Origin of the sequence: Holdemania filiformis (genome assembly GCF_003459085.1) — a bacterium.
Taxonomy (GTDB): domain Bacteria; phylum Bacillota_I; class Bacilli_A; order Erysipelotrichales; family Erysipelotrichaceae; genus Holdemania; species Holdemania filiformis.
The window spans coordinates 1-56,629 of sequence record NZ_QRUP01000022.1 but is presented as its reverse complement, the minus strand read 5'-3'; the positions used below and the strand labels follow the sequence as shown (position 1 = coordinate 56,629).

Annotated in this window: 59 protein-coding genes, 2 riboswitches and 1 other annotated feature (1 of these 62 cut by a window edge); of the genes, 8 read left to right on the top strand and 51 right to left on the bottom strand. The window is 53.0% G+C overall.

Features of this window, described 5'->3' with window-relative positions:
* From DWY25_RS14585 to DWY25_RS14545, 9 genes are all read right to left on the bottom strand, one after another.
* On the bottom strand, nt 1-65 hold the beginning of the coding sequence (locus tag DWY25_RS14585) for an FAD-dependent oxidoreductase (RefSeq protein ID WP_117895849.1). The gene continues 1,633 nt to the left of window position 1, outside the view; 65 of the gene's 1,698 nt are visible here — the first part of the coding sequence; its start codon is at nt 63-65; its stop codon lies off the left edge, out of view.
* A gap of 278 nt (nt 66-343) precedes the next feature.
* Nucleotides 344-1,177: a MerR family transcriptional regulator gene (locus DWY25_RS14580; protein ID WP_117895848.1), complete on the bottom strand. Its 834-nt coding sequence runs from the start codon at nt 1,175-1,177 to the stop codon at nt 344-346.
* Between the two features lie 357 nt (nt 1,178-1,534).
* Complete coding sequence (locus DWY25_RS14575) at nt 1,535-3,163, bottom strand: DAK2 domain-containing protein (RefSeq protein WP_117895847.1); 1,629 nt, start codon at nt 3,161-3,163, stop codon at nt 1,535-1,537.
* 12 nt (nt 3,164-3,175) lie between these two features.
* Complete coding sequence (locus DWY25_RS14570; RefSeq protein WP_006060558.1) at nt 3,176-3,535, bottom strand: Asp23/Gls24 family envelope stress response protein; 360 nt, start codon at nt 3,533-3,535, stop codon at nt 3,176-3,178.
* Nucleotides 3,536-3,591: 56 nt separating this feature from the next.
* Nucleotides 3,592-4,452, bottom strand: coding sequence for a cell division protein FtsQ/DivIB (locus DWY25_RS14565; RefSeq protein WP_117895846.1), 861 nt, complete (start codon nt 4,450-4,452; stop codon nt 3,592-3,594).
* Complete coding sequence (murB, locus tag DWY25_RS14560) at nt 4,449-5,345, bottom strand: UDP-N-acetylmuramate dehydrogenase (RefSeq protein ID WP_006060556.1); 897 nt, start codon at nt 5,343-5,345, stop codon at nt 4,449-4,451. The genes DWY25_RS14565 and murB overlap by 4 nt, the downstream gene beginning before the upstream one ends.
* A gap of 15 nt (nt 5,346-5,360) precedes the next feature.
* The gene (gene murG / locus DWY25_RS14555; protein ID WP_117895845.1) at nt 5,361-6,434 is read right to left on the bottom strand and encodes an undecaprenyldiphospho-muramoylpentapeptide beta-N-acetylglucosaminyltransferase; all 1,074 of its coding nucleotides are present in this window, start codon (nt 6,432-6,434) and stop codon (nt 5,361-5,363) included.
* Between the two features lie 83 nt (nt 6,435-6,517).
* Nucleotides 6,518-7,597 (bottom strand): putative lipid II flippase FtsW, encoded by a 1,080-nt coding sequence (gene ftsW, locus DWY25_RS14550; RefSeq protein ID WP_006060554.1) that lies wholly within the window; start codon nt 7,595-7,597, stop codon nt 6,518-6,520.
* Between the two features lie 58 nt (nt 7,598-7,655).
* A complete protein-coding gene (locus DWY25_RS14545) occupies nt 7,656-7,883 on the bottom strand; it encodes a hypothetical protein (protein WP_117895844.1) in 228 nt (75 codons plus the stop codon).
* 128 nt (nt 7,884-8,011) lie between these two features.
* On the opposite strand from DWY25_RS14545, the gene DWY25_RS14540 reads away from it, so the two are divergent.
* Nucleotides 8,012-9,337 (top strand): patatin-like phospholipase family protein, encoded by a 1,326-nt coding sequence (locus DWY25_RS14540; RefSeq protein ID WP_117895843.1) that lies wholly within the window; start codon nt 8,012-8,014, stop codon nt 9,335-9,337.
* Between the two features lie 181 nt (nt 9,338-9,518).
* Here the strand turns inward: DWY25_RS14540 and DWY25_RS14535 are convergent, their stop codons facing one another.
* The 7 genes from DWY25_RS14535 to DWY25_RS14505 form a co-directional block, all read right to left on the bottom strand.
* Nucleotides 9,519-10,037, bottom strand: a complete 519-nt coding sequence (locus tag DWY25_RS14535) for a GNAT family N-acetyltransferase (protein ID WP_117895842.1) — start codon at nt 10,035-10,037, stop codon at nt 9,519-9,521.
* Between the two features lie 131 nt (nt 10,038-10,168).
* Complete coding sequence (locus DWY25_RS14530; protein WP_117895841.1) at nt 10,169-10,672, bottom strand: AAA family ATPase; 504 nt, start codon at nt 10,670-10,672, stop codon at nt 10,169-10,171.
* A 15-nt stretch (nt 10,673-10,687) separates the two neighbouring features.
* A complete protein-coding gene (locus DWY25_RS14525) occupies nt 10,688-11,227 on the bottom strand; it encodes a histidine phosphatase family protein (protein ID WP_117895840.1) in 540 nt (179 codons plus the stop codon).
* Nucleotides 11,224-11,883, bottom strand: a complete 660-nt coding sequence (locus DWY25_RS14520; protein WP_117895839.1) for an HAD family hydrolase — start codon at nt 11,881-11,883, stop codon at nt 11,224-11,226. Before DWY25_RS14520 ends, DWY25_RS14525 begins: the two co-directional genes overlap by 4 nt.
* A gap of 40 nt (nt 11,884-11,923) precedes the next feature.
* Nucleotides 11,924-12,550, bottom strand: a complete 627-nt coding sequence (locus DWY25_RS14515; RefSeq protein ID WP_117895838.1) for a class I SAM-dependent methyltransferase — start codon at nt 12,548-12,550, stop codon at nt 11,924-11,926.
* A 45-nt stretch (nt 12,551-12,595) separates the two neighbouring features.
* Complete coding sequence (gene glpK, locus DWY25_RS14510; RefSeq protein WP_117895837.1) at nt 12,596-14,095, bottom strand: glycerol kinase GlpK; 1,500 nt, start codon at nt 14,093-14,095, stop codon at nt 12,596-12,598.
* A 142-nt stretch (nt 14,096-14,237) separates the two neighbouring features.
* Nucleotides 14,238-14,852: a LexA family protein gene (locus tag DWY25_RS14505; RefSeq protein ID WP_006060538.1), complete on the bottom strand. Its 615-nt coding sequence runs from the start codon at nt 14,850-14,852 to the stop codon at nt 14,238-14,240.
* A gap of 166 nt (nt 14,853-15,018) precedes the next feature.
* Between DWY25_RS14505 and DWY25_RS14500 the strand changes: the two genes are divergently transcribed.
* Together DWY25_RS14500 and DWY25_RS14495 are read left to right on the top strand one after the other, a co-directional pair.
* Nucleotides 15,019-15,252, top strand: a complete 234-nt coding sequence (locus DWY25_RS14500; protein ID WP_006060537.1) for a hypothetical protein — start codon at nt 15,019-15,021, stop codon at nt 15,250-15,252.
* Between the two features lie 10 nt (nt 15,253-15,262).
* The gene (locus DWY25_RS14495; protein ID WP_117895836.1) at nt 15,263-15,841 is read left to right on the top strand and encodes an SOS response-associated peptidase; all 579 of its coding nucleotides are present in this window, start codon (nt 15,263-15,265) and stop codon (nt 15,839-15,841) included.
* Between the two features lie 313 nt (nt 15,842-16,154).
* Here DWY25_RS14495 and ruvB read toward each other — a convergent pair whose 3' ends face one another.
* The 12 genes from ruvB to DWY25_RS14435 form a co-directional block, all read right to left on the bottom strand.
* Nucleotides 16,155-17,165 (bottom strand): Holliday junction branch migration DNA helicase RuvB, encoded by a 1,011-nt coding sequence (gene ruvB / locus DWY25_RS14490; protein ID WP_072683322.1) that lies wholly within the window; start codon nt 17,163-17,165, stop codon nt 16,155-16,157.
* 3 nt (nt 17,166-17,168) lie between these two features.
* Entirely contained in the window at nt 17,169-17,750 is a 582-nt protein-coding gene (gene ruvA, locus DWY25_RS14485) for a Holliday junction branch migration protein RuvA (protein ID WP_006060531.1), read from the bottom strand.
* Between the two features lie 211 nt (nt 17,751-17,961).
* Nucleotides 17,962-18,405, bottom strand: a complete 444-nt coding sequence (locus DWY25_RS14480; protein WP_244925990.1) for a GNAT family N-acetyltransferase — start codon at nt 18,403-18,405, stop codon at nt 17,962-17,964.
* 126 nt (nt 18,406-18,531) lie between these two features.
* Complete coding sequence (obgE, locus tag DWY25_RS14475) at nt 18,532-19,812, bottom strand: GTPase ObgE (RefSeq protein ID WP_006060528.1); 1,281 nt, start codon at nt 19,810-19,812, stop codon at nt 18,532-18,534.
* A gap of 80 nt (nt 19,813-19,892) precedes the next feature.
* Entirely contained in the window at nt 19,893-20,177 is a 285-nt protein-coding gene (gene rpmA / locus DWY25_RS14470) for a 50S ribosomal protein L27 (protein ID WP_006060527.1), read from the bottom strand.
* A gap of 3 nt (nt 20,178-20,180) precedes the next feature.
* On the bottom strand, nt 20,181-20,498 hold the full coding sequence (locus tag DWY25_RS14465) for a ribosomal-processing cysteine protease Prp (protein ID WP_117895834.1): 318 nt from the start codon (nt 20,496-20,498) through the stop codon (nt 20,181-20,183).
* A 5-nt stretch (nt 20,499-20,503) separates the two neighbouring features.
* A complete protein-coding gene (rplU, locus tag DWY25_RS14460; RefSeq protein WP_006060525.1) occupies nt 20,504-20,815 on the bottom strand; it encodes a 50S ribosomal protein L21 in 312 nt (103 codons plus the stop codon).
* A gap of 30 nt (nt 20,816-20,845) precedes the next feature.
* Nucleotides 20,846-20,920, bottom strand: a sequence feature (ribosomal protein L21 leader region).
* 64 nt (nt 20,921-20,984) lie between these two features.
* Nucleotides 20,985-22,331: a hypothetical protein gene (locus DWY25_RS14455; RefSeq protein ID WP_220412963.1), complete on the bottom strand. Its 1,347-nt coding sequence runs from the start codon at nt 22,329-22,331 to the stop codon at nt 20,985-20,987.
* Between the two features lie 334 nt (nt 22,332-22,665).
* A complete protein-coding gene (locus tag DWY25_RS14450; RefSeq protein WP_117895833.1) occupies nt 22,666-22,944 on the bottom strand; it encodes a CD3324 family protein in 279 nt (92 codons plus the stop codon).
* Nucleotides 22,945-23,197: 253 nt separating this feature from the next.
* Complete coding sequence (locus tag DWY25_RS14445) at nt 23,198-24,034, bottom strand: pyridoxamine kinase (protein ID WP_117895832.1); 837 nt, start codon at nt 24,032-24,034, stop codon at nt 23,198-23,200.
* Between the two features lie 245 nt (nt 24,035-24,279).
* On the bottom strand, nt 24,280-25,458 hold the full coding sequence (locus tag DWY25_RS14440; RefSeq protein ID WP_117895831.1) for a M20 family metallopeptidase: 1,179 nt from the start codon (nt 25,456-25,458) through the stop codon (nt 24,280-24,282).
* 16 nt (nt 25,459-25,474) lie between these two features.
* Entirely contained in the window at nt 25,475-26,869 is a 1,395-nt protein-coding gene (locus tag DWY25_RS14435; RefSeq protein ID WP_117895830.1) for a YfcC family protein, read from the bottom strand.
* A gap of 80 nt (nt 26,870-26,949) precedes the next feature.
* A riboswitch (Lysine riboswitch) is annotated at nt 26,950-27,128 on the bottom strand.
* A gap of 290 nt (nt 27,129-27,418) precedes the next feature.
* Here DWY25_RS14435 and DWY25_RS17770 point away from each other — a divergent pair.
* A complete protein-coding gene (locus DWY25_RS17770) occupies nt 27,419-27,568 on the top strand; it encodes a hypothetical protein (protein ID WP_181981846.1) in 150 nt (49 codons plus the stop codon).
* A 265-nt stretch (nt 27,569-27,833) separates the two neighbouring features.
* Here DWY25_RS17770 and DWY25_RS14430 read toward each other — a convergent pair whose 3' ends face one another.
* The 3 genes from DWY25_RS14430 to DWY25_RS14420 all read right to left on the bottom strand — a co-directional run bounded on the left by DWY25_RS14430 (nt 27,834) and on the right by DWY25_RS14420 (nt 31,295).
* Complete coding sequence (locus tag DWY25_RS14430; RefSeq protein ID WP_117895829.1) at nt 27,834-29,066, bottom strand: M1 family aminopeptidase; 1,233 nt, start codon at nt 29,064-29,066, stop codon at nt 27,834-27,836.
* A gap of 192 nt (nt 29,067-29,258) precedes the next feature.
* Complete coding sequence (uxaC, locus tag DWY25_RS14425; RefSeq protein WP_117895828.1) at nt 29,259-30,653, bottom strand: glucuronate isomerase; 1,395 nt, start codon at nt 30,651-30,653, stop codon at nt 29,259-29,261.
* A 108-nt stretch (nt 30,654-30,761) separates the two neighbouring features.
* On the bottom strand, nt 30,762-31,295 hold the full coding sequence (locus DWY25_RS14420) for an O-acetyl-ADP-ribose deacetylase (protein ID WP_117895827.1): 534 nt from the start codon (nt 31,293-31,295) through the stop codon (nt 30,762-30,764).
* 84 nt (nt 31,296-31,379) lie between these two features.
* Here DWY25_RS14420 and DWY25_RS14415 point away from each other — a divergent pair, with 84 nt between their 5' ends.
* Both DWY25_RS14415 and DWY25_RS14410 read left to right on the top strand, forming a co-directional pair.
* Complete coding sequence (locus DWY25_RS14415) at nt 31,380-32,267, top strand: DMT family transporter (protein WP_117895826.1); 888 nt, start codon at nt 31,380-31,382, stop codon at nt 32,265-32,267.
* 102 nt (nt 32,268-32,369) lie between these two features.
* A complete protein-coding gene (locus DWY25_RS14410) occupies nt 32,370-33,368 on the top strand; it encodes an isocitrate/isopropylmalate dehydrogenase family protein (RefSeq protein WP_117895825.1) in 999 nt (332 codons plus the stop codon).
* A 108-nt stretch (nt 33,369-33,476) separates the two neighbouring features.
* Here DWY25_RS14410 and DWY25_RS14405 read toward each other — a convergent pair whose 3' ends face one another.
* The 4 genes from DWY25_RS14405 to rlmD form a co-directional block, all read right to left on the bottom strand.
* A complete protein-coding gene (locus tag DWY25_RS14405) occupies nt 33,477-34,052 on the bottom strand; it encodes a sugar O-acetyltransferase (RefSeq protein ID WP_117895824.1) in 576 nt (191 codons plus the stop codon).
* A complete protein-coding gene (locus DWY25_RS14400; RefSeq protein ID WP_181981845.1) occupies nt 34,049-34,756 on the bottom strand; it encodes a 5'-methylthioadenosine/adenosylhomocysteine nucleosidase in 708 nt (235 codons plus the stop codon). Before DWY25_RS14400 ends, DWY25_RS14405 begins: the two co-directional genes overlap by 4 nt.
* Complete coding sequence (gene yaaA / locus DWY25_RS14395; RefSeq protein WP_117895822.1) at nt 34,716-35,510, bottom strand: peroxide stress protein YaaA; 795 nt, start codon at nt 35,508-35,510, stop codon at nt 34,716-34,718. Before yaaA ends, DWY25_RS14400 begins: the two co-directional genes overlap by 41 nt.
* A gap of 188 nt (nt 35,511-35,698) precedes the next feature.
* Complete coding sequence (gene rlmD, locus DWY25_RS14390; RefSeq protein WP_261795730.1) at nt 35,699-37,129, bottom strand: 23S rRNA (uracil(1939)-C(5))-methyltransferase RlmD; 1,431 nt, start codon at nt 37,127-37,129, stop codon at nt 35,699-35,701.
* Between the two features lie 158 nt (nt 37,130-37,287).
* On the opposite strand from rlmD, the gene DWY25_RS14385 reads away from it, so the two are divergent.
* Both DWY25_RS14385 and hdhA read left to right on the top strand, forming a co-directional pair.
* A complete protein-coding gene (locus DWY25_RS14385; RefSeq protein ID WP_117895821.1) occupies nt 37,288-38,175 on the top strand; it encodes a fructose bisphosphate aldolase in 888 nt (295 codons plus the stop codon).
* 187 nt (nt 38,176-38,362) lie between these two features.
* The gene (hdhA, locus tag DWY25_RS14380; protein WP_006060437.1) at nt 38,363-39,166 is read left to right on the top strand and encodes a 7alpha-hydroxysteroid dehydrogenase; all 804 of its coding nucleotides are present in this window, start codon (nt 38,363-38,365) and stop codon (nt 39,164-39,166) included.
* Nucleotides 39,167-39,261: 95 nt separating this feature from the next.
* Here the strand turns inward: hdhA and nadE are convergent, their stop codons facing one another.
* The 16 genes from nadE to DWY25_RS14300 form a co-directional block, all read right to left on the bottom strand.
* Entirely contained in the window at nt 39,262-41,139 is a 1,878-nt protein-coding gene (nadE, locus tag DWY25_RS14375; protein WP_117895820.1) for an NAD(+) synthase, read from the bottom strand.
* Nucleotides 41,140-41,163: 24 nt separating this feature from the next.
* Entirely contained in the window at nt 41,164-41,805 is a 642-nt protein-coding gene (pcp, locus tag DWY25_RS14370; RefSeq protein ID WP_117895819.1) for a pyroglutamyl-peptidase I, read from the bottom strand.
* Between the two features lie 79 nt (nt 41,806-41,884).
* Nucleotides 41,885-42,832, bottom strand: a complete 948-nt coding sequence (locus tag DWY25_RS14365) for a DUF979 domain-containing protein (RefSeq protein WP_117895818.1) — start codon at nt 42,830-42,832, stop codon at nt 41,885-41,887.
* A complete protein-coding gene (locus DWY25_RS14360) occupies nt 42,832-43,506 on the bottom strand; it encodes a DUF969 domain-containing protein (RefSeq protein WP_117895817.1) in 675 nt (224 codons plus the stop codon). The genes DWY25_RS14365 and DWY25_RS14360 overlap by 1 nt, the downstream gene beginning before the upstream one ends.
* A gap of 115 nt (nt 43,507-43,621) precedes the next feature.
* Nucleotides 43,622-43,948: a branched-chain amino acid transporter permease gene (locus DWY25_RS14355; protein WP_006060431.1), complete on the bottom strand. Its 327-nt coding sequence runs from the start codon at nt 43,946-43,948 to the stop codon at nt 43,622-43,624.
* Nucleotides 43,945-44,637, bottom strand: a complete 693-nt coding sequence (locus DWY25_RS14350) for an AzlC family ABC transporter permease (protein ID WP_117895816.1) — start codon at nt 44,635-44,637, stop codon at nt 43,945-43,947. Before DWY25_RS14350 ends, DWY25_RS14355 begins: the two co-directional genes overlap by 4 nt.
* Before the next feature lie 349 nt (nt 44,638-44,986).
* Nucleotides 44,987-46,243: a phosphoribosylamine--glycine ligase gene (gene purD / locus DWY25_RS14345; protein WP_117895815.1), complete on the bottom strand. Its 1,257-nt coding sequence runs from the start codon at nt 46,241-46,243 to the stop codon at nt 44,987-44,989.
* Between the two features lie 7 nt (nt 46,244-46,250).
* Nucleotides 46,251-46,817, bottom strand: coding sequence for a phosphoribosylglycinamide formyltransferase (purN, locus tag DWY25_RS14340; RefSeq protein ID WP_117895814.1), 567 nt, complete (start codon nt 46,815-46,817; stop codon nt 46,251-46,253).
* Nucleotides 46,814-47,839, bottom strand: a complete 1,026-nt coding sequence (purM, locus tag DWY25_RS14335) for a phosphoribosylformylglycinamidine cyclo-ligase (protein ID WP_117895813.1) — start codon at nt 47,837-47,839, stop codon at nt 46,814-46,816. Before purM ends, purN begins: the two co-directional genes overlap by 4 nt.
* Nucleotides 47,836-51,558 (bottom strand): phosphoribosylformylglycinamidine synthase, encoded by a 3,723-nt coding sequence (locus DWY25_RS14330; protein ID WP_244925988.1) that lies wholly within the window; start codon nt 51,556-51,558, stop codon nt 47,836-47,838. Before DWY25_RS14330 ends, purM begins: the two co-directional genes overlap by 4 nt.
* Before the next feature lie 14 nt (nt 51,559-51,572).
* Nucleotides 51,573-52,070 carry a 5-(carboxyamino)imidazole ribonucleotide mutase gene (purE, locus tag DWY25_RS14325; RefSeq protein WP_006060424.1) on the bottom strand — a complete coding sequence of 166 codons (498 nt, stop codon included), beginning with the start codon at nt 52,068-52,070 and terminating at the stop codon, nt 51,573-51,575.
* Nucleotides 52,071-52,134: 64 nt separating this feature from the next.
* Nucleotides 52,135-52,236, bottom strand: a riboswitch (purine riboswitch).
* Between the two features lie 409 nt (nt 52,237-52,645).
* Complete coding sequence (locus tag DWY25_RS14320; protein WP_072683350.1) at nt 52,646-53,143, bottom strand: hypothetical protein; 498 nt, start codon at nt 53,141-53,143, stop codon at nt 52,646-52,648.
* Nucleotides 53,144-53,190: 47 nt separating this feature from the next.
* Nucleotides 53,191-54,204: an aspartate--ammonia ligase gene (gene asnA / locus DWY25_RS14315; protein ID WP_220412961.1), complete on the bottom strand. Its 1,014-nt coding sequence runs from the start codon at nt 54,202-54,204 to the stop codon at nt 53,191-53,193.
* A gap of 83 nt (nt 54,205-54,287) precedes the next feature.
* The gene (gene loaP / locus DWY25_RS14310; protein WP_117895810.1) at nt 54,288-54,803 is read right to left on the bottom strand and encodes an antiterminator LoaP; all 516 of its coding nucleotides are present in this window, start codon (nt 54,801-54,803) and stop codon (nt 54,288-54,290) included.
* A 232-nt stretch (nt 54,804-55,035) separates the two neighbouring features.
* A complete protein-coding gene (locus DWY25_RS14305; protein ID WP_117895809.1) occupies nt 55,036-55,668 on the bottom strand; it encodes a lactate utilization protein in 633 nt (210 codons plus the stop codon).
* Between the two features lie 2 nt (nt 55,669-55,670).
* The gene (locus DWY25_RS14300) at nt 55,671-56,390 is read right to left on the bottom strand and encodes a tyrosine-protein phosphatase (RefSeq protein ID WP_117895808.1); all 720 of its coding nucleotides are present in this window, start codon (nt 56,388-56,390) and stop codon (nt 55,671-55,673) included.
* Between the last annotated feature and the right edge of the window lie 239 nt (nt 56,391-56,629).

Below are 56,629 nucleotides of genomic sequence, written 5' to 3'. Positions count from 1 at the left end.
ATCCCCAGCGCGCCGGCTGCCGTGCCCTTTAAAAAGGCCCGGCGTGAAATTTGTTTTTGTTTCATTCTTTTCCCTCTTTTCTGATAGCCTTATCATAAATTCTGGGGCAGCACCAAGGTCAAGAGGATAATTTGTGAATTTCTGCGCTCTTATTTGTGAATTGATAAGCATAATCAGGTGAAAATATCAAAAAAGTCTGGGGCTGGCCCAAACTTTATGTGTGCTGTTGACCATTTTTAAAGGTCCTTCAACGATCAAAAGTTTATTTCACGCTGCGGTTTTCCTTGGATGTTCTTCGTCGAAATCACGGTCAAATGGATCAGACCCGTTTTTTAATGCCAGCTTATCCAGACTGCGGCAGTCCTGCCAGGTCTGTTTCATCCTTCTCCATCAGACAATATAAGCGGATATAAAAACCTTTCCGGCCGTCTTTGATTTCCGGCCCCATGACGAAGCCGAAGATTTCCTGTTGGAGCACAAACTGATGCTGTGCGGCATAATCGAGCATGTCCTCGATATCCGCACGGGTAATCCGCAGAATATTCTCTTTGAAAATCACTTTGTAGAGATAAGTGCCGTCAACAGTTTTATGAAGCTGATTGGAATGCGCGACAGTTTCGATCAACGGTTTGCAGCTATCGATATACAACGGCAGGTTCAGTCCCAGTTGGACCTGCGGCTGCGGCTTATCCAATTCGTCCAGATCGATGATCGTCATCAAGTCGACATGCGGCAGATACTGCATCGCTTCACGGATCAGCTGCGTGTTTTTTCCCTTGGGATCAAAGCGCAGGTAAAAACATTCCCCTTCCCATTTTAACCGCAGCCGGTCAGCCGATTGGATCTCCGTGCGGTATACCGACTGGATAAACCGCAAATACCCCAGCGATGCTTCGATCTGTTCCTTCTGCCGCGTCAGCCCCGCGATGCAGCGCTCAAGAAACGCGGCATGATCCGGTACCTGCGAACCGGTAAGCGGCAGAATTTCCTCTAACGGAATGCCGGCCTGCTGAAACTTTTTAATCGACAGCACGATCGGAATCTGATCCTCCGTGTATTCCATGTACTGATTGTCCTCATTGCGGGCGATCTGAAGAATTCCGTTCTTTTCCAGATAACGCAGCGATTCCATGCTGACGCCAAAGGTTTTGGCAAACTGACTTCGCGTAAATTTCATAACCGGACCTCCTAAACGTATTGTACCGGCAATTTTGCAGCCTGTCCAGCTGACATCTTTCGTTTAGACAGACAGTCTTACTGATGGATCCTAACCGGAGTCAGACGCGTCACAATTTCATTTTTCTGATCCACAGACGAAGGATCTATCGATTCCACCCGCTGATCAGACTTACAAAATCTCAATATTATGTATCTGGAATAAGCGAAGAAAGAAATCAATAAAACATTCAAAACAAATGCGAATCATGAAAAAATTTTAAAACGGAATGCAGAGATTTTCCGCATTCCGTCGATTTTCTGTATCTGACAAGTTTAAACTTCAGACCTGCAATATTTACAACGTTGTCCCTTCGACTTATTCGACGCCAAAGATAAACGAGTAGACAGGCTGACCGCCGGCCTGGATATCCGTTTCCACGCCGAACTGATCTTCGATGTAACGAGCGATCTGGGATGTTTCTTCCTCGCTGGCGTCTTCGCCCGCAAGTACCGTCACGATCTCCGAATCCCCGTCGATCAGGCTGTCCAGTAACCGCAGACACGCATCCATTTTATTCGGCGTTGAAATCACGATCGACTTCTCGGCGATGCCCATGTAATCCCCGGCTACGATCTCCATGCCGTCGAAGGTTGTATCCTTGATCGCATAGGTGATCTGTCCCGTTTTGACATGCTGCAGCGCAGCTGTCATTTCCGCTTCGTTTTCTTCCGCGGAGACTTCCGGATTGAACATGATGCAGGCGGATAAGCCTTGCGGGATCGATTTTGTCTGCAGAACCCGGATATCCTGGTCTTCCATCACCGCCGCGGCCTGCTGCGCCGCCAGGATGATATTGGAGTTATTCGGCAGGATGAAGATATGCTTCGCCTTGACTTTCTTGATCGCCGCGACAAAATCCTCAGTCGACGGATTCATCGTCTGCCCGCCGGAAATCACGACGTCGACGCGGTATTCCTCAAACAGCTTCTTCAAGCCGTCCCCGGCCGCAACCGCAATCAGAGCGTAATCTTTTTCTTCCACCGGGGCTTCCGCTTTTTCCGGCAGCGATTCGTTCATGATCGTGTTGTGCTGTTCCTGCATGTTTTCGATTTTCAGCTTGACGAATTCACCGTAGCGCTGCGCGTAGTTCAGCGCGTCGCCCGGGGTCAGGGTATGCACGTGCACCTTGACCAGATCGTCATCCTGAACGACGACGATCGATTCACCCAGGCGGGCCAGCGCCTTCTTCATCTTATCTTCAGTAAACGTGACCTGTCCCTGCTCGCTTAAACGCAGAATAAATTCCGTGCAGTAGCCGAATTCTTCATTTTCCAGCTCCATTGCCGCTTTAGCGGTGGTGCTTTCCTTTTCTTCCATGACGAACGGATGACCATCCATCGCCGCTTTAAAGCCTTCTAAAATAACGACCAACCCGGTTCCGCCGCTGTCAACGACGCCGACTTCCTTTAATACCGGAAGCAGTTCCGGCGTATTGGCCAGCGAAATCCGCGATTCATCGAGAATGCAGTTAAACACATCGTCGATCGTCGCTTCCGGATGTTCCTTCATGTATTGCTCGCCGGCCGCGCTGGCTTCGCGGACAACCGTTAAAATTGTCCCTTCCACCGGGCGCATAACCGCCTTGTAGGCAACCTTGCTGCCATTGACGAACGCCGCCGCCAAATCCGCTGGAGTCAGCTCGCTCTTGCCTTCGATGGCCTGGTAAAAACCTCTGAAAATCTGCGACAGAATGACGCCGGAATTTCCCCGCGCTCCCATCAACAGCCCCTTCGACAAGGTCTTCGCCAACAAGCTGAGATCCTCGGTGCACGCCTGCATCGCTTCCTTCACACCCGAGGTGAACGTCATCGACATGTTCGTGCCGGTGTCGCCGTCCGGGACTGGGAAAACATTCAGCGCGTCAATCGCGTCGTGGCGGTTGCTCAAATGAGCCGCTCCGCTGAGCAGCATCTCTTTAAAATCCGTTCCGTTAATTCTATTCATGATACCCTCCGATTAACCAATAACCCGGACACCCTGCACATAGACATTGACGGCCGCAAAATCCTGCTCCAGAGTTTTCTCAAGGACATACTTCACTTTCTTCTGTACTTCACTGACGACTTCCGACACCTTAACGCCGAAGCCGATGACGATATATAGATCCAATTCCATTCCCTTGTCGGTCTTTCTGACGACAACCCCGCGGGAATAGTTTTCTTTTTTCAATAATTCAGCCCAGCCGTCCTTCACTAACTTCTGAGAAGCCATCCCGACGACGCCGTAGCATTCGCTGACGACACCTCCGGCCAACGTTGCGATCGCTTCCTGCGAGATGTTGATATTTCCGTAGCTGGTTACCCGTTCTATGGACATGAACGATTCCTCCTTCGCTTTATTTATTATATCAAACTATTTGTACTTTTCAAATTTTACTCGGTTTCTGTGCCGTTTGTGTCAGAATTTTCATCTGATTCTCCCTCTGCGGGCGCGTTGGGATCCGCTTCACCCGGACATAGCTGGGTGTAGGCGGACTTGGACATTTCATCGACGTAGATACACGAGTTCGGCTTGTTGAGATTGGAAACGATGCTGTTGTACTCGCTGAGCACGTCCATCGAATAGTAGCTGGAAAAAAACTGGTTGCCGTCATGCATGATCAGCCGGATCATGTTGGGATCGTAGGAAACCTCATATTGCTGGATCTCTGAAATCAGCGAAATCATCGCCGCGGGCACATGGCGGAACGCCATCGCCAGATCGGCGCTCTGTTCCTCGCTTTGAAAGCCGACGATCAGCGGAATTCTTGCGATCAGGCCGGTCATCCGTTCATCCATCTTGACGACGGTTCCGTCCTTGAATAAAATTTCCGGTTCTTCGATGTAGCGGTAGCCGACCGGCTCCCGTTCTTCTATTTCAATCACGATCTGGTTGCCGCGCTCATGCCGCACTGAAGCCGAGACGATCAGCGGGTACTGCTGCAGGGCGTTTTTCACCTGCGGTGCAAACACCGTCAGCCAACGCGATTGAGCTGTGATTCCCGCCAGCTCCAGCACGTCGGTGCGGCTTAAGCTGACGTTGCCTTTAACGCTGACGGTTTTGATTAGCGAAGCGTCGCTTGAATAATACGCCAGTCCCATCACGATCAGCGCGCAGACTAACGACGCTTTGAACAGCCGGCGTTTCTGCCGTCGGAAGTTTTTTTGTTCGGCCTGACGCCGCCGTTGTTCGATCAACAGATCTACCGAGTTTTTGTTTTCGTCCGGTTTGACCGGCGCCGGTTTGCGGATCACCAGTTAAACTTCTCCACTTCCAGAATCAGCTCCTCACCGTATTGACGGCGCACCTGTTCCTGGATTTCCTCGACCAGTTCAATAAAATCCCGGGCCTTTCCCTGTTGATCGTTGACGATGAAATTGACGTGTTTCTCGCTGACGGAAACCCCGCCGACACGGCGGCCGCGGTAGCCCAGCTCATCGATCATCTGCCAGGCCTGGCGATCCTTGGGATTGCGGAACACGCTGCCGGCGCTCGGCTTATCCAACGGCTGCGATTCCATCCGCCGCTGACGCCGGCGGTCCATCAGATCGCGGATCTCCGTCTGATCCTGTTTTGTCAAATGAAATCGGACGGCCAGAATCACCCAGTCGGGATGACTTTGGAAAATCGAAGTCCGGTAGCCGAAGCCGCACTCGGCCGGACTTAACCATTCGCAGCGTCCCTGCCGCAGCACGAACACCTCGCTGACGACCTCGGCCATGCAGCTCTTGTACGCGCCGGCGTTCATAAACGCCGCGCCCCCGACCGTACCGGGAATACCGCTGGCAAATTCCAGTCCGGACAGCGAATGCTTCATCGCTTCATACGACAAAGCGATGATCGAACAGCCGGCCTCCGCCACTACCGTCTGACCGTCGAAATAAAAGTCGCCGTGATAGCGGTCAAGCTTGAGTATCACGCCTTCGTAATCGTTGTCGGAGCATAATAAATTGCTCCCCTTGCCGAAGATTTTATACGGAATCCCCTGCTTGGCTAACAGCCGCAGTACCTGCGTCAGCGCCAGCATTGTCTTGGGATAGACGACCGCGCGGGCATTGCCGCCGATGCGCAGTGTCGTCAGCGTCGACATCGGAACATTTTCCGTCACATCGCCATAGCACCGCAGTCTTTCCAAGCTGTTTCTCATTGTTAGAATCACCTTTTATCCTTGTTGGATCCAGTTGTATATCTGTTCGCTGGCATCCGGATGGCCCAGCCGCTTCGCGGCGGTCCGCATGCTTTCCAAACGGATCGGATCAAAAACAACACTCTCTATTTTTGCGGTTATTTCCCCTTCTGTCAAGTCTTTTTCTTCGATCATGAGCGCCGCCCCCGCGCTCTGCAGCGCTTTCGCATTGAGCACCTGATGGTTGTTGGGAACGTAAGGGCTGGGAATGATGATCGCCGGCAGACCTAAAACCGTGATCTCCGCAGCCGTCGTCGCTCCCCCGCGCACCACCGCCAGATCGGCGTTGACCATGACCTTGACCCCGTCGATATACGGGACTACCTTGATGTTGGCACATTCCAGACGCTGCGCGCGGACTTCCTCATAAGCCGCCCGGCCGGTAACATACAATACCTGATAAGATTTGCCGGCCATCTGCTTCAATGCCTTGACCATGACGGCATTGACGCTTTCCGAGCCCAGCGAGCCCATCACAACGACGACTAACGGCCTGGCCGGATCCAGACCCAGCTGCCGCACCACGTTGGGATCGCGCTGCGCCCGGGCTGCCACACTGGCCCGCGGATTACCAAGGATCCGGGTTTTCTGCGGCGGAAACTGGTCTAAGTTTTCAGGATAGCAGCCGACGATCTGATCGGCATATTTCGCCAGAAAGCGGTTCGCTTTGCCGGCATAGGAATTTTGTTCGTGAAGCATCGTCGGGACATGCGCGAAGTGCGCGGCCAGAATCACCGGCGCGCTGATATAGTTGCCAAAGCCGATCGCGTAATCCGGACGAAACTGCCGCACAATCTTCCGGCAGGCGAAATACGCCTGGGCCAGCTGCATGACGGCCTGAACCTTCGCCAGGGCGGAACCGTTCAGCCCTTTGGCCTTAATCGCTTCAAACGCATAGCCGGCCTTGGGAATCTCCGTCGATTCCATCCGTTCCGCCGTGCCTACAAACAGGATTTCCGTTTGCGGATCTTTTTCCTTCATGGCGTCGGCCAGCGCCAGCGCCGGATAGATATGACCGCCGGTACCGCCGGTCGCAATTAATACGCGCATTGCGTTTCACTCCTTTTTCATTTGCTTTTTTGCCTGCCTTATTATAGCATACATCGTCCGCCGCGCCCACCCGCATCTTGCCTTTAGGCCTTGGCGATACTCATTAAGATGCCCAGCGAGGCCATAATCATCACTAACGAGCTGCCGCCGTAGGACATCAAGGGCAGCGTGATCCCGGTGACCGGAAACAAACCGACGACGACGCCGAGATTGATCATGACCTGAATTGCGAACAAACTGACGATGCCGACCGCGACATAGCACAGAAACGGATCGTGAGCGTTCTTGGCGATCCGGACACCCTCCAGGATGATCAGCAGATAAATAATAATGATCAGCGAAGCGCCGATCCAGCCCAGTTCCTCCGCCGTGATCGCGAAGATGAAATCGGTCTGCGGTTCCGGCAGATAAAAGTGCTTCTGCATCGACCGGTTCAGTCCGGCTCCCAGCAAGCCGCCCGGGGCGATCGCAAACAGCGACTGGATGATCTGGAAGCCGCTGCCTAACGGATCCTGCCACGGATCAAGGAAGGAAACGATCCGCGCCATCCGGTACGGGGCGGCCAGAATCAAACCGGTCAAGCCTGCCGCGCCCAGCAGTCCCAGACGGATAAAATACTTAAACGGCGCGTCCGCCGCCAGCACGATCACAACGATGCTGCAGACCATGACCAATCCGCTGCCGAAATCCGGCTGCAGAAGAATCAGTCCGAAACCCAGCATGGTTAAAAACAGCGGCACTAACAAATCCCGGCGCAGACTTTTAATCCGGTCTTTGGAAGCCAGATAATCCGACACCGAGAGAATTAGCGCCAGCTTGAAAAACTCCGAGGGCTGGATCAAAAAGCTGCCTACGCCGAACCAGCTGCGCGAGCCGTTGCGCTGGACGCCCAGTCCCGGAATCAGCACCAGCGCCAGCGCGATATAACAGCCGATCAGAATCGGCTTCTGTTTTTCCCGCAGCTTTTGAATATTCAGCCGGCTGGTCAAATTCATTGCGACTAAGCCCAGCCCGGCAAACAGCGCCTGACGCTGGACAAAATACCAGGGGTTGTGATACTTGAACTCCGCCCAGTACACCGAGCTGGAGGCGATCATGATCAACCCGGCGGCCACCAGCGTCAGCACTTCGATCAAAAGCAGCCTGTTTTTTCGATGGAACATAAAAAAGTCTCACCTCCCATACAGCGTATGCGCAGAGAAAGTGAAACTTGATGTCAAATCAGGAAGCGGGCGTCAGCCGGCGGGAAACCCGGTTGCCGAAAATCCAGGTCAGCTGCGGATTGGGAAACAGGAGGAGCAGGCCCAGGACGACCCATTCGACTCCAATCCAGCCTGAGGGCAGACACAGTTCCAGCACCGGCGGCACGATCTGGCATTCCGCCCAGAACAGGCCGATATAAATCGCCATGCAGCTGACAAAATAAATCGCATGATGAATCAGCTTCATCGTCCTTCACCTCTTTCTTTTCATTTTCCGTTTTCGTTTCCGCCAAAAACGTTTTCAGCGTATCGAAACCTGCGCCGTTATTATATAATACATAAAGATAGAAAACAATCGAACGGGAGGAACAGATCATGAAAACGGCATGGGTATTGTGCGGCGGCGGTTCGCGGGGCGCCTATGAAATCGGAGTGTGGCAGGCGTTAAGCGCGGCCGGCCTGGCCCCGGACATCGTAACGGGAACTTCGATCGGCGCGTTAAACGGCGCGTTGATCGTCCAGCAGGATTATGCGGCGGCGCTGGATCTGTGGGCGAATCTCAGGATAGAAGACGTGATGCAGGATGGCTTTGATTTAGAGCTCAGCGCGATCATGGAAAACAAACAGAAAATCGCCCCCTTCCTAAAAAAATATATCAACACCAAAGGGGCGGACAACACGCCGTTAAAAGAAATGATCGCCCGGCTGGTCGACGAAGAGAAGCTGCGCCGCTCGCCGATTGATTTCGGACTGGTCACCGTGCGTTATCCTTCGCTTCAGGCGGTGGAGCTGACGAAAGCGCAGATTCCCGAAGGCCGGATCAAGGATTATCTGATCGCGACTGCTTCGTGTTTTCCGGCCTTTCCGGTTTACGAGTTCGACGGACAGCAGTATATCGACGGTGGATATCAGGACAACCTGCCGATCGCGCTGGCGCTGAGGATGGGTGCAGACCGGGTAATCGCCGTGAATCTGCATTATCAAAGTCCGATCCATCCGACGCTGGAAAAGCTGCCGCAGGTCGCCGTGATTTCCCCTTCCCGCGAGCTGGGCTCGTTCCTGTCGTTTGATCCGGAGCTTTTAAAGCGCAACCGCGAACTGGGGCTGCTGGACGCGAAGAAATTTCTCGGTCAGCTGATCGGAGAGCGTTTCGTCTTTTCTCCGCTGAACGCTTCGCTGCGTGCTCTGGCGGAGCGGATGCTGCGCGAGCTGACCTTATTCCAATGTCAGCTGGACGATTCCGATCATCCGTTCATCGACACGCTGTGGCCGCAGAACGTGCTGCTGGACAGAGTGCTGAAAATCAAGGGCGACACCGCGGAAACGGTGTTGATGCGGATGATGGAAAACGGCGCGGAATTCATGAAAAAAGATCCCCAGATGCTCCTCGATCCGCAGGCTTTCCTGATCGAGCTGGCCGGCTATTTCAACGCTGGATCGCCAGCCTTGGAAACCGAACGTTCGCTGTATCAGAGCCTGCTGCAGCAGACCACGAAACAATCGTTATTGACGCTGATCGGCAAAGCGGACCGGATCACGCTGTGCCGCAGTTTGTGCGATCAGATGCTTCATCAGCAGACCGCGCTGCTTCAGCAGCTGCACTGGCTTGCCCCGATGATGCCGCAGGAAGTGCTCGTCAGCTGGTTCGCGGCATTTCTCGTGCGGGAATTCAGACTCGATCCGATCTGCCAAGAGGCCTGACATCCAACATAGCTCTGGTTGGCGTTAACTTTTAACCGTTCGGAAAGCGAATTGCTTATTCTTACAGAACGGAAACTTTCCGTTTCATCGCGATATCACAATCTATTGAAAAAGTCTGACAGCCGGAATGATTCCGGATTCTGCCAGACTTCTTTTTTATTTTGCCAAGCTTGTTTTTTCGTCAGTCCTTGCACTCCGGCAGCGGGATCCGGGTATAAAATTCCACGTCATCCTCATGATCGATCCGCGCCTGATTTTTAAGCTGAACCCGCAGCGAAGCCGGATTGTCTTTATGGCAGGACAGATAGACCTCCTCCTCCCGGATCAGCTTCGCGGCTTCCTTGACCGCCAGCGCCAAGCCGCGCGTCGCATAGCCTTTCCCCCGATAAGCAGGATGAATGCCATAGCCGACATGACCCGCACCCTGCGCCAAGGCCTCGGTGAGGTAATGCCGGATCCGGAACAAACCGACCATCTGATCGTCATCCCACAGAAAGAACCAGGTTTCCGGTACGTAATTTTCCTTCAGCATTTTTCCTTCGGCGTGCGCCAGAATCTGCGGCAGCTCCTGCGTTAAAAACTGATCTTTCGGACAGCCGCGGTAAGGATTCATAAAGCCGTTTTCGTCCGGAGCGAAGGCTTGCAGGAAGGTATACGCTTGTTCGCCGTCCGCCGCCGTGAAACGTTTTAATTGAAGCATTTTGATCACCTCGTCAAAGCGTGCCGCCGTTTCTGACGGCCCGCATTTTCACTTTCTTTTTCATCTTTATTCTTTTCTTTTGTAATTGTTATCCGGATATTCTAAACGCGCTTCGCTCTCCCTATTCACGATTAAGAAACACGCTCAACCTGTCCCAGCCAGTCCTCTGCCTGACGGTGCGAGCGCAATCGGATGATGGTCAGATCAGGGAATTCACGCTGCAGCGCGCTCAGATCCTCGCTTTTGAATTTTAAGATGTACCCCACAAACTCCCAATCCAGCTTCTCCGCGCAGCCTGGCGTCATATCAGGCCGGGATTGGCCGCGGTAGCGCCGCAGCCGTTTAAAATAACCCAGCAAACTGCGCCATTTGGGCAGATCGTAGACGACCAGGGTATCCGCGAAGCCTAACCTTAACGGCAGCGTACGGGCAAAGTTCCCGTCCATGATCCAGCGGCTTTGCTTGAGCGCTTCCGCCAACAGCTCATCAAATTCCGCAGCTGTGCGCTGAACCCAGTTTTCCTTCCAGAACAGCTGATCCAGATGCACTGCCGGAATGCCTGTTTGCGCCGCCAGGCGCGCGGCCAGCGTACTCTTGCCGCTGCCGGGACAGCCGATAATACAAATTCGTTCCATTGTCTCCCCCCCTGTTCAGTCCCGGCATGCCGGCGACCACTCCGCCTCAAAGATCCCGCCGTTGGAGATTGTTTTTTCTGCGCCGAAGGCTTGCATCAACAACCCGTGACAAACGACGATCAGGCAGTCATAGCCGGCATACCGCGCTAACGCCCGTTCCGCGCGCGTGCGCATCTGTTCCCACGTCTCCCAGCGCTGTTTTCTTTCCGGACCGGCGACGCCGTTCATCGCGTCAAATTCCGCCCGGGCCCGCTCAACCGTTTCCACGTCAGTATACGAATACGTGAGATCCGGCAGCCACTCGTGCAGCCCCACTTCTACGCGCAGTTCCAGATCCAGCCGGCGCGAGAGGACCGCCGCCGTCTGCAATGCCCGCGTAAACGGCGAAGCGACGATCAGCTGGCCTTGCTTCAGCCGCGGATCCCGCGCCGTCTGTTCCGCCTGCGAACGTCCCAGCGCGTCCAGCGGCGCCAGGTCGTTGCCAAAGCCCGGATAACCCAGCGCTTTCAGTTCGGTATAATCCGGATGACCGTGCCTGACAAAAAAGATTTTCATAAGGCTTGCCCGCCGATCAAAAATCCTTTATCCGTGATGACGATCTGTTCCAGCTGATCGACCCGCACGTCCGCCTTCGACAAATCCTGACCAAAGTATGGATCATCCAGCCCGATCACCGTCATGCCTGCCCGTTTCCCCGCCGTTACGCCGTTCAATGAATCCTCGATCACGACACATTCCGCCGGCGCACAGCCCAGCTGCTTTGCACATTGCAGAAAGATCGCCGGATCCGGCTTGCTGACGGGCAGATCGCAGCCGCTGACGACTAAATCAAACTGTCCCTCCAGTTGACAATCGCATAAAACTGTCTGGATATTGTCCATCGGCGAGCTTGAAGCCAGCGCGGTCAAAATTCCGCAGCGGCGGCATTGATCGATCAGCGTCTGGACGTAGGGGCGGTAAATTTTTTCATAATTGACGCGCACGTCCCTGCAGAACGCGCGGTATTTTTGAAACACCTCGGCGATATCCAATTCCGGATTCCAGCGGGCGATCATGCCCCAGTTCACATCGTCCGTGCAGCCCAGGCACTGGCGCAGCGCGATCCGGTCCGTCTTGATGCCGTTCTCCGTGAACCATTGCTGATCTGCCTGCTCATACACTTTTTCACTGTCGATGATGACGCCGTCCATATCAAAGATTAATGCTTTCATTGCTTATCCCCCCTGTTTTCTTTTATTTTACCCGCCGGCTTCAGTCAGCGCCAAAGCTCATCAGCGCCGCGCAGAACGAACAGCGCCGCCACTGCAGCTGTTGTGCGAAGACGGATTCCAACTGCTCCCGGGTCAGATAGATTTCTTCCGCGTCCCATCGCTCTCCTGCCTGATCGCGGCATGCGTACAGCGCCGCGGCGTTGTCAAACGCGACATCGCCGATCAGCACCCGGCCGCCGGGCTTGAGATGGCTGAGCATTTTCTGAATCCAGGCGATTTGTCCGGCCACGCTGAGATGATGCAGCGCATACGTGGACACGATAAAATCAAACTGTTTTTCCGCCAGCACTGCCGGCCAGCCGTCATTAAAATCATGCGCAAACAACAATGCCTGCGGCAGTTGGCGCCGGACGGTTTCAACCATCGCCAAAGCGAAATCAAAACCAGTGATCCGGGCGCCCCGCCCAGCCAGCCGTCGGGTCAAAACGCCGGTGCCAAAGCCCGCGTCCAGCACCTCCGGCTGCGGCTTTGCGGCAACGATCGTTTCAATCGCCTGCAGCACGGCGTCGTAGCCGGCAAACGGATACTGGCTGTCAGCCTGAGTTTGAGCGACGGTTTGATCATACTGCGCCGCCCATTGATTAAAGCCTTCTTTATCTAATACCATGAATAGATCCAATTCTCCTGTTCTTTGTTTATTTTGGGATTCCCTTTAAGCTTCAGGATGATATTGGCAGCAGCATGCCACGGCCTGCTGCCAGCGACGGTAATCCTCGTCCGCCTGGCCCTGTACTATCTGCGGCTCAAACCGGCGGTCGAGCTGCAGCCCGGCCAGCGCCTCCTGCCGGTCTTTCCAGAAACCGACGGCCAGACCGGCTAACAGAGCCGCGCCCAGCGCTGTCGTTTCATTGATTTTTCCCCGTTCCACCGGTGTCTGAAGCAGATCGCTCTGAAACTGCATCAGATAATTATTGCGCACGGCGCCGCCGTCGACCTTCAGTGTTTTTAAGCGGATGCCGGAATCCTTCTGCATCGCTTCCAATACGTCGCGGGTCTGGAATGCCAGCGATTCCAGCGTTGCCCGCGCCAGATGAGCCTGCGTTGTGCCGCGGGTCAGACCAAAGATCGCCCCGCGGGCTTTATCATCCCAATACGGCGCGCCCAATCCGACAAATGCCGGAACGACGATCACGCCTTCACTGCTGGATACCGAGGTCGCCAGCGCTTCGCTCTCCGGCGCGGTGCGGATCATCTTCAACCCGTCACGCAGCCATTGGATCGCGCTGCCGGCGACGAAAATACTGCCTTCCAGCGCGTAATTCACCTTGCCGTCCACACCCCAGGCCAACGTCGTCACCAAGCCATGACGGGAAACGACCGGCTTTTCACCGGTGTTCATCAACAGGAAGCATCCGGTGCCGTAGGTGTTTTTTGCCATGCCTTCCTCAAAGCAGCCCTGGCCGAACAAGGCCGCCTGCTGATCGCCTGCGACCCCGGCAATCGGGACTTCGCGGTTGAAAAAATGCACCGGCGCCGTTGTCGCGACAATTTGACTGGACGGCTGAACCTGCGGAAGCATGCTTGCGGGGATATCCAGCTTTGCCAGGATCTCCGCATCCCATTTCAAATCGAAGATATTATACATCATCGTTCGCGAAGCGTTGGAGTAATCCGTGCTGTGGCAGCGTCCTTCGCTGAGCTTCCACACCAGCCACGTATCGATCGTCCCCATCAACAGCTCGCCGTTTTCCGCCCGCTTCCGCGCGCCCGGGACATGATCAAGAATCCACTTGACTTTCGTCGCTGAGAAATACGGATCGATGACCAGTCCGGTTTTCATACGGAACCAGTCTTCCAGTCCTTCTTTCTTCAGCTGGTCGCAGATCTTATCCGTTTGCCGCGACTGCCACACGATCGCATGATAGATCGGCAGACCGGTCGTTTTATCCCAGACGACTGTCGTTTCGCGCTGGTTGGTAATCCCGATCCCAGTTACCTGCACGGGGTCGATGCCGCTGGCCATCACAACTTCCGCCATCACGGCCAGCACGCTCAGCCAGATCTCCGTCGCGTCGTGCTCAACCCAGCCGGGCTTGGGGAAATACTGTGTAAATTCCTTCTGCGCCTGCGCGCGGATCTGACATTGCTGATCAAATAAAATCGCCCGGGTGCTGGTCGTTCCCTGGTCGATCGCCATAATATATTTTTCCATGATTCCACCTTCATTTCTTGTATAAGTTTACCTTGAAACCGCTGTCATTGCAACAAAACCCAAACGAAAAGACCGTTCAGTTTTCAATTCAAACCCGTTCACGGTCTTTCCTTTTTCTTTCAGATTTTACCTACTTTTGATGTTAATAGCGGATCTTGTTGTGAACCAGCCGGCCCAATATCTGCACGCGGCGGTCCATGACGTCTTTTAACGGTACGACGATCGGTTCGTAAGCGTCGTTCTCCGGCTGCAGGATCATATCGCCGTCTTTATAGAACACACGTTTAAGCGTTACTTCGTCGTTTTCCAGCAGGACGACGGCGATCTGCCCGTTATCCACGGAATTCTGACGATGGATATACACGCGGTCGCCTTCCTCAATCCGGGCGTTTTTCATCGAATCCCCGACGACATCGAGATAAAAATATTCGCCGCCCCGGGCTTCATCCGGGCTGACCCATTCATAATCTTCCACGATCTGTTCTGCCAGATGATCATAGCCCGCCTTGACGCTGCCCAGCACCGGCACCCGCACGCCCGACATTTCATCGCGTGTCAGATCCTGGTTGATCAGCCGTTCGATCGTCAGGTTAAAAAAGTCCGCCAGCTGCTGCAGGATGCTCATTTTCGGCATTGAGGTGCCGTCTTCCCATTTCTGAATCGTCGTAAATGATTTATAGCCGAATTTCTCCGCCAGGTCATTCTGTGTAATATGATACTTCTTTCTGAGATATCTCAGGTTTTCCTTAAAATACATCGGAATCACCACCCTGGCTTCATTGTAACGGAATCTTTCCGTTTTTTCAACGACTAATCGGAACTTTTTTCAAGTATTCCAGGTTTATCCTTTAAATTTGTTCATGTACCGCTTGAAATTGAATAATAATCAAGTAAAATAAAAGACAGAGAGGAGCGAGGATTTCATGGAAAAGCAGTATGTTCGGGTGAATGGCAACTGGGAAGACGACGGCAGTTTCATTCCCTTGTTTATTCTTTGGGAAAACGGGTTAAAATATAAGATAGAGAAAATTGTTCAGCGTTGTCCTGCGGCTTCCTTAAAAAGCGGCGGCGCGGGTCTGCGCTATACCTGCCTGTTTTCCCACGGGCAGCGGCGGTATCTGTACTTTTGTGAAAACCGCTGGTTTATCGAGAAATGAGGGTGAAGCGATGTGCGGACGTTATTTATTCTTTGATCAGAACAACGCGCGGATCCGCTCGCTGCTGGCTTTGCTTGAGCGGCAGCTGGGCGACGAGCCGCTATCGGAATTGAGTCTGGGTGAGGTTTTTCCATCGCAGCGGACGCCGGTCTGCCTGTTGTCTGAGCAGGGAGAAGAACTGGTTCCGGCCGCCATGCGCTGGGGATTTACCCATCCGACGCAGAAACGGCTGGTGATCAACGCCCGCTCGGAAACCGCACCGCGCTCGCGGATGTTCGGCGAAAGCCTGCGTCAGCGCCGCTGCGTCATCTGCGCCAGCGGTTATTATGAATGGGAGAAGCCCAGCCGGAAAAAGATATTGTTCACCCTTCCGGATCAGGCGATGTTGTGCATGGCCGGTTTCTACCGCCTGGAAGCGGATGGTCCGCACTTCGTCATTATGACCCGTCCTGCGCTGCCGGAACTCTCCGCCATCCACGACCGGATGCCGGTGGTGCTGAACGAGGAAGGCGCGCTGCGTTATTGTCAGGGCGAAGATCGGCTGCACTGTGCTTCCCGCCTGCAGGTCAGACCGGCGGATCGGATTTAACGGGGTGCAGCGCACTGTAAAATCATTGAAATTCATTTGGATCTTTGCAGACGGCAAACGCCGGAAGCGGGGATCCTTTTTTATTGGTCTCCTCGTCTGCTTTTTTGTATTCTCAACAAGACGAAAGAATTCAATTTCCGCAAACGCAGTCAGATTCTGCCTTGTGAAGATAGAGATCCCCGTTCGAAATCAATGAAAACAGAATAAGATTGAAGATCGGATCCAAACCGAAGCAGAATCCCATCAACAACAAAAGGACGCGGTCATTGCGTCCTTTTGTTCAACGAATCTTCTTTCCCCTTTGATTTCCTGCTTACAGATCAAACAGCTGATCGTGATAAGCAATCTTCAGATGCTCATAAGCCTTCGGCGTCGCGACCCGGCCGCGCGGCGTCCGGTTGATAAAGCCGATTTGAATCAGATACGGCTCATACACATCTTCCAGCGTCATCGGTTCCTCAGAGATACTGGAAGCCAGCGCTTCCAAACCGACCGGACCGCCGCGGAAACGTTCGATAATCCCCCGCAAATAGCGGATATCGACGTCGTCCAGGCCGAGCGAATCGACCCGCAGCCGATCCAGCGCTGTCTGCGCGACGTCCAGGCTGATCACGCCATCGTTGAGCACCTGCGCAAAATCCCGCACACGGCGCAGCAGACGATTCGCAATTCGCGGCGTACCGCGGGAGCGCTTGGCGATTTCCCTGACCGCTTCCGGGGCTGCAGCCACATTGAGCACCCGCGACGTCCGCGAAACGATCTGCGAAAGCTGATCCTCGTCATAATATTCCAGCTTATTGACGATGCCGAAGCGATCGCGCAGCGGCGCTGTCAGATCGCCCGCCCGCGTCGTTGCGCCGACCAGCGTAAACGGCGGCAGATCCAGGCGGATCGAACGCACACCGGAATCCTTGCCGACAACGATATCAATGCAGAAATCCTCCATCGCCGGATACAGCACTTCCTCGACCATCTTCGGCAGCCGGTGGATTTCGTCGATAAACAACACGTCGCCCGGCTCCAGCGTCGACAAGATCGCCGCCAGATCGCCGCTGCGTTCAATGCTCGGGCCGCTGGCTGTGCGCACCTTGCCGCCCATTTCATTAGCCAGAATGTAGGCCAGCGTCGTCTTGCCCAATCCCGGAGGTCCGTATAACAGGACATGATCGAGCGTTTCATTGCGCTGCAGCGCTGCCTGGATAAAAACCTTCAGGTTTTCTTTCAGCTGGGTCTGACCGATATAATCCGTCAGCCGCTGCGGCCGCAGCGATGATTCGTCATCCCCCGCTTCCGGCAGCGCGGAAAGCAGCCGTTCCTCGTCCATCCCTTATCCCCCTCTTTTCCGCTGCAGCAGATGCTGCAGACCTAATTTCACATATTCGTCCGTCGTCTTATCCGGATGCTCGCGCATTACTTTCGATAACCCGCTCAATTCACTTTGCTTATAGCCCAACGCTTTGAGCGCTTCCAGCGCGTCTTCGATCGCCTGACTGGACTTGCCTTCAGCGGTTTCTTCGCGAACCAGCTTGCCTTTCAGATCCAAAATGATCTGCGATGCGGTTTTCGCACCGATGCCCGGCATCTTTTTTAACGCCGCCACATCGCCCTGCTCAATCATCTGCACCATCTGCTGATACGTCGCCGCCGCCAGCATATTCATCGCCGTCTTCGGGCCCAGACCCTTGACGGAAATCAGCTTGACGAACAGATCCTGTTCCTCCATCGACAAAAAGCCGAACAGACTGAACTCATCTTCGCGCACGTGCTGGTAGGTAAAGACCCGCACTTCCTGATTCAGCCGGACCGCTTCCGGACGGGAAAAGAACACTTTATATCCGATACCCTGGTTTTCGATTATGATCCAATCCAAACCCACGGCAAAAACCGTTCCTTTAATCATTGCTATCATGTTATCACCTGCCGTTTATTTTACCATAAAACAAGCGTAAACGAAACAGCCAATCAGGAAACTGACGAAGGCTTGCCTCAGGCTTAACCAACACTTGTCTGTTTCCCGGCGTTTCCGCTCCTCCGTTTGACGTCTTGAAAGAAAATACCAATGAAGAAGTAAAAAACGAGGAAATAAAAAACTTCGCGTCCGGCTTAGAATCAGGATCCGTTTACAGCCAGCGCACAAAGGCAGTTTTATCCTGATCATTAAATCCCGCCTCACGATAAAAACGCAGCGCACCTTCCCGCTTGGAGCCCGTTGTCAGCAGCACTTTGTAACAATGATTCTCGCAGGCGATCCGCACCGCTTCCTCCAAGACCCTCCGGCCTAAGCCCTGACACCGATACCGCGGATCCGTCACCACGTTTTCGATGATCCCGTAGGGCCGCTGATCATGCGTAAGATTGCGGATGATCGTCAGTGTGCAGGTTGAGACTCCATGGCCTTGACTCTCAGCCACGATTATCGCTGTCTGCGGATCGTTCAGCAGCGTTTGCCACAGCCGCATGAGTTTGGCATCCAATACCGGGATAGGGTTATCGCCTAAATAAGTATAAAGCTGAAGTAAATCCGGTAAATCCTGCCGCTGAGCCAACCGCATGGTCGTCATCATCATTTCAATCTCCTTCACACTCAAAAACTGATTGTTTGTTTAAGTCTTTTTTTAAGCCAGAAACCGTATTCACTTCTGGCCTGCTCCATGGCCAACGAAAAAGAGGCGCAAACGGCCTCTGATTGCTTATTCGACAAATTCAAATTGGAAATCGTTGATGAAGACGAGATCGCCGTCCTCCGCGCCCTTCTGCCGCAGCGCCTCATCGACGCCCAGCTTGCGCAGCGACTGACCAAACCGATACACCTGCGACTCAACCTCAAAATCAGTCATCTTGAACAGTTTCTCGACCTTCGGGCCTTCCAGCCGCCACTGGTGATTGCCCAGATTGGTAACAGTGAAATCCGGCGCCTTCGGTACAAACTTATACAATACGCCTTCCTCAACTTCAGTTTCACCTGTCATCGGGAATTCCGGCGTCGTTTCCAACAGATCCGCGACTTTGTAAAGAACCTCGTCCAGCCCTTCCGCGATCAGCGTGATCACCGGATATACCGGAATGTCCGGATAAGTTTCCTTAAAACGCTTCAGATTCTCTTCCGCGCCCTCCAGATCCATCTTGTTCGCCAGCACGACCTGCGGCCGTTCCATTAAGCGCAGTTCGTATTGTTCCAGCTCCTTGTTGATGATTCTGTAATCTTCAATCGGATCGCGGCCGTCGTTGGCGCCCATGTCCACGACGTGCACAATAACCCGGCAGCGCTCGATGTGACGCAGAAACTGATGTCCCAGTCCCTTGCCTTCGCTGGCGCCTTCGATCAGACCCGGTAAATCCGCCATGACAAACGAACGGCCGTCCGGGACCTGAACCATGCCCAGATTCGGCGTGATCGTCGTAAACGGGTAATCCGCAATTTCCGGGCGAGCCTTGGAGACAACGGATAATAACGTTGACTTGCCTACCGAGGGAAAGCCGACCAGTCCGACGTCCGCCAACAATTTTAGTTCAACCTGAATTTCCTTGGCTTCGCCGTCTTCGCCCTGCTCGCAATATTCCGGCGCAGAGTTGCGGGCGGAAGCAAAATGCCAGTTGCCGCGGCCGCCCTTGCCGCCTTTGGCAATGACTGCGCGCTGACCGGGTTTCGTTAAATCGGCGATCAGGCCGCCGGTCGCCAGATCCTTGACCAGCGTACCCAGCGGGACCTTGACCAAAACATCGTCGCCATCCGCGCCGTGCATTTTCTTCGGCTTGCCGACACCGCCGTTGCCCGCGGTCAGCTGCTTGGAATAGCGCAGATCCAGTAGGGTTGACTTGTTGCTGTCAGCTTCAAAAATAATATCGCCGCCGTCGCCGCCATCCCCTCCTGCCGGTCCTCCCAGGGGTACATATTTTTCACGCCGGAACGCAACCAATCCGTTGCCGCCGTTGCCGGCCTTGAGTTTCATTTTAACACGATCAATAAACATGGAAAACGCCTCCTTTCCTCTTAGAATAACCTCGATCGTACTTCTTCAAACAAAAATCCCCAACCGGGGATTTTGTTAACTTACGCTGCTGGATAGACAGAAACTCTCTTCTTGTCCTTGCCTACGCGCTCGAATTTTACAGTTCCGTCGACTTTTGCGAATAAGGTATCATCGCCGCCGCGTCCGACATTCACACCCGGATGAATCTTTGTGCCGCGCTGACGGTATAAGATTGAACCGGCTGTCGCAAACTGTCCGTCCGCCTTCTTGGCTCCCAGTCTTTTGGAATGAGAATCACGGCCGTTCTTTGTAGAACCGACACCCTTTTTGGAAGCGAACAACTGAATGTTCAATACTAACTTCATGGCTTACACCTCCTGTTTTTTGAGTTTTATAAATTCTGGATAACTCTCTGCAATGGTTTGCAGCTGAATCCAGGCTGTTCGGAGAACCAGCTGGGCTGTCGGATCGTCCAGATTCAGAATCCGGATTTTCAGATATCCCTCCCGGGTTTCAGTTTGAAACGTTCCGGGCGCTAATTCGTCCAAAGCATTATTGGTTCCGATCGTAATGCAGCTGACGCCGGCACAGACAAGATCTTGTCCCATTTCAGCGTAGCCCGCATGACCCTCCGCCAGTAAGGTTTCCGCCTTTCCCTGACGTTCAGTCAGCTTGATCCGAATCATGAGCCTTAAGCTTCGATGGCTTCAACGGTCAGCTTTGTATACGGCTGTCTGTGGCCCTGTTTGCGGTGAGAAGAACCGTCCTTGGCTTTGTACTTGAAGATCGTGACCTTCTTTTCCTTGCCCTGCTTCTCAACTTTGCAGGTGACCTTAGCACCCTTGACATACGGCGTACCGATTTTTGTTGTTCTGTTGGCATAGAGCACAACGGTGTTGAAGACTACTTCTTCACCCGGCTGAACGTCCAGCTTTTCTACATAGATCGACTGGCCGACTTCAACGCGCAGCTGCTTTCCGCCTGTTTCAATTACTGCGTACATGACTTGCACCTCCGTTCATATTCTCATGTATTTCTGAAAGAGACTCGCCAGTGCAGGGGACGATTTCCCGTCTTAAAACCCTGTTATGAGCGGTTGCAGCCATCAGAGGGGCATACAACGTGATAATAATAGCACAACAGCTATTTCCAGTCAATGTAATTTTACCAATCTATCCGCTTGTTTTCAAGCTTTTTGGCGTTTTTTCTTCCTCAGGCTTTGTGCGCCAGAGCGCGGCGGCAGCATCCGCAAGTTTAACCGCCGTATCGCGGTCCAGCGGCATTACTCGCCCATGATACGGAAAATAGATAAGATTAGACCACAGCACTTCATAACCGCCTGCATCATATTCCTTCGCGTCGGGCAGATAACTGCTGCAGCCATTGGTATAGCCATTGAAAAACAAAAGCGGTGAGGTGCGTGCCTGTACCTGCAAAGCGATATTGGACATGATTTCATTCGCAACACCGCAAAGGCCTCCGTCGTTGATCTTCAGCAGCTGCAGCTCAATGACCGCATGCTGAGCCTGAACGCCTTCCTGGTGCAACCGGCGAACCTCCTCCAGCCACGCACGTCCATCAATCCCCGCTTCCGCCCAAGCCTCTTTCACAATCGTTTCCGCCTGATTCCAGTCAGGGACGCTCGCCTGTACACTGCAGAAAACCGACGCCATCTGCACCGAGGTAATAGATCGAGGCGCTAAACCTCTTAAACCCGCCCAGGCCGCTTCAGTTAACAGCTCCGCGGTTTTCTCTAAGGCCTGCAGACTTTCCACCCGATAGCCTTCCTGTTCGCTGGACGGCAGGGGATGCAGCGCCGCTTCGTAGCTGTGAACTTCCAGCCAACGTGTATTTTGCTGGCAGTAACGCGGGCGGATATCGCCGCTCGCACCTTGAATCATCATGACCGGACATCCCGCCTGCCGGCTTAATCGCTGCCGGGTTCGTCCGAAATAATCTGCGGAAATCAAATAATTATCGCTGAATAAAATATTGGCATGCGTGCTGACGCGCAGCAGAATTAAAACCGGATGGTCCTCAAGATCCGTCAGCTTTAGCAAACCCAGGCGGCGATCCATCCCATCCGGATCAGAACGTCGATTTTCACCGATCGGATTCTCGGCGCTTCCCCACACCGCTTTAACCGGGCGCAGACACATCGACACCTGTCTTACCGCCGCTTCAGCCTGAGCACAAACCTGCTTGAAATAAGCCGGCTCCTTCGCCGCATTTGGTGCGGAATGAGTATGGGAGAAACAAAGCATAATATGATCCCGCTGCGTTTTCAAAAGAACCGCGATCGCATCGCGCAAACACTCAGCCAGCTTCACAGTCCATCCCAGACTGTCGATGGCGATCAAACAGCCCGACTCCTCCCCCTGCCGCCAGAGCAGCACTTGCAAAGCCAGCGCATCCAGGATGCCGCGGGAATGATCGTCCGGCCGGTAAAAACCAGCCAGTTCTACGGAAGCCGTGGGTGTAATATCGACCTGAGCAAAACCCATTGTAATTTCATTCATGTTTACCCTCCCTGCCTCAACGATCTCTTCCTGCGGTGATCATCGGCCTGTCGGTTTGAGTTTATCGCAGGACTGATTGAGCGGCAAGTACCGAAAATAAGTTCCCAGTAAAATCGAGCGAGGAAATGCCGGACGTCGCATGGCAAACCTTGAACAGAATTCCTTTTCGACTTTTTTATCTAGAAACAGCTGGGCATTCGTAACGCTTTCCCAATTTCCAATAAAAAAACAGGCAAACCTCCGGACTTGAATTCTTCAGATCAGACCGAATTTTTGTTTACCTGTTTTCATTTCAAAATTTAACGTTTTTCGTTAAGCACCAGAGTGCAGATCCCTATTTCTCTGCACAGTCTTTCCGATAAAGAATGTTTCGGATTGTCGTCACAGATAAGAAATAGGTTTGGGACAGCTGTTCAGCCGTCGCTCCCTGGCGATGATCAGCGATAATTTGCTGATTCCGCTGCTGAAGTTGACGGCGGATACCGCTGCGTTCACCCCAGGCTTTCCGTTGTTCCTTTAATGCTGGAATATATAAGGTTTCTCCTTGAACATAACACTGCACCTGGCGCAGCAGAGAAACAGGCAGCACTTTTGCGGCATTGGTTTTCTTCATTTTCAGCTCACTCCTTGATTTTTTGATTTCAAGCAGCGAAGCAGAAAGTTCGCCAGCGACTCGTTTTACGTTCTGCTCCACACGAGGGTCGCGGCACTTTTCAGCTTCGCGTGGAGCAACGTTTGATTGCGCTTCTTTTTATTTCGTTTCATGTTTCCTCACCTTTTCCGATTCTTCACAGGCTGATTCTGCGTTATCATCCGAACGAACAAGCAAGACAGAGCCTGTTCGATCTTCTGCGATTCTGAAATTTTTATAACCCGAGACGGCGGATCAGCTGCGGCAGCACCCGTTCAAAATTCACGCCGTATTTCTTTTCAGCGTCGTGTTCCATCGTTTCACGGATACAGGCGACAGTATAGTCGGCCGCAATCTCCAGCGCTTCCTGCAAGCTTTTTCCCAATGCCAGAGCGCCGACAGTCGTACTTGAGAAAATATCCCCGGTTCCATGATAGCTGACAGGAATCCGGTCGTGCACATAGCGGATTTTCTCCCCGCTCACAAGATCCCGGCCGGCGACGCCGGTCTTGCCGGGTTCCAAAGCCACACCGGTCAGAACGACCGCACGTTTTGTTCCCAAAGCGGCCAGCTTATCCAGCAGCGTCTCGATGTACTGCTCGTCATAGTGCTCACGGTATTCCGTCCCCGTCAGAAAGCATGCTTCCGTCAGATTCGGCACGATGATATCCGCCTTGGCGCACAGCTTGGCCATCTGGGCGGCAAAGTCCAGGTCAAACAGTGGATAAAGCTTGCCGTTATCCGCCATGACCGGATCCACAAAGATAAAATTATCCTCAGATTTGAATTGATCAAAGAAATCGGAAATCAGCTGAACTTGCCGTTTCGATCCTAAATATCCCGTATAGATCGCCGCAAAATCAATCTGTTCCTGCTGCCAATGCCGTGCGATCGGCGCGATTTCGTCGGTCAGGTCATGAAATGTATAGTTCTGAAACATCGTATGGGTCGACAACACCGCCGTCGGGATGATCGCCGTTTCCACGCCCATCGCCGAAATGATCGGCAGCGCCACGGTCAGCGAACATTTGCCGACGCAGGAAATATCCTGAATGGTTACGATTCTCTGCATTGTTCAATTCCTCCTTCAAGTCCGATGACTTCAATCCGATTATAAACATCTCTCACGGCAAACACAAGTCCCGTCTGCACTCGGGTAAGGCTTCGCTTGCTTTTTCAGACAGAATGCCAAAGTTTTCAGCCGTTTCATCATGTGTGTCAAAAAAGCCGCTTACCGCGACTCTTGGCTTTATTTCGTCGATTGTTTTGAAAACTTCTGAATCCCGCTGATTGCTGAGCATTGGGAACGCTTTACAGTCAGCCTTTTAACAGTTCCGGGTTCAGAAAGACCTGCAGCGCACTGAAGGCCATCGCTTTAATCGCTGTGTGCAGCGAGTGATCGGCGGCATGACCGTGAACATAGTCCAGAAAATCTTCGTTGTGCGCATACACCGGCGGACAAGCGTCGGTTTCAATTTCGCAATACACCGTTGGACAAACATGCGAGACATTACCGATATCGGTCGAGCCGGAGGCTTCGTTGGACTGCGGCACAAAACGAGTCACGCCCAGCGCTTCCAGATTTTCCTTCAACAGCTTCCGCAGCGGCTCGCTGTAAACCAGATCGTCATACGAATTCTCAAAGTTATGATAAGCTAACGACGCACCCGTCATCAGCGCCGCGCCCTTGGCACAGTTGATGATCCGTTGTGTCAATTCTTCCAGATAAGCGCGGGATTTCGCCCGGATATAGAACTGACAGGACGCACTTTCCGGCACAATGTTGGCCGCCGCTCCGCCGTTGGTTACAATTCCATGCACCCTTGCGTCGCTCTGCATGTGCTGGCGCAGGGCGTTGATCCCGGCAAACGTAAGCTGGACAGCATCCAGAGCATTGATGCCTAAATGCGGATATGCCGCAGCGTGCGCCGCTTTCCCGGTGAAGTCAAACTGCAGGGAATCCATCGCCAGCGAAACGACATGAATGTTGTTTTCCGCGCCTAAATGCATCTGAAACGCCGCGTCAATATCGTCAAAGCAGCCCGCGTCAACCAGGTCGCATTTGCCGCCCAGCGTTTCTTCCGCCGGCGTGCCGATCAAAACGATTGTACCGCTGAATTCCTTGCTGAACTGCGCCAGCAAGGCGGCCGCACCCAGCGTTGAAGCTGCGATCCAGTTATGACCGCAGGCATGGGCGTTCTGGTTATGCTCCGGGCCATAGCCCGGCAGCGCGTCATATTCCGCCAGGAAAGCAATTTTCGGACCATCGCCGCAGTTCAGCTCAGCGCGAAACGCCGTTGCCAGCCCGCCGTAAGGCTGCGTAACCGCAAAGCCATAGCCGCGCATTTTTTCACACAAATATTGCGACGACCAGACCTCATCACACCCCAGTTCCGGATGGGCGTAGATTTCATCGCGGACCCTTTCAAACTGTTCAGCCATTTCTGCTTCCCGCGCAAACAGTGCCTCGCGCAGCGTTTCCAAGTTCTTTTCCATCGTGATTTCCTCCCGTCTAGTATCCGATCAGCACGGCGATCGTTAAGAGCACAATTTCCGCGATGAACAACAAACCGAACAACGGCGTCACAAACTTATACCACTTGTTGACCGGCAGGCCCATAATTCCACACATCATAAAGACGGAAGTCGGCCAGAAAATATTGGAGAACCCGTCGCCGAACTGGAAAGCCAGAACCGCGATCTGCCGGCTCAAGCCGACCATCTCAGAAACCGGCGCCAAAATCGGCATCGTGACGACCGCCTGTCCGCCGCCGGACGGAATGAAGAAGTTAATGATATTCTGCACAAACAACATGCCCATCGCGCTCGCGATGCCTTGAAACTGCGCCAAGCCGGTCGACAGCCAGTAAACGATCGTATCGATGATGTGCGCGTTGTCCATGATGACCGGTATCGCCCGGCTCAGTCCGACAATCAATGCACCGAACATCATATCCTTCGCCGCTTCGATGAAATACTGTGCGATCTGACTCGGCGTAAACCGGGACACCAGACCGATCACAAGCATCATGATGATGAACAGCGCCGCGATTTCATTGATATACCAGCCCAGCTTGATTGTGCCAACCAAAAGCATGACGACGGTGAAAATGAAGCACAGCCCGGAAATTTTCTGCGTCAGCGTAAAATCACGCTTCATCAGTTCTTCCTTGGTGCCGACTTCACGGAAATTCAGGTTTTCACCGGCCAGAATTGATTTTTCCGGATGCTTTCTGACCTTCTCCGCATAACGCCAGACATAAATGATCGAGATGCCCATGAAAATAACAAAGCAGAAGATCCGATAACCCAGGCCGGAAAACAGCGGAACCTGAGACACTTCCTGAGCGATGCCGATCGTAAACGGATTGATCGTCGCCGCCGCAAAGCCGACCGCGACCGCGATATAGACGATCGAACCGCCGACGATGGCGTCAAAGCCCAGCGCAATCGCAATTGAAATGAAGATCGGAAGCAGGCCGTAGGTTTCCTCAAACAGACCGATGGTTGAGCCGAGGATCCCGAAGGCGATCATGCAGATCGGAATCAACAGGTGTACGCGATTGCCGATCTTTCGCAAAACGGCGCCGACGACCGCATCGAACGTTCCGTTTTTCAATAACATATAAACAAAGGCGTAAGCAAAGACGATGAAGAAAATAATCTGAGCACCGTCAATGAAGCCTAACTGAATCGAAGTGAAAATTTCAAACAGACTGCAGCCGGTTTTCGGCAGGTAATGGAACGAATCGGCGACGACGACCATCTTGCCGCTGGCTTCGTCCAGAACACGGGTGAATTCCCCGGCCGGCACAATGTTCGCCAACAGCGCGGTCAGCAGGACCATGCCGAAGATAATGACATAGGTATGGGGCATTTTGAATGATGTGGCAGTTTTCTTGCGCATACAATTTCCTCCTTAACAAAAAAATCTTTACATCCTAAAACATGTAAAGATCAATGGAAATCATCATTCATCCCTATATGCCTTAAGATAGTGCTCCTTTGTAAAATGGCATCTTTACAAAGACAGTGACCTACCTGTTCGATAGGTCCCCAGCCGCTTTTATGACAAAGCGACTTCGGCGGATCATCCTTTCCGACTGACTTCTCAGGCTTTCGGCCTCCATCAGCGTACTCTTAATCTCCGCGCCTCTAGCTGTGCTTTCACACAAGCATGTTTAGATTACCATATTCAATTTTACATTTCAACCGGAAAACACAAGAAAAAAGGAAATTCCGACAGAATTTCCCAAGGAATTGAAAAACAGATCAAACGGCGGACGACAGTGGGTCTTTGGCATCGTAATCCTCTAATTTTAATAAGAAATAAAGAATGGCACGGAACGGTTTAGCGGCATAAGTGAAGCGCTGCAGCCGATCGGCATAACGCATCGTGTAGCTGTTGAGCAGACAATGAACGACATTCGCCCAGGTCCGCGCTTAAGCCGGGATCATGGCACTGGATGTATTCCTGAAGCTGACGCCAGCAGTTCTGCGAATTTCGGACTTTGACAAACCACTGGTCATAAACGCCAAGAAAGCGCTGCTGGGTAAACCGACAGGCAAAAACATTGAGATCATCGGCGCACGGATGGCTGCCTAACGGCGGAATGGATACTGAATGCGGGCAAATCCGTCAAAATCGGCGACGCTCAGGGGATCGGCAGCGTCCTGGAAACCGTGCGAAACGGTTATGTCGCGGGGAAATCGATCTAACGTTCTCCAATCAGGGCGTTCTAAAGCTCTTGAAGAAAGCATGGACTAAATTATCTTCTGCCTCAGATTCTGATATAGACAACAAAGAGGAGTGCGCGCTCCTCTTTTAGTTTCCTAAAATCAACTTTTCTTTCTTACTTGATATTTCCGTTCTATTCCGCGGATGCCTGACTCACAGCTTCAATCCATTCTTTTAAGATTGGATCCTCCCTGCTTAATCCAAAATCAGCCTGATCCAGAAATTTTTCGATCTCCGCGGCCAGTTCCGGGGAAAGTTCCCGGCGAATTGCTTCCAGCAGAGCTGCTGTGGACTTAACCGTCAGGTTCGCTAACAAGGAAAGGATTTGATCGACGACCGTCATTCCATGATCAAACGCCAGTTTTAAAAACAAAGCCGTTCCTTTTTGATGGATGCTTTTTGCATCGTTCTTCCCTTCCGGCGTGCGGATCGGCCGCAGCGGTGCATAAGTGGAAACGAGCGTGTTCAATTTTTGCTTAAGCAGCCAGGTTGGACCGTGTTTCATCAAGTAACGCAGGCAAGTCCATTCTGCCCCGGTTTCATTCAGCCAGTCCTCCCAGGAAGAAACGTCGGCGCCGGTAAACCAGAGATGGCCCAGTTCATGCGCCATCAAGCCAATCATCCGATCGGCATGTTTCTGGATTTGAGAACAATCTTCCGGCAGAATCCGCGTGTAAAACGTCCACTCCCCGCGCTGGAAAGCGCCGGCGTTCCGATAGTCAGGAATATCCAAAGATATCATTTTTCGCTGCGGCAGCTTCCGCACGCCATAAGCTGTCTGATATTCCATCAGAATTTGTTCAACTTCCTCGACCATGCGGGAAATGATTTCTGTTTCGTCCGGATTAAAATAGACAAACTGCGCTGCGGGATTTTCCTGCGTCAGTTTGCTTTCCGGCTTATAGATCACGACATTGCCGGGATCTCCGGCCAGCCCTGAAGAAAGCCAGGTATTCTGAGCTTCATCCCATTGTCCTTCCAGCATGACCTGTCCCGGCCGGCCTTGATATGTCAGTGGAAACTGAACGAGGGACAAGGTTTTTGGTTGCGGATAGTAAACAGAATAAGCGTTAAGGGCCAATAAATCGGAGCGGTTGACATTCCCCCACCCGGCCGGCTGTCCTTGATATTCGATCTCGATTTCCCCTGCCTGAACGATCCGCGGCGTAATCTTGCGGGCAGCCGAGCGGAATAACATCGGTTCTGAGGGGCCCGCTTCGAAGGCAATTTCTTGATCCTGGCTCACAATGCGGCGAAGGGTCAGCTGATCGGAAAGCCAGAAGCTTTCACCCTTTTCCAAATACAACTGACAGCGAAACAACAGGTCCGAGGCTTGTTCAAATAGTTGCAAGTGAATGACTTTCATCGCTGAGTCCCTCCTTGTTTATCGTGTATCTATAATTTAACATATACTATATAGTTTTACAATATAGTTATTATGAAATAATAAAATCAACGTTGATTTACAGGATCGCGCTTTTCCTGATGAAAAAAGCCGGAAACCCCAGCTCCCGACTTTAAAGTTAAAACCGCTTATTCTTTATCCTATATTCTAAATTTAGAATTCAAAATACCGAACGGCGTTGTCGTAACAAATATTTCTGACCATTTTCTCCAGCTGCGTCCAATCCTGCGGCGCTTCCCCATTTTCAACCCAGGTTCCTAGTTTATTGCAAAGAATCCGTCGGAAATATTCATGCCGTGGAAAGGACAGGAAGCTGCGCGAATCTGTCAGCATCCCGACAAACCGGGATAACAAGCCGACCTCCGCCAGCGTATCCAGCTGCTTTTCCATTCCGCGCTTCTGGTCGCAGAACCACCAAGCCGAACCGAGCTGAATCTTGCCAGGAAGACTTCCATCCTGAAAATTCCCGGCAGCGGTGGCCAGCACCTCGTAATCCTTGGAGTTCAGACTGTACAGAATCAGCTTCGGTACGCCCGCGTTCTGCTCCATTGCGTCCAGCAACGAATTCAGCTGACCTGCGATCATCGGATCATCTGTGCTGTCATATCCGGTATCCGCCCCCAGTTTGGCAAACATTCGTGAATTGTTATTGCGCAGCGCGCCGATATGCAGCTGCATCGCCCATCCCCGCTTCACATATTCACTGGCTAAAAAAACAAGCACTGCGCCGCGGTATTGACGCAGCTGTGAGATCGTAAGGGACTGATCGGCTTTCTTCTGGTCCAGCAGTTTTTGAATTTGAGCCTCATCCGCCGGGGCATAAAAATCTCCGTTTAACGCATGATCGCTCAATTTACAACCCTGTTCGGCAAAATGATCCATACGTTTTTTCAACGCAGCCTTCAGCCCTTCCCAGCTGCCGCAGTCTTCGCCGGTCAGCTCAGCTAACTTTCCAAGATACTCCAGATAACCCTCTTTCTCGATATTTAAAACAGGATCCGGACGGAAGGCCGGCAGCACCCGGATTTCAAAGTCAGCCTTCAACAATTTATGCCAGTGCAGATCATCCAGCGGATCATCCGTTGTACACAGCGTCTTAACCTTCATTTTTCGAAGCAGGTTCCGCACCGAATATTCCGGCGTGTTCAGCATCGCGTTGGTCTGTTCCCAAATCTGATCGGCATTCTCCGGACAGATAATCGTATCCATGCCGAAATACCGTTTTAATTCCAGATGCGTCCAATGATACAGCGGGTTGCCGATCAAATCCGGCATCACCGCGCACCAGGCATCAAATTTTTCCCGGCCGCTGGCCTTACCTGTGATCTTATCCTCGCCGATGCCGTCAGCCCGCATCGCCCGCCATTTATAATGGTCGCGGCCCAGCCAGACTTCCGCAATATCCGGATAACAGCGGTCTTCGTAAATAACCTGCGGTTCCAGATGATTGTGATAGTCCAGGATCGGCATCGTCTCCGCCGCCTGATGATATAATCGTTTCGCTGTATCATTTTGAAGCAGAAAATCTTCGTCCATAAATTTTTTCATTTTCTCGCCCTTCCCTCTTTTCATCAGTATACCGCGTTTTGCGAATCCGTGGATTCTGAAATCTTTAGATTTCCCGTTTTTAAATCTCTTTTTTTATGAGTCTGCCGTCTAATCGCCTTTATTATCCAGTTGTCTTTTATACAGCAGTGCGTCTTCACTTTCATAGCAGCAGAAAATGACGTCGATCTCCTTTTCAGCCTGCAGCTCACTTAACGTATCCCGCACCGTGTCCACAGCGATTGAACAGGCCAGCGCTTTAGGAAAATGATAGATGCCTGTGCTGATGCACGGAAAAACAATCGTCAGCGAGGACAGTCTATGTTCCTTTTGCAGCTGGCGAGCCAGGCGCAGCGACTGCCGGTAACAGCTTGCCAACAAATCCGCTTCCTGATGTCGGCCTCCGCTCCACACCGGACCGACAGTATGGATAATCCAGCGGCATGACAGATCATAAGCTTTTGTCACTTTCGCCTGACCGGTTTCACAGCCGTGCAGAGTCCGGCATTCCGCCAACAGCTGCGGACCTGCTTTCCGGTGGATTGCCCCGTCGACGCCTCCGCCGCCCAACAATGAGCGGTTCGCAGCATTGACGATGATCTCGGCCGGCACTGAAGTGATATCCCCCTGAATAAAAGTAATCATATTCTTACCCTCTTTTCATTGACAGTGATCTGCTTCTTTTCTATTCTATAACTAAGAAGAAGTGGAAAGCAAGGTGAATCCGGTATGAAACGAAGTCAGATCCAGCTGATCAGCGCGATGTTGATTTTCGGCAGTCTGGGATTGTTTGTCCGCCAGCTCACTCTGTCCTCAGCGCTTATCGCTTTTTTCCGGGCCGCAATCGGCGGTTGTTTTTTATTCCTGTATCAATGCCTGCGCCGCAAACCGCCTCGCCTTCCGCAAAGCCGCAAATCCCGGATCAGCTTGTTGATATCCGGCATTTTATTAGGCTCCAACTGGGTCTTCCTTTTTGAAGCTTACCGGCTGACGACGGTCTCGATCGCCACTTTATGTTATTATTTAGCGCCAATTCTCGTCGCTTTGTTTGTGCTGTTTCGTTCCCGTCGTTTTTCCGGAAAAGCAGCGCTGCTTTTAATTCTGGGACTGACGGGGCTTTGCCTGTTGATCAATCCCGGTTCCGCTCTGGGAATCCATCCCGGACTGGGCATCGGGCTTGGCCTCATCGCTGCGCTCATGTATGCGGGGATCATTTTGATTAATCCTTATTTCAAAGAGGTCGAAGGCCTGGACAGCTCCTGCCTGCAGCTTTTGATCGCAGCCGCGGTTTTACTCGGTTATCTTTTAACTCAGCCGGCGTTGTGGAACGGACTTGAAATATCGCTTTCGCAATGGGGACTTCTATTATTGCTGGGCATCGTGCACACCGGATTGGCTTACGCCCTGTACTTTAGCGCACTGCCGCGTTTAGACAGCACCACGGCCGCATTTTCCAGTTATCTGGATCCCGTCAGTGCGATTTTCTTTTCTGTTATCTTCCTTCACGAACAGCTTAACGCCATTCAGCTTGTTGGCGCGGTCTTGATTCTGGGAACCTCCTGGCGATTAAGCCGGTTGGAGAAAGAAGCGGGACTGCCAAAGAAGACTTCTTCATAAAGAAAGTTTTTTCAAAGATAATGTTTTGTTTTTTCAATTTGCTCTTTTCATTTTTTCTTTCCTGCGGTACACTTAAAAGCAAAGAGAAAGAAGGCATCGGTCATGACCCAAACAATTACTTTGATCGAAGGCGACGGGATCGGTCCGGAAATCACCGCCCAGGTTGTCCGCGTCTTACAAGCACTCCAGCTCCCCCTGACCTTTGACCGCCAAACGCTCGGACAGACCGCGCTGGAACAAACCGGCAGTCTGATTCCGGAAACCACGCTGCAGTCGATCCGCAAAAATCACATTGCACTTAAAGCGCCGTGCACGACGCCGGTTGGTCAGGGCTTCCGCAGCGTCAACGTTCAGCTGCGCCTGGCGTTTGACCTGTACGCGAACATCCGGCCAGCCCGTTCGCTGGAAGGCGTGAAAACCCGGTATGAGAATGTCGATCTGATTATCTTCCGGGAAAATACCGAAGATCTGTATATCGGCGAGGAACGGAAGATCGACGAGGATACGATAGAAGCGATCAAGCGGATCACCCGTCCCGCTTCACAGCGAATCATCCAGGCGGCATTTGAATACGCGGCAGCTCATCAGCGGAAGAAAGTTACATGCGTGCATAAAGCGAACATCTTAAAACAAAGCGACGGCCTGTTCCTGCGGATCTTCCGGGAGATCGCCGCGCAGTATCCGCAGATCGAAGCCACTGATCTGAATGTCGACAACGCGTGTATGCAGATGGTCATGCATCCAGAGCAATTTGACGTCATGGTCATGCCGAATTTATATGGCGATATCCTTTCTGATCTGTCCAGCGGATTGATCGGCGGACTGGGTCTGCTTCCCGGCGTGAACCGGAATGAGGAAATCGCGATCTTTGAAGCGGTGCATGGCTCCGCTCCGGATATTGCGGGAAAGAACCTGGCGAATCCGACCGCCCTGCTTCAATCTGCCTGCATGATGCTGGACCATTTAGGCTATGGAGACGCGGCTCAGCGGATTCACAAGGCGCTGGTTTCCGTTTTGTGCGATACTCCGATCCGCACGCGCGATTTAGGCGGAACCGCGACGACCACCGCGTTTACCGACGCTTTGATCGCACGGCTTTAAGCTGTCCGAGTAATTCTGAGCCCGGCCTGATTTTCATTTCAATCAATCAAAAAGAGAAATTCCGCTTTCGGCCTCCAACGCCAAACTGGAATTTCTCTTTTTATCTGGTTAAAACTCATCCGGTTTCTGATCAAGATTGATCCGCCGATGCACCCGGCACGGATTTCCATAGGCGATCACATTCGCCGGCATGGATTTCGTGACGACGCTGCCGGCTCCGATCACCGTATTATCCCCGATGGTCACCCCCGGACAGACGATCGCCCCGCCGCCAATCCAGACATTTCGGCCGATTGTGATCGGTTTTCCGAATTCCACATCTTGTTCGCGCAGCTTGGGATCCAGCGAGTGACAGGCCGTCAGCAGCTGAACGTTCGGACCGATCAGCGTTTTATCGCCGATTGTGATCGGACAGACGTCCAACAGTACGCAGCCATAGTTCAACATCACATCGTTTCCCAATGTAATATTAAAACCGTAATCGCAATAGAACGGCGGCTTCACCCAGAAGTTGCCCTCAGTCCGCAGCAGCTTCCGCAACAGGCGGCTGCGCAGATTCACTTCATGAAAGGTTTTCTTGTTATAGCGATGACAGAGCCGGGAAGCCCGGTCCCGAAGCAGGATCAGCTGCGGATCCAGCGGATCATAATTCATGCCGGCAATCATTTTTTCTTTTTCATTCATTCCGGTCTATTTTCTCCCAGCTCGCCCATCATTCTTTCCAGCAGAGTCAGCGCCTGAAGCGCGGCCCAGGAAGAATTCTGATGATATGCTTTTGAACCGCTTTGATGGGGCGTATCGGAAATCGCGCGCAATGCTAAAAACGGAATCTGGTTGACATAACAAACATGGGCTACCGCGGCGCTCTCCATATCGACGCAATCCGGGTTGAATTTTTCAATTATTGATGAACGTCCCCCCTGATCAATGAACTGATCGCCGCTGACGCCCCGGCCTGTCCGGATTTTTCCTTCTCCATTTTCCTGCCCGGCAGCGCGTTCTGCCAGATAAACCAAGTCCGGATCGCTGAGAAACCACATGTCTTTCATATAGGGGTGATAATGAATCAAAACACCCGAATGATCAACATCGTGATAGGTGCATCGCTCGATAATGATCACGTCCCCGATCTTGATGTTCGGATCCAACGCCCCCGCCGTTCCGATCATGATCACAACGGATACCTGCTTATCGATCAGCAGCTGCGTTGCTAAAGCTGCATTCACTTTGCCGACACCGCAGCGTACCGCAGTGATGGATTGTCCCTGCCATGTCCCCTCGATGAGTTTCAGCATTGCGGTTTCTTCTGTTTTCTCAATCCGCATCTGCGCGATCAAGGGTTGAATTTCATCGTCCGCCGCCGCGATAATTCCGATTTTTTGTTTCATAGGTTTCTCCTTTGTCACGGGTAAACACAAAATTATAATCATTCGAAAGTTCGGCTTGATAACGATACCCACGCCGATTGAATGTTTTCAGCTGTTCCGGATTTTCCGCTCGGATTTCCGCTAAATAGCGGATCATTTCACCCCGTGCAATTTTTACATATACTCCCTTCTCCCGCAGCCCCATCTCGGTTTCTTCATAGAACCAGCATTTAATATACCGGACAGGTGAAGCCGCATAGCGACTGACGCTGCGGGCATGCTGAGCGCTGGCTAAATCGATTAAAACAGAATCTGACTGGGCCAGGTGCTGATATAAACGATCGCCCCAGAATTCATAAAGACTGCGAAACGCGGGTGTTTTTAATGGAGAATCCATTTCCAGGCGATGCGGATGAATACCATCCAGCGGCCGCAGCAGGCCGTAAAATCCGGAGAGAATCCGGACGTGGCGTTCCACATAGTCCAGCTGCTCATCCGTAAATACGTGCGGCGCCATCGTCTGGTACTGAATACCGTCATAGCTCAGAATCGCGGGTGTCCCTTCCTTATTCAGATCCAGGATTTGATATTGTTTTCTTGCTTCTTCGGCAATCTGCGGACTGCATTTTAACAGTCTGCGCAGTTGTTCCTGATTGAGCGCTTTGAGGGTTGGCAGCAGTTTCCGACTGTCTTCAAGAAAGAAAGGCTGATGTCTGGACGACATAAAAACTTCGTCGGTTTTAATGCGCTTTGCCGGCGCGATGATACACAACATCGTTTAGCCTCCTTTTTCTTTCTTCACACTTTCAGCACAGCTTTTTGGGATATCGCTTCTCTATTTTTAGTTTTTTTCCTAGATTCTCTGTTTGATGATATATTTCAGAGATAGAAAACAGGTAAAAATAGGGCCAGAAATTCAAAAGTATTCTTCTACTTTTCTTAGCCTTAATTCTGAAAGTTTAATTATTTGCACTCTGCACAAACCGGCGGAATCTCCGCGGACGGCCGCCGCTGGCTTAACGGCGCTGAGGTTTTACTGCTCGGCCGGGTTTTGACCAACAAACAAATTGTCTCCACGTGCGATGTCATCGGAAAGAGATCGACCGGTACGATCATCCGCACCTGATACCCCTCATGCGTCAGATGCCGCAAATCCCGTGCCTGCGTCGACGGATTGCACGAGATATACACAATCCGATCCGGATTTAACCGGCATAACGACTTCAGGAAACGCTCATCCGCACCGGCGCGCGGCGGATCCATAAACACGACATCGTAAGCCTGCCCTTCCCGCGCTGCCTGTTCCATAAACAAACCCGCATCCGCTTCCACAAACCAGGCATTGCGCAGATGGTTCATGCGCGCGTTTTCAATCGCATTTTTGACCGATACCGGATTGACTTCCACACCCACGACCTCCTTCGCAGCCTTCGCCGCGACCAGGCTGATCGTCCCGATCCCGCAATACGCGTCCAGCACCCGTTCCTTGCCAGTCAGATTGGCCAGCTCCATCGCTTTCCCATAGAGAACTTCGGTCTGAACTGAGTTAATCTGATAAAACGACTTCGCGGCGATCGAAAACTTCAGTCCGCAAAGCTCGTCCTGGATCTTGCCGGGCCCCATTAACACCCGCTCCTGCGATCCCAGAACGACGCTGGTATTGCGGGAATTCACATTCATGACAATGGTCGTAATTTCCGGATGCCGCTGGCGCAGCCGCTGAATCAGCTGCTTGCGGGCCGGGAAGATCGGCGAAGCGCAGACCAGACACACCAACACCTCGCGGCTCACATGCCCAACGCGAATCAAACAATGCCGGACCAACCCTGTCCGCTGATCCTCATCATACGGTTCGATCCGCAATTCCGTCATCAGCTCGCATACCGTGGCGAGAATTTTCTCTGCGATCGGATCCTGGATCCAGCATGACGAATACGCGACCAGCTGATGGCTGTCCTCCTCGTAAATTCCGGCGATGACTTTTCCTTTTTTACTGAGCGAAAACGTCGCGATCACCTTGTTACGGTAAGCCCACGGTTCTGCCATGCCCAAAACATCATGCACCCGGCCATACCGCCCTAAAAGCTGCTGGACCTTTTCCTTTTTCCAGTCCAGCTGAGCAGGATAATCGACATGCTGAAGCTGGCATCCGCCGCAGCGGTCAAACACCCGGCAGCGCGGTTTCACCCGCAGCGGACTGTCCGTCAGCCGAACCGCGGATACGACTCGAACGCCCCTTCCCCGTGTATATTCCAATTCAACTTCCTCGCCAGGAAGCAGATTCTCGATCAAAACTTTTTCATCCTTTATTTTAACAAGCCCTTTGCCGGAAGCATCAAGCTGAATGCACTTTGTCCGAACTGATAATATCGGATCCTTTTTCTTTTCTTTCATTTCTATCACCGGTACCATCATATCATAAAATGACCGCGGACGGCAGTGCTTTGTTTCTGACCGCCGCATTGCGGACATGGTATTTTCACAAAGAAAGTGCTATCATGAGCTTAGAGATGAACTGATTCATCCCGGGCAAGAGAAAAGGAGGGTTTCGCATGAATCAAGAACAACTGAATCGAATGCATTCCGCCAAAGGCTTTATCGCCGCTCTGGACCAAAGTGGAGGAAGTACGCCGAAGGCCCTTCGGCTGTATGGAATCGAGGAAGATCAGTACAACGGCGAGGAAGCGATGTTCGATCTGATCCATCAGATGCGCTCACGAATCATCACCAGTCCGGCTTTCACCAGCGAGCATATCCTGGCGGCTATCCTGTTTGAAATGACAATGGACCGCCAGATTGAAGGTCAGTATACTGCCGACTATCTATGGGAAAAGAAAGGTATTCTGCCAATTCTCAAGGTTGACAAAGGTCTGGCTCCGTTAGAGAACGACGTTCAGCTGATGAAGCCGATCAGCAATCTGAAGGGATTGCTGGAGAGAGCAGGCCAGCGGCATATCTTCGGCACAAAGATGCGCTCCGTGATCAAAGGTGCGAATCCGGACGGCATCCGCGCGATTGTCGATCAACAATTTGAAATCGGCCTGGAAATCGCAAAAGCTGGCTTCGTTCCGATTTTGGAACCGGAAGTCGACATCACCCTGCCGGACAAGGAAAAATGCGAAATCCTGCTAAAGGCTGAAATTGAGCGTCATCTGAAAACACTCGAAGCGGATGTCCGCTTGATGTTTAAGCTTTCAATTCCTACGCTTGATGGTTTCTACAGCGATCTGATGAATGATCCGCATGTCGTTCGGGTCGTCGCGTTGTCCGGCGGCTACTCCCGCAAGGAAGCCAACGAAAAACTGGCGCGCAACCCCGGCTTAATCGCCAGCTTCTCCCGCGCGTTGACCGAAGGGCTTAAAGCGCAACAGACTGACGATGAATTCAACGCGATGCTGCAGGAATCGATCCAGACAATTTACAACGCCTCCATCCAATAGACAAACGAAGCTTAACCCCTGTAAACAGGACAGAGCTGGGATATCCCCGGATTCCGCCCTGTTTTTCAATTCTTTGCCTCGTTCTTTTGCTTCTGTTTGTTTTACTTTCTACCGGGAAGCCGGGCATTTCGATATTTTTTTCCAGTCTTCGCGCTTATAATTAAGGCATCACGTAAAGGAGAAAACTATGCGATTACAAGACAAAGTAGTATTGGTTACCGCTTCGACGCGGGGCATCGGCTTAGCGACGGTGCAGGCGTGCGCGAAGGAAGGCGCAATTGTTTACATGGCCGCGCGGAATTTAGAACGGGCCAGTCAGCGGGCTGAGGAATTGAACGCGATGGGTTACCGCGTCCGCACCGTTTATAACGACGCGACCGATTTAGAATCCTACCGCACGATGATCGAAGAAGTCGTCAAACTGGAAGGCCGGATCGACGTGCTGGTCAACAATTTCGGCACATCCGATCCCAAGACGGATTTAGACATTGAACATACGCGCTGGGAGGATTTCCAGGCCACGGTCGATATCAATCTGGCCAGCGTTTTCGTCAGCAGCCAGGCGGTCATTCCGCACATGAAGAAACAAGGCGGCGGCAGCATCGTCAACATCAGCTCCATCGGCGGATTAACGCCGGATATCGCACGGATCGGTTATGCCGTCAGCAAGGACGCGATCATCTACTTATCAAAAAATATCGCCGTGCAGACCGCCCGCAGCAATATCCGTGTCAACGTCGTCTGCCCGGGCCAGACCGCAACCGATGCCGTGATGAACAACATGTCCAAAGAATTCCAGGATTTCTTCCTGCGGCACACACCGATCCAGCGCATGGGTAAACCGGAGGAAATCGCGGCCGCCGTGGTTTATTTCGCCAGCGACGATGCGGCCTACACGACCGGTCAGGTCATGGCGGTGCATGGCGGATTCGGCTTGCCGACACCGGTCTATGCCGACATGATCGATTTGAGCGCCGACCGGAAACACTAATCCGAACGTACAATAACAAAAAACGCTGAAGCCGTACAGGAGTAATCCTGTTCACCTCAGCGTTTTCTTTTCAATTCGAGTATGCGCTTAATTCATTAACACGGCTTCGGCATGGCCAGAATCTGTTCACGCAGCTGACGATAACGTTTCGTTGTTTCCGGACGCATCTGCGCTTCGCGCACATCGCTGCCAAACGCACCGCGGCTGATCAAAATCAATGGCGGGAACTGGATGCGTTTAAACACCGCGCCCTGCATTGTACGCAGCACCCATTCCAGATCCTGAATAAAAGCTTGCGGATCGTCCAGCCCATAGTATCGCAGCCACTGTCCGATCTCGCTGGCCTGCAGCCGCCCCTGCAAATAATCGTTCATGATTTCCTCAACCCGGCCGCCCGGATACTCCGTCAGCTGGTTAATCAGCCAGTCATGATAAAACCACTTCATCGGATCGCGCTGGTCATCTTTCAGCTCGGCTGACGGCGGAAATTCCCAGATCAGGCGGTCGCCGTCCATTTCCGGAAGCAGATTGGCCGGAATGATCTCACGGCCAAACGCCGCGTTAATTTGCTTCGCCAGGTCAAACAGCTGGACCTTCGTGCAGTCGGCAATTGGCGACAGCGCTCCGATCGCATCGCCATACAGCGTGCAGTACCCCAGCGCCGCTTCCACCTTATTGCCATTGTTGACGATCACGCCGCCTTCCATCGAAGCAAAGCTTGACAACAAATGACCGCGCAGCCGGGCCTGAATATTTTCCAGCGCCAGCCCTTCCGCCTGCGGATAGCCATAATCCTGCAGCGTATCGACCGTCGCGTCGACGATCTTTTCAATGCTGCCCTCACGGATCAAAATCCCCAGGCGTTCCGCCAGCGCCTTCGCGTTGTTTTTCGTCGTCAGGCTGTTATACCGGCTGGCCATGTTGTAGCCGACAACCCGCTGAGCGCCCAGCGCGTAAACCAGAAGTGCCGAAGTGATGCTGCTGTCAAGCCCGCCGGACAAACCGACGATCCATTTCATCTTCGGTGAAAACATCTGCTTGTCAAACTCCCGGATCGCGCTGACCAATGCGCGCATCAGCTTGGTTTCCGGCTGGCGCGTAAGAACTTCGCGCTCATGCAGGCCGACGATCCGGCACTCCGGCTCAAACTGATCGTTCAGCGAAAGCTGGCGTTCGCCTTGTTCATCATAAATCGTGCTGTCGCCGTCAAACACCATTACATTTTTGCCGTTGTTCTGCATCCCGCAGGCATTGACATAAACCAGCGGCACAAAGACTCCCTGCGCCGAAGCGGCATGCTGGCGCACCCGTTTATCCCGCGAGCGTTCTTTATTCAGCGTCCAGGGGGAGCAGGACAGATTCACGATCAGATCGACGTCCTGCTTTAAATAGGCGTCCGTCACATCCAGCGCATAATCCTCGCTCCACAGATCCTCGCAAATCTCAACGCCGATCCGCCAGGTCTGACCGTCTTTCTCAAACAGAAACGGCCGCAGCCCTTCCTCAACCGGTGTTTGATTCCGCATTGCGATTTCCATTCCGGACAGGAAATATCGGGAATCGTCGAACACCCGGTAATCCGGATTGAGATGCTTGATATACATCCCGTCCAGACTGCTGTTTTCCCGTTTCACCCACTGGCCGTCAGCACAGAAATAAGCGGCGTTGTAGCGGACCGGACGTCCGTCGCGCCCGCGCTTCGCCTGACCGATCGGCCGGGTTCCCAGATTGCCGTAGAGGATCCCGATCCCCTGCGACAACGCCAGAAGCTCGTCGTTCAGACTTTCCAGATATGCGCACCAATCCTGATCCAGCCATTTGTCCTGCAGACAGTAGCCGCTCAGCGCCATCTCCGGAAAGACGATCAGATCGGCCTTCTCCGCTTTCGCCTGTGCGATCATTTCACGCATGGCCGCCAGATTTTCCGTTGGCTGCCCCTGTTTAACGTTGATTTGTCCTAACGCGATTTTCATGTTTCTGCCCCCGCTGCTTCTTTTTTAACAGATCGTTCCGCCGGTAATCTTCACGTCTTCCTGATGCTCGATCATCGCTTCGATCGCCACGGTCAGACCCTTTACGATTGTATCCAGCTCCATCGACGGCATGCCTTTTTTTGTCGCCGCCTGCGATGGCAGATACGGAATGTGAATGAAACCGGAGCGTTTGCCCGGAAATTCCGTCTCGATCAGATAACGCACGCCATAGGTCACGTGGTTGCAGACAAACGTCCCGGCGCTGTTGGATACGGAAGCGGGAATTCCAGCCTCCTGCATCGCTTTGACCATCGCCTTGATCGGCAGCGTAACAAAATACGCGTCCGGGCCTTCCGGATAAATCGGCTCGTCCACCGGCTGGTTGCCCGCGTTATCCGCGATCCGGCAGTCGTCGATATTAATGCCGACACGCTCCACTGTAATATCCGGCCGGCCGCCAGCCTGACCAATCGAAAGAATCATATCCGGGTCTTCCTTCCGGATCGCTTCCCGGATCACGGCCAGCGATTGATGAACAACCGTTGGAATTTCCAGCTTGACGATCTGCGCGCCGCCGATAACCTCTGGCAGCCGTTTCACCGACTCAATGGCCGGATTGATTTTCTCACCGCCAAACGGATCAAAACCTGTCACTAATATTTTCATCACAACGTCCTCCTTTTTATTTATCCGCGGACCAGGGGAATCCGCTTGCGCCCTTTCCCCTGATCTTAATTTATTAAGCTTAGAAAGCTAATACGAGCATCAGCACGACATGAACGACGATCATGACCAGCGCCATCGGCAGCTGCGCCTTGATCACCGTGTATTTGTTTTTCGTTTCGAGTACTGCCGCCGGCACGATATTGAAGTTCGCCGCCATCGGTGTCATCAGGGTGCCGCAGAAACCCGCCGTCATTCCCAGCGCGCCGACGATTGCCGGATCTCCGCCCTGCAAGATCACAAACGGAACACCAATCCCCACGGTGATGACGGAGAACGCCGCAAACGCGTTGCCCATAACCATCGTAAACAGAACCATCCCGGCAACATAAACGATCACGCCCAACACCACGCTGCCCTGCGGCACCACGTTCGCCATAATGCTGGAAATCACCGCGCCGACGCCAGCCTCCGTAAAGACGGATCCCAACGCCCCTAACAGCTGCGGCAGCAGGCTCGCCGCACCGACCGTCATCAATAACCGCGCCGTATCGTCACGGGTTTCCGCGAACTTTGGCCGGGTGATCGCCACGCCGATCAAGTACGCCAGGATCGAAGCCAGACCGATCGCCAGCGCCGATGGGAAGGTCACTGTCGTATCCCCGACCTTGAATTTCAGCATTGACAAAGCCAGGGCGACAACGCCGATCGTGATCGCCGGCAGGAAAATCTTATTGCCCAGCTTGTCCGCCTGCGCCTTGCGGAACGACGCCTCCGACGGCACAAACTTACCCATCTGCACCTGCTTGGTCGCCGTCAGGCAGCCCAGCACCAGAAGCAGCGCACCGGTCAGCGCATACGGGATATACGGGCCTAAAATAAAGATCAATCCGAGAATCGTCCAGAACACAAACGTGCCGATCCGGCATTTTTCATTCTGAAGACCGCGCCAGGCCGCATTGAAGCTGACCAGACCGCACAGGCAGAACACAATCTCGCTGCCCCAGTTTAACAGTGTTTTTAAATCCATTACGCCTGCGCCTCCTTTTTCAGCTTGCGGTCCGCTAACAGAACCTGAATGATCGTAAAGATCGTTACAACGATCCCGACCGGAATCGACGCCTGCGCGATCGAGCCGAGCGTTACCTCATAACCGGCCGCCGCCAGCGTCCCCTGGATTAACAATACACCGCTGTTGCCTAAAAAGATATTCTGACCGAAGAAGTTGCCGTAGTTTTCAACCGCGGCCGCCAAGCCCTTAATCCGCTCGCTCTGTTTTTCGATCAGCGGTTTTTTAATCGATGTTTCGCCGGCCGCCTCGCTCATCGGCAGGATCAGCGGACGCACAAACTGCACGTGGCCGCCCAGCCGGATCGACATCGCCGAAGCCAGAATCCGCACGACCATATAAATGGATAAGACTTTGCCTGCCGTTGCGTTTTTAATCTTGCCGATCAATTCCGCCGCGCGTTCCTTCATGCCGTAGCGCTCAATCAGCGCAATCGCCGGGAAGCTGATCAAAAAGATCGACATCAGACGGTTGTCGACGAACGCCTTGCCCATGATCTCCAGAATCTGAACGAAGTCCAGACCGGACACCAGACCGGTGACCAGACCGGAAATCAGGACGACCGCAATGACGTCCCATTTTAAGGCAAATCCGACCACGATGATCAGAATGCCGATGAGTTTCAAATATTCCATAACTGAGTTCCTTTCCCTTTTTGAGTATTCCCATTATACCAGATTTTCACCAGGGCTTGAATGGAAAATTTTCAAGCCCTTTTTTCTCGATTTCCGCGTTTCCTGACTTTTCAGATTACCGGAAAATCTGCTGGACAAGAACCATATAGAACAACGTGCCGCAGCCGATGCTGAGCAGACTGTTGCGCTTCCAGCCATGAATAACGCCGGTCACCGCCAGCGCCAAAAGCTCCGGCAGGCCGTGATTGGATCCCAGCCAGTCCGTGGAACGCAGGCCGTACACCACCAACATCGCCATCATCGCTAACGGCAGTACCTGCCCCAGATACGCGATGGTCTTCGGGATCGGCTGCCCTGGCCGGAACGCCGCAAACGGCAGCCAGCGCGTAAGAAACGTCACCGCCGCCATCAACAGAATCGCTAAAAACATTGATGAATTCATGCCTTCAGCCCCCTTCTTTCCAAAATCGGGCGCAAGCCGAGCAGACCTGCGGCAATCATCACCAGCGCCGGCAGAATCATCCCGTCCGCGCCGAACAGGACCAGCGCCGCGACTGCACTGATCAAACCCACCAGCGTCGGAATCGGAGTGACCGCCGATTTCAGCTGATCCAGACAGGTGACAAAAAACAGGGCCGTCATCGCAAAATCGATCCCGGTCGTATCAAAGGGAATGACGGCCCCGGCGGCCGCGCCGATCAACGTGCCGAGAATCCACCACAGCTGATCCAGCAGCGTAATCCAGAAATACAGCCGCTGCGGCTCCGCTTTGTTCTCCAGCTTCTTCTGACATAACAAACCATACGTTTCATCCGTCAGGCCGAAGATCAGATACAAGCGGCGCACTCCCCGTTCGCCGAACTCCCGCAGAAATGAAAAGCCGTAAAACAGATGCCGCAGATTCACCGCCAGCGTCATCAGGATGACCTGCAGCGGACTGGCCGCCTGCGCGAGCAGCTGAATCCCGACAAACTGCATCGAACCGGCATATACCAGCACACTCATCATCAGCGCCCAGCCCCAGCCGATCTGATGCTGCTGAGCGAGCAGCCCGAACGCGATGCCCACGACCAGATAGCCGGGAAATACCGCCAGTGAAGATGTCAGCGCCTCTTTTTTTGTTTGATCCATACCTTGCTTCCCCCTTATCAAACCTTAACCTTCCATCGCCTCCCTCTCCTTATCTGGATTCTGTCGGGGGATACGATAGAGAAAAGCGGAAGTTCCGCATTGTCCTTCCGCTTCCTGATTCATTGTTAGCTTCTATTTCCGCCCGGGCTTTTACCGCGGCGGTCTTTTATGAACGACCTGATTGACTGTCCTTAACGGTTAGAACATCAGGATGGTATTCAGGATCATCATCAGACAGATGAAGCTGACCAGGCCGATCACCATGATTTTCTGAAATGTTTTCTTGGGTTTCGTCATGACACCCTCCTATCCGTATCGCTAGTTTACCGCAAAGAGCGGGCGCTGTCAACTAATCCGCCAGTCCCCGGGCGCCGATATCGTGACGATAAAACAGCGCGTCGCAGTCGATTTTCGCAATCTCGGCATACGCCGCGGCCTGCGCTTCCTTCAGCGTCGGCCTCTGGGCGGCGACAAACAAGACGCGGCCCCCGGCGGTAACCAGCTGACCGTCCTTTTCCGCGGTTCCCATGTGGAACACCGTTGCGTTTACCGTTTCCAGATTCCGGATCGGCGTGCCTTTGGTCGAGCTTTCCGGATAGCCCTGGCTCGCCAGAACGACGCCCAGGACTGGTTCCGATGACCAATGCAGCGGCATTTCCTGATGCTTCAGCACCTGCGTGCAGATTTCATACAGGTCGTCCTGCAGCGCGATCATCAGCACTTCCGTTTCCGGATCGCCGAAGCGCACATTGTATTCGATCGTCTTCACCCCACGCGCGGTTGCCATGCAGCCGGCGTAGAGAATTCCGGTGAACGGACAGCCTTCCGCCACCATCGCCGCAGCCATCGGCCGGACGATCTTGTCGATCGCTTCCCTCACGACTTCCTGCGACAGATGCGACACCGGCGTGTAAGCGCCCATGCCGCCGGTATTGAGGCCTTCGTCATGATCGAAAGCCCGCTTGTGATCCTGCGCGATCTCCATCGGAATCACGGTCGTCCCGTTGACAAACGCCAGCTGCGAGAACTCCTCGCCTTCTAAGTATTCCTCAATGACCACCGAAGATCCAGCCTGATCGAACAGACCCCCGCACATCATTTCTTTCAGCGCGGCCTGGGCCTGTTCCTGCGTCTGGGCAATGATGACGCCCTTGCCCGCAGCCAGGCCATCCGCCTTTAAAACGACCGGAACCGGCTGCTTCTCTAAATACGTTTTCGCTTCTTCATAATCAGAAAAGCTGGCATACGCCGCGGTCGGAATGTTGTATTTATGCATCATTGCTTTGGAAAACACCTTGCTGCCTTCCAGCCGGGCCGCCGCCTTGCTCGGTCCAAACACAGCCAGCCCCGCGGCCGCAAACGCGTCCTGAATTCCTTCGCAGAGCGGAACTTCCGGGCCGACGAACGTCAGATCGATCGCCTTTTCTTTAACAAACGCGATCAGCTTGTCAAATTCCAGCACGCCGATGGCCACGCATTCGGCTACCGCCGCCATGCCGGGATTTCCCGGCGCCGCATAGACTTTTTCCACCTGCGGGCTCTGCGCGAATTTCCAGGCCAGCGCATGTTCGCGCCCGCCGCCGCCAATCACCAATACTTTTGCCATAGCTTCTTTATTCCTCCACCAGCGTTTTTAACGTTTCCGGATACAGGACATGCTCGATCGCATGCACCTGCGCTTCAATTTCTTCCTTGTTCCACTGCGGCTGCACCGCGAAGGCGCGCTGAGCGATGATCCGTCCCCCGTCCATCGACGCGTCGACATAATGGATCGTCACGCCCATCACCTTAACGCCGTATTCAATCGCCTGCCCGATCGCGTCCTTGCCTTTAAATGCCGGCAAGAGCGAGGGATGGATATTCACGATCCGCTGATCATACGCTTCCAGCATCACCGGCGACAACAACCGCATATAGCCGGCCAGCGCGATCCACTCCACGCCGTGAGCCTGACAACGGGCGATGATCTCACGTTCGTAATCCGGCTTGGACGGATAGTCCTTCGGATTAAACGCAAACACGTCAATGCCGCGCTTCTGCGCTTTTTCAATGACCGGCGCGCCTGGCTTATCGACGACGACCAACGTGATTTCCGCGTTCAGCTGACCGGCTTCGACCGCGTCGGCGATCGCTTCAAAGTTCGTGCCGGTGCCGGAAGCGAAGACGGCGATGCGCTTCATTGAATGTCAATCCCTTCTTGATCGGTCACCACCCCGATGACCGTGGCCTTTTCACCCTGAGCTTTTAAGATTTCCAACGCCGCGTCCGCATCGGCCGGATCGACAACCAGAATCATGCCGATCCCCATGTTGAAGACGTTGTACATCTCTTTTTCTTCCATGCCGGAAAGCTGCTGCAGAACATGGAAGATCGGCAGCACTTCCCATGTGCCGCGATGAATCTCTATGCCTAAGCCCGGGTTCAGGCAGCGCGGCATGTTCTCGTAAAATCCGCCGCCAGTGATGTGCGCGACGCCGTGGACGTCGACCTGCTTCAGCACCTCCAGCACCGGACGGACGTAAATCCGTGTCGGCGTCAGCAGCGTATTTCCCAGGGAGTCCTGCAATTCGTCAAACTTCGTGTTCAAATCAAGGTGGTTATCTTTCAGAACGATCTTGCGGACTAACGAGAAGCCGTTAGAGTGCACGCCACTGGAAGCCAGACCGATCACCACATCGCCCGCTTTGGTTTTCTCTCCGGTGATCATCTTGGATTTTTCCACCGCGCCGACCGTAAAGCCCGCGATATCGTAATCGTCTTCATCATACATATCCGGCATCTCCGCCGTTTCCCCGCCGACTAACGCGCAGTTGGCCAGCACGCAGCCCTCGGCCACGCCCTTGACGATCTGCTCGATTTTCTCCGGATGATTTTTACCCACCGCGATGTAATCGAGGAAGAATAACGGTTCGGCGCCCTGCGCGATGATGTCGTTGACGCACATTGCGACGACGTCCTGTCCGACCGTGTCGTGTTTATCCATCATAAAGGCCAGCTTCAGCTTGGTGCCGACGCCGTCGGTACCGCTGACCAGCACCGGTTCCTTCATGTTCAGCGCGCTTAAATCAAACATGCCGCCGAAGCTGCCGATGCCGCCCATCATGCCGAAGCGGCGGGTTTTCTCAATGTGTTTCTTAATCAGCCGTACCGATTCATACCCCGCTTCCAGGGATACCCCGGCCTTTTCGTACTGTGTGCTCATGCTTTTCCTCCCTTGCCCCGGATGTAATTTACCCCGTTGGCGAAAATATTCTGTTTCTTTTCTCCGTCAATATTTTTAAAGACATCCGTGAAGTAACGCTCGGAATGACCCATTTTTCCCAAGACCTTGCCGTCCGGGGAAACCAGACCTTCGATCGCCCAGTCGGAACCGTTGAGGTTGGCTGTCGGATCCATCGTCGGCGTGCCGGTTTCATCGCAATACTGGAACGCGACCTGACCGTTGGCAAACAGCTGCTCGATCATCGCCTCATCCGCGACCAGCCGGCCCTCGCCGTGGCTTACCGGAATCGAATAGACTTCGCCGCATTCCAACCCCTGCAGCCATGGGGAGCAGGTGCTGGCGACGCGGGTTCTGACGACACTGGAGATATGCCGGTTGATGTGGTTGCGGGTCAGCGTCGGACTGGTTTCGTCCAGGGTGCGGATTTCGCCATACGGCAGCAGTCCGGATTTGATCAGCGCCTGGAAGCCGTTGCAGATGCCTAAGATCAGACCATCGCGGTCCAGCAGGCGGGTTACCGCCGCTTTGATCTTTTCATTCTGCAGGATGTTGACGATAAACTTCGCCGAACCATCCGGTTCGTCGCCGGCGGAGAAGCCGCCCGGAATCGCCAGGATGTGGCTGTTGTCCAGCAGCGCGGCCATCTGATCGATGGAATCGAAGATCGCCTGTTCGTTCTGATTGCGGAACACGAAGATCGTAACCTTCGCGCCTTCTTCCTCAAACGCCCGGCGGGTGTCGTATTCACAGTTGCTGCCCGGGAAAACCGGAATCAGGACGCGAACCTCCGCGCTGGACTGACGGCAGAGGTAATCCTGCTTACGCTTTTGATCGCGGATCGGCAGCGTCTGTGCTTCGCCCTTGCTGTAAACCGGATAGAGCGAACCGAACGTCCCCATCCAGGCGGCCAGCACTTCGTCCTGGCTCAGCTTCAGTTCATTGATGCGGTATTGCGGCTCGGCCTTCACTTCGCCGATCACCGCCGCGTGCTCATCCGCAAACTGCGGCGTGACTTCCGCGACGATCAATCCCGGCTGCAGCTGCAGAAGCTCCTGACCGCCCTCAATGGCAAAGCCCAGGCGGTTGCCGAAGCTCATCTTGAACAAGGCTGCCAGCGCGCCGCCTTCTTCCCCGACATAGGCGGAAATGATCGTGCCCTGACGGATCCCTTCGCTGACCGCCTCAAACATCGTCTTATAGCTGGACAGCTCCGGCAGTCCCTCCTCGCTAATTTGTGGTTTGAAGACAACCAGGCGGTTGCCCTGAGTTTTCAGCTGCGGGGTAATGATATTGTTTGTCTTCGCGTCGCTGCAGGCAAAGGAAATCAATGTCGGCACGACGTGCTTGTCGTTAAACGTGCCGGACATACTGTCCTTACCGCCGATCGCGGCCTTCTGGAAATAGTCCTGCACCTGCATCGCGCCCAGCAGCGCTTCAGTCACCTTACCCCAGCGCTGCGGATCCTGATTCAGCCGTTCAAAATATTCCTGGAACGAGAAATGGATCCGTTCCCAATCACCGCCGCAGGCCACTGTTTTGGCCATGGATTCCAGCACGCTGTCCATCGCTCCGACATAAGTCGAGTATTCCATGATTCGCGGATTAAAGCCATAGGTCAGCACGCTGCAGGTCGTCGTCTTGCCGTCCAGAACCGGCAGCTTCTGAACTGACGCCTGAGCCGGCGTCAGCTGCGTCTTGCCGCCGTAAGGCATTAAGACCGTCGTCGAGCCGATCGACGCGTCAAACATTTCGCCCAAGCCCTTCTGGCAGCAGACGTTTGGTTCCGCCATCGTCGCCAGGATTGCCTCTTTGGTTAACGGCTTATCACAGCCAAACGGATTGGCGCCTTCCAGCGTGGCAATCTCCACGTTGGCTTCCTGACGCACGCCGCTGGTGTCGATAAACCGGCGTGCCAGATCGACAACCGTCTGATCGTTCATCTTCATGACTAAACGGGCGGTATCGGTGACCTCCGCCACACGGTAAGCTTCGAGATTTTCTTCCGCGGCCAGCTGAATGAACTTCGCTTCATCCGCCGCCCGGACGACAACGGCCATCCGTTCCTGACTTTCGCTGATCGCGATTTCCGTCGCGTTTAAGCCGGCATATTTTGTGCGGACCTGATCGAGATGGATTTCTAATCCGTCAGCCAGTTCGCCGATCGCGACACAGACGCCGCCGGCGCCGAAGTCGTTGCATTTTTTGATCAGACGGGTGCACTGCGGATTGCGGAACAGCCGCTGAATCTTGCGTTCTTCCGGAGCGTTGCCCTTCTGGACTTCGCTGGCGCAGACTTCTAAGGATTTTAAATTGTGTTCCTTCGAGGACCCGGTCGCGCCGCCGATGCCGTCGCGGCCGGTCTTGCCGCCTAACAGAATGACGACGTCGCCTGCTTCCGGAGACTGGCGTACGACGTTTTCCGCCTTCGCCGCCCCGACGACCGCGCCGACTTCCATGTGCTTGGCGACATAGCTCGGATGGATGATTTCACGGACATGCGTCGTCGGCAGACCGATCTGGTTGCCGTACGAAGAATTGCCGTGCGTCGCTTTCTTGGAGATCACTTTCTGCGGCAGCTTGCCCGGGATCGTGTCTTCCAGTTTCTCTAAAATATTGCCGCAGCCGCTGACGCGCATCGCCTGATAGACGTAGCTGCGTCCGCTTAACGGATCGCGGATCGCCCCGCCGATGCAGGTGGAAGCGCCGCCGAACGGTTCGATCTCAGTCGGGTGGTTATGCGTTTCATTCTTGAACATCAGCAGCCATTTTTCAGTCTGACCGTCGTGATCGACGTCGATAAAAACACTGCAGGCATTGATTTCCTCGCTGACCTCAACCTCCGGCGATTTTCCCTGACGGCGCAGGTCGCGCGCGTTGATCGTCGCCATGTCCATTAACGTCTGCGGCTTCTCATCCCGGTTACACCCGTGCCGCAGCTGCAGATAACGGTCATAGGCCTGCTGGATCTGCTCGCCAAAGCGGTCGGTTGTGATCGTCACGTTCTTTAAGCAGGTTTCAAACGTCGTATGCCGGCAATGATCGGACCAATAGGTATCGAGCACGCGGATTTCCGTTTCCGTCGGATTGCGCTTTTCTTCTTCACGGAAATAGCGCTGAACCAACGCCAGATCAGCTTCGCTCATCGCTAAGCCATGTTCTTTTACAAACGCCTGAATCTGCGCGGCGTCCATCTCGATGAAATGCGGGAATTGTTCCAGCGGCTTGACGTCGACATTCTGATCGACCGCCAGACGGGACAGATCCTTGACGCGGGATTCGATCGGATTGATGACGTAGGCTTCGATTTTCTTCAGCATTTCGCTGTCGACCTCCCCTTCCAGCATCATCAGCTTTCCGGTCGTAATCCGGCAGGCGGAAGCGGGATTGAGCAGCTTGACGCACTGCATCGCGCTGTCGGCGCGCTGATCATATTGACCCGGCAGAGTTTCCCAGACGACCGTCTTGCCCTGACAATCCAGTGTTTCGTAAAGCATGTCGGTCATGACCTCGGTAAAGACGGTTTTCTTAGCCTTTTCATAATCTTCGCTGTCAATATCGAAGATATCGTAAATATTGAACAGCCGCAGACCTTCGGCGCTCAGCTGCAGATTTTCCTTTAATTCGTTATACAGATCCTGGGCCTCCGTGCGGAAGCGGTCTTTCTTTTCTACAAAGATGCGCTTGTTTATCAAACTCATGGTCTTCTCCATTTCTAGAATTTCATATTTTCTAAGACGTTTTTCTTCATGTCCGCTTTGTGCGCTTCGATCTTCTTGTGCATTTCCGGATCAAACGCCCCCAGCATCGTCGCCGCCAGCACAGCCGCGTTTTTGCATCCGGCCTTGCCGATCGCAACCGTCGCTACCGGAACTCCGGCCGGCATCTGAACGATGGAAAGCAGGCTGTCCAGACCATCGAGCGTGCTGGTCTTCATCGGGATGCCGATTACCGGCAGTGTCGAGCAACCGGCGATCACACCCGCCAGGTGCGCCGCGCCTCCGGCAGCCGCGATGATCACCTTTAAACCGCGGTCATACGCCGTTTTTGCGTATTCGATCGTTTCATCCGGTGTGCGGTGCGCGCTCAGCACGATCTTTTCATACGGAATACCGAAGGATTCCAGTGTTTCACAGGTGAATGAAACGTTTCCCTCATAATCGCTCATTGAACCCATGACGATCCCAACTACTGCTTTTTCTTCCATTTTCATACTCCTCCTTGAATTTAGAAATAGAAAAAGACATCAGAGAACCTCCAATGTCTACAAAACAAAAACAAAAAAGCCTTCGTTTTGTAGTCTTGCCGTTTACGGCAGCAAGGTAGAAACTTGTGAGCCTTATTCCCACGATTATACAAAATCACCAAGACGTCAAAAAGAAAACACAGGTGCAAAACACCCATGCTTAATTTTGATTTTTATGAAAAGTATCCTCCATGGAAATGCTCATCTTTGTCATTGCTCACCAGTCACCTTTCACGCGGATATAATACCATAAACGCGCAGGCAAAAAAAGGCTTTTTCTTCGGTTTTGTTGAGATTTTACCTAAAATCAGGACAAGCTTCAGGCCGCTACTGCCTCGGCGTCGGCAAAGCCGCCTCGATCTTCCCGCTTTGCCGCGTCATCGAAACAAGCTTACTGGATCTTAAGCCACTGTGAAGTGGCGACGGACATGGCTGCTTCTGCCGCAGAGTTCGCTGCCTTATAATATAAGGATAGAAAAATCAAAGCTGAAAAGCTCAGACGACAGCGCCGCAATCCCCACAGAAAAAAAGAAGCGAGAGCCTTAACGCTCCAGCTTCATCCGGCGGTATTTTTTGCCGATCGCCGCTTTTAAACGATTGGCGACTTCGTCCTTCTGTTCTTTCTTAAAGTCAAACGTCAGCTGCGTCAACGAGGTTTTGCCCTTCTTGTCCACTTCCTTGACCGTCATCACAACCTTGCATTTATTCTTGACTTCCTTCACATCATATTCAGTAATCGCGTCAAACGGCACCGCGCTGCCCATATACATGAAGCCGTCGCTGCCTAAACCGTCGCTGATCAGCGCAAACATAATGATGACCACCGCCATCAGGACCGAGCGCAGAACCGTCATCGGACTGAAGTCCAGCGCCAGAAACGGCAGAAAGCAAAGTGAAGCGGCGATCAGGATCATTATCCGCGACGCCGTCCAGAAGCAGCAGTAAATCTGAATCGCTTTCTTCTGCCGCAGCAGAATCCGGATCAGCCAAACACACGCGCCGGCAAAAAAGAGGAGTAAAATAAGATTAAAAATTTCCATAGAGTTCCTTCCTTGTGTTGTAATTTTATTGGATGGCCGCAGTTTTATTAAAGCAGCTCGATTCCGTTATCGTGGCACAGCTTGCGCATGATCGGCGGCCACAGCGAAGCCTGAACTTCACCGATGTGCGCCTTATGCAAAAGAAGCATACAGATTCGGCTCTGGCCGATGCCGCCGCCCATCGTTAACGGCAGATCCCCCGCCAATAACGCGCGGTGAAACGGCAGCACTGAACGTTCCGGACAGCCGGCCTTGTTCAGCTGATCGATCATGCTGGCCTCATCGACACGGATGCCCATCGATGAGATTTCCATCGCCCGATTCAAAACGGCGTCCCAGATCAGCAAGTCGCCGTTGAGCTTCCAGTCGTCATAGTCCGGCGCCCGGCCGTCATGCGGCTGACCGTTGCTCAGCTGACCGCCGATCTGTTCAATAAAGACCGTACCGTATTCCTTCGTGACCGCGTCTTCCCGCTGCTTCGCCGTCAACGACGGATAGCGGTCCAACAGTTCCTGTGCGGTAATAAACTTGACTTTTTCTTCAATAATCGGCGTGATCTGCGGCACATTGGCGCACAGCACCTCGTCGGTTTCCTTTAAGCTGCGTACAATCAGGCGCACGGTTTCTTCCAGCTGCTCCAGCGTCCGCTGAGGCCGCAGAATGATTTTTTCCCAATCCCACTGATCGACGTAAATCGAGTGCAGATTGTCCAGATCTTCGTCGCGGCGGATCGCGTTCATATCGGTATATAAGCCCTCGCCGGGACCAAAGTCATATTGTTTTAGCGCCAGCCGTTTCCACTTTGCCAGCGAATGAACAATTTCCGCTTCCGTCTGCGTTTCCTTGACGTCAAAGTGAACCGGACGCTCTACGCCGTTGAGGTTGTCGTTAAGACCGCTGGCGGCTTCGACAAACAGCGGGGCGCTGACACGGATCAGGCGCAGGTTGTCCGCCAGCTTGCGTTCAAAGGTATCCTTGACGAGTTTGATCGCCATCTGGGTTTCTTTCTGGTTAAGCAGCGAGCGGTAATGCTCAGGCAGTATGCAGTGTTCGATCGACATGGTATCCCCCATTTCAAAACTGTCTTTTATTATACCAGCATCCTCGTCATAACAAAAGTAAAAGACAGGAATTTCTCCTGCCCTTAATCAATCTTTTGAACGATTTCCAGCGAAACGCTGACGCGCGTCGGCTGACCGCAAAGCTCCAGTTCCAGCACAGCTCTCCGCTTATGCCGGTCGATCTTCACGATTTGTGACTCGAAGCCTTGCAGCGGACCTTCCGTAATGATGACCTGATTGCCCTGAATCAGACCGGTGGAGTGTTCCAGCACCTTATTTTTGCCCAGCAGCCGCTCGAGATAATCTTTCTCCTCGCTGCGCAGCGCCGGGGTTCCTTCTTTATCAAATTTCAACAGCTTGACAATTCCCGTTTTCTGCATGCGCAGTTCCTTAATCTGTTCGTCCATCGCCGCTTGTTCCAGCTCGCTTTCAATGAACAGATAACCGGGAAACATAATCTTCTCGACGAGCTCGGAGATTCCCTGTTTTCTGAAGACGACCTTCATCTTCGGAATGAAGGCGTTCAGTCCTTGGCTGAGAAAAAAATCGCGGATTTTTTCTTCCATGCCGCCGCGGACAAACAGTACATACCAGTTCATTCGATCTCCCCTTTCGACAAGAATCTTTTAAAGGATACAAAGTTCACTTGGAAATGTCAAGAAACAAACCGTATTATTTCCACTTTCACAAAGTGTTTCCGGGAAAGAAAGACTTCGCTTCAGCTTTTAAAGGGATAATTCTCAACGGCTCTGGCAGACTTCTATTTCCTTTTTTAAAGTGTCGGATTCAAAAAGAAAGGCGGCCGAATTCGACCGCCTGAAGAGTATTATTTTAATAACCGAGATCTTCGTTGATCAACAAGACATGAATGCGTCCTGGAACATGGCTTCGCTGCAGCGTGACCGCGGCGGAACAAATCCGGGTCGGTAATTGGCAATCGGCGCAATAGCCGATCTTTGTGCACGGGTTATCCTTATTTAAACGGACACAGTTCGCCGGAGCCGCAAGGGTCTTCACACGATCCTGAGCTGCCTGCAGGTCCTTGACGAGCTTATTGGAGCCGGCGATGACCACTACGTGTTCCGGCCCATAAATCATGGCCGCAACGCGATTTCCATTGCCGTCCACATTGTATAATTCACCGGTCATCGTAACGGCATTGGTGCTGGTCAGAAAATAATCGCAGGACAGCGCCGCGTGATAAATCTCGTGCGGATGATCGCTGTGATAACGATCCAGATAGTGTATGTCCTGATTGTTTTCCAGAAAATCAATAATGCCAGTTTCAAATAACGTCATGGACCCGCCGACGCTGACCGATACCTGATCTTTCAGCAGTCCCTTCAAATATTCAAGGCATTCCTTTTGTGTCGGAAACAAATCGACTTGAAACTGATGGTCTTCGAGTTTTTTCTTCGCCTGCAGCATCTGCGTCCACCGCAGCGTTTGCGTATGCTTATCCATTATCACTCCACCCTTTCCCGCAATGATTCTTTCAGCACTTCTATTTTAGCACCACTCAGGCCGATCTGTCTTAAATATTTTTCAGCCGATCCATACGTTTTCCGCAAATGGTCCAACGTGCGGATCATGTTGGATTTCGGCGACCCCAAGACGGCATCGGGATCCTGAATTCCCATCTTTTTCAGCATTGCCAGCTGATCCTTCAAATGTGGATTTAGATACAAGGCGGTTGCCGCGTAATCCTCGACGATCAGGTCTTCCTCAGCCCCGGCCAAGTCCAGCAGCAGCATTGCCGTTACGCCCGTGCGGTCCTTTCCTGCGGTGCAATGGAACAGAACACACCCTGCGGTGTCCGCCATCGCTTCAAATACTCTTTTTATCGTATTCTGACTGTGATCCAGCAGGCCGATATAAACCTGGCCCATATCGGAGGGGAAACCCGATGCGCTCATTCCGGAATTCACCTGATCCAAAAGCGGAAAGCTCAGATGCTCTACGCCCAGCTTTGGGTCCGGCGCTTGTTCCTGTTCAAACTCAGAGCGTAAATCTATGACTAACGATAATCCTTTTTCCTTTAAAATCTGCCGGTCTTCCTGCGTTAAACCGCATAAAGAGTCGCTGCGAAGGAAACGATTTTTCTTTGTCTGCCCACCATCCTTAAGCGGATAGCCCCCTAACTCGCGGGTGTTGTGCGTTCCTTGCAGGAACGGTTTATTTACCATATTGCCATCCCTTTCTGTATCTAGGGAATATTGTAACGTAAGTTCATAGAATATAGCAATGATTGTTGAATTTTTCAGTAAATTTTTGCTTATTAATAAAAACAATCCTAACTAATATCGAATTCAAAAAAACACCCTTGAACAGAGCTAAATTCCCCATTAGTCTGAATCCCATTGAATTTCGCATACGCTCTTACTTTGTAATAGTACGTTATTCCTTCCGTTACCTTCGTATCCGT

Bases quoted from the DNA above. Each gene is read 5' to 3' on its own strand.
- DWY25_RS14580 (WP_117895848.1), bottom strand. From the start codon at position 1,177: ATGAAATTTACGCGAAGTCAGTTTGCCAAAACCTTTGGCGTCAGCATG.
- DWY25_RS14575 (WP_117895847.1), bottom strand. From the start codon at position 3,163: ATGAATAGAATTAACGGAACGGATTTTAAAGAGATGCTGCTCAGCGGA.
- DWY25_RS14570 (WP_006060558.1), bottom strand. From the start codon at position 3,535: ATGTCCATAGAACGGGTAACCAGCTACGGAAATATCAACATCTCGCAG.
- murB (WP_006060556.1), bottom strand. From the start codon at position 5,345: ATGAGAAACAGCTTGGAAAGACTGCGGTGCTATGGCGATGTGACGGAA.
- murG (WP_117895845.1), bottom strand. From the start codon at position 6,434: ATGCGCGTATTAATTGCGACCGGCGGTACCGGCGGTCATATCTATCCG.
- ftsW (WP_006060554.1), bottom strand. From the start codon at position 7,597: ATGTTCCATCGAAAAAACAGGCTGCTTTTGATCGAAGTGCTGACGCTG.
- DWY25_RS14545 (WP_117895844.1), bottom strand. From the start codon at position 7,883: ATGAAGCTGATTCATCATGCGATTTATTTTGTCAGCTGCATGGCGATT.
- DWY25_RS14540 (WP_117895843.1), top strand. From the start codon at position 8,012: ATGAAAACGGCATGGGTATTGTGCGGCGGCGGTTCGCGGGGCGCCTAT.
- DWY25_RS14535 (WP_117895842.1), bottom strand. From the start codon at position 10,037: ATGCTTCAATTAAAACGTTTCACGGCGGCGGACGGCGAACAAGCGTAT.
- DWY25_RS14530 (WP_117895841.1), bottom strand. From the start codon at position 10,672: ATGGAACGAATTTGTATTATCGGCTGTCCCGGCAGCGGCAAGAGTACG.
- DWY25_RS14525 (WP_117895840.1), bottom strand. From the start codon at position 11,227: ATGAAAATCTTTTTTGTCAGGCACGGTCATCCGGATTATACCGAACTG.
- DWY25_RS14520 (WP_117895839.1), bottom strand. From the start codon at position 11,883: ATGAAAGCATTAATCTTTGATATGGACGGCGTCATCATCGACAGTGAA.
- DWY25_RS14515 (WP_117895838.1), bottom strand. From the start codon at position 12,550: ATGGTATTAGATAAAGAAGGCTTTAATCAATGGGCGGCGCAGTATGAT.
- glpK (WP_117895837.1), bottom strand. From the start codon at position 14,095: ATGGAAAAATATATTATGGCGATCGACCAGGGAACGACCAGCACCCGG.
- DWY25_RS14505 (WP_006060538.1), bottom strand. From the start codon at position 14,852: ATGTATTTTAAGGAAAACCTGAGATATCTCAGAAAGAAGTATCATATT.
- DWY25_RS14500 (WP_006060537.1), top strand. From the start codon at position 15,019: ATGGAAAAGCAGTATGTTCGGGTGAATGGCAACTGGGAAGACGACGGC.
- DWY25_RS14495 (WP_117895836.1), top strand. From the start codon at position 15,263: ATGTGCGGACGTTATTTATTCTTTGATCAGAACAACGCGCGGATCCGC.
- ruvB (WP_072683322.1), bottom strand. From the start codon at position 17,165: ATGGACGAGGAACGGCTGCTTTCCGCGCTGCCGGAAGCGGGGGATGAC.
- ruvA (WP_006060531.1), bottom strand. From the start codon at position 17,750: ATGATAGCAATGATTAAAGGAACGGTTTTTGCCGTGGGTTTGGATTGG.
- DWY25_RS14480 (WP_244925990.1), bottom strand. From the start codon at position 18,405: ATGATGACGACCATGCGGTTGGCTCAGCGGCAGGATTTACCGGATTTA.
- obgE (WP_006060528.1), bottom strand. From the start codon at position 19,812: ATGTTTATTGATCGTGTTAAAATGAAACTCAAGGCCGGCAACGGCGGC.
- rpmA (WP_006060527.1), bottom strand. From the start codon at position 20,177: ATGAAGTTAGTATTGAACATTCAGTTGTTCGCTTCCAAAAAGGGTGTC.
- DWY25_RS14465 (WP_117895834.1), bottom strand. From the start codon at position 20,498: ATGATTCGGATCAAGCTGACTGAACGTCAGGGAAAGGCGGAAACCTTA.
- rplU (WP_006060525.1), bottom strand. From the start codon at position 20,815: ATGTACGCAGTAATTGAAACAGGCGGAAAGCAGCTGCGCGTTGAAGTC.
- DWY25_RS14455 (WP_220412963.1), bottom strand. From the start codon at position 22,331: ATGAATGAAATTACAATGGGTTTTGCTCAGGTCGATATTACACCCACG.
- DWY25_RS14450 (WP_117895833.1), bottom strand. From the start codon at position 22,944: ATGAAGAAAACCAATGCCGCAAAAGTGCTGCCTGTTTCTCTGCTGCGC.
- DWY25_RS14445 (WP_117895832.1), bottom strand. From the start codon at position 24,034: ATGCAGAGAATCGTAACCATTCAGGATATTTCCTGCGTCGGCAAATGT.
- DWY25_RS14440 (WP_117895831.1), bottom strand. From the start codon at position 25,458: ATGGAAAAGAACTTGGAAACGCTGCGCGAGGCACTGTTTGCGCGGGAA.
- DWY25_RS14435 (WP_117895830.1), bottom strand. From the start codon at position 26,869: ATGCGCAAGAAAACTGCCACATCATTCAAAATGCCCCATACCTATGTC.
- DWY25_RS17770 (WP_181981846.1), top strand. From the start codon at position 27,419: ATGGCACTGGATGTATTCCTGAAGCTGACGCCAGCAGTTCTGCGAATT.
- DWY25_RS14430 (WP_117895829.1), bottom strand. From the start codon at position 29,066: ATGAAAGTCATTCACTTGCAACTATTTGAACAAGCCTCGGACCTGTTG.
- uxaC (WP_117895828.1), bottom strand. From the start codon at position 30,653: ATGAAAAAATTTATGGACGAAGATTTTCTGCTTCAAAATGATACAGCG.
- DWY25_RS14420 (WP_117895827.1), bottom strand. From the start codon at position 31,295: ATGATTACTTTTATTCAGGGGGATATCACTTCAGTGCCGGCCGAGATC.
- DWY25_RS14415 (WP_117895826.1), top strand. From the start codon at position 31,380: ATGAAACGAAGTCAGATCCAGCTGATCAGCGCGATGTTGATTTTCGGC.
- DWY25_RS14410 (WP_117895825.1), top strand. From the start codon at position 32,370: ATGACCCAAACAATTACTTTGATCGAAGGCGACGGGATCGGTCCGGAA.
- DWY25_RS14405 (WP_117895824.1), bottom strand. From the start codon at position 34,052: ATGAATGAAAAAGAAAAAATGATTGCCGGCATGAATTATGATCCGCTG.
- DWY25_RS14400 (WP_181981845.1), bottom strand. From the start codon at position 34,756: ATGAAACAAAAAATCGGAATTATCGCGGCGGCGGACGATGAAATTCAA.
- yaaA (WP_117895822.1), bottom strand. From the start codon at position 35,510: ATGTTGTGTATCATCGCGCCGGCAAAGCGCATTAAAACCGACGAAGTT.
- rlmD (WP_261795730.1), bottom strand. From the start codon at position 37,129: ATGAAAGAAAAGAAAAAGGATCCGATATTATCAGTTCGGACAAAGTGC.
- DWY25_RS14385 (WP_117895821.1), top strand. From the start codon at position 37,288: ATGAATCAAGAACAACTGAATCGAATGCATTCCGCCAAAGGCTTTATC.
- hdhA (WP_006060437.1), top strand. From the start codon at position 38,363: ATGCGATTACAAGACAAAGTAGTATTGGTTACCGCTTCGACGCGGGGC.
- nadE (WP_117895820.1), bottom strand. From the start codon at position 41,139: ATGAAAATCGCGTTAGGACAAATCAACGTTAAACAGGGGCAGCCAACG.
- pcp (WP_117895819.1), bottom strand. From the start codon at position 41,805: ATGAAAATATTAGTGACAGGTTTTGATCCGTTTGGCGGTGAGAAAATC.
- DWY25_RS14365 (WP_117895818.1), bottom strand. From the start codon at position 42,832: ATGGATTTAAAAACACTGTTAAACTGGGGCAGCGAGATTGTGTTCTGC.
- DWY25_RS14360 (WP_117895817.1), bottom strand. From the start codon at position 43,506: ATGGAATATTTGAAACTCATCGGCATTCTGATCATCGTGGTCGGATTT.
- DWY25_RS14355 (WP_006060431.1), bottom strand. From the start codon at position 43,948: ATGAATTCATCAATGTTTTTAGCGATTCTGTTGATGGCGGCGGTGACG.
- DWY25_RS14350 (WP_117895816.1), bottom strand. From the start codon at position 44,637: ATGGATCAAACAAAAAAAGAGGCGCTGACATCTTCACTGGCGGTATTT.
- purD (WP_117895815.1), bottom strand. From the start codon at position 46,243: ATGGCAAAAGTATTGGTGATTGGCGGCGGCGGGCGCGAACATGCGCTG.
- purN (WP_117895814.1), bottom strand. From the start codon at position 46,817: ATGAAGCGCATCGCCGTCTTCGCTTCCGGCACCGGCACGAACTTTGAA.
- purM (WP_117895813.1), bottom strand. From the start codon at position 47,839: ATGAGCACACAGTACGAAAAGGCCGGGGTATCCCTGGAAGCGGGGTAT.
- DWY25_RS14330 (WP_244925988.1), bottom strand. From the start codon at position 51,558: ATGAGTTTGATAAACAAGCGCATCTTTGTAGAAAAGAAAGACCGCTTC.
- purE (WP_006060424.1), bottom strand. From the start codon at position 52,070: ATGAAAATGGAAGAAAAAGCAGTAGTTGGGATCGTCATGGGTTCAATG.
- DWY25_RS14320 (WP_072683350.1), bottom strand. From the start codon at position 53,143: ATGGAAATTTTTAATCTTATTTTACTCCTCTTTTTTGCCGGCGCGTGT.
- asnA (WP_220412961.1), bottom strand. From the start codon at position 54,204: ATGTCGATCGAACACTGCATACTGCCTGAGCATTACCGCTCGCTGCTT.
- loaP (WP_117895810.1), bottom strand. From the start codon at position 54,803: ATGAACTGGTATGTACTGTTTGTCCGCGGCGGCATGGAAGAAAAAATC.
- DWY25_RS14305 (WP_117895809.1), bottom strand. From the start codon at position 55,668: ATGGATAAGCATACGCAAACGCTGCGGTGGACGCAGATGCTGCAGGCG.
- DWY25_RS14300 (WP_117895808.1), bottom strand. From the start codon at position 56,390: ATGGTAAATAAACCGTTCCTGCAAGGAACGCACAACACCCGCGAGTTA.